The 57,671-nt window shown below is 72.8% G+C and carries 46 protein-coding genes, 4 tRNA genes and 1 pseudogene (2 of these 51 cut by a window edge); 30 read left to right on the forward strand and 21 right to left on the reverse strand.

Annotated elements, in window-relative coordinates; all coding sequences use genetic code 11:
• Positions 1–524, reverse strand: the 5' portion of a protein-coding gene (locus KIT14_14400) for a helix-turn-helix transcriptional regulator (GenBank protein ID MCW5891723.1). 43 nt of this gene lie to the left of the window's left edge; 524 of the gene's 567 nt are visible here — the first part of the coding sequence; the start codon lies at positions 522–524; its stop codon lies beyond the left edge, outside the window.
• Positions 525–777: 253 nt separating this feature from the next.
• Between KIT14_14400 and KIT14_14405 the strand changes: the two genes are divergently transcribed.
• The 15 genes and pseudogenes from KIT14_14405 (at position 778) to KIT14_14475 (ending at position 20,351) form a co-directional block, all read left to right on the forward strand.
• Positions 778–1,374: a PadR family transcriptional regulator gene (locus KIT14_14405; protein ID MCW5891724.1), complete on the forward strand. Its 597-nt coding sequence runs from the start codon at positions 778–780 to the stop codon at positions 1,372–1,374.
• A 57-nt stretch (positions 1,375–1,431) separates the two neighbouring features.
• Positions 1,432–2,037, forward strand: a complete 606-nt coding sequence (locus KIT14_14410) for a ferritin-like domain-containing protein (protein ID MCW5891725.1) — start codon at positions 1,432–1,434, stop codon at positions 2,035–2,037.
• Positions 2,037–4,613, forward strand: a complete 2,577-nt coding sequence (locus KIT14_14415) for an ABC transporter permease (protein ID MCW5891726.1) — start codon at positions 2,037–2,039, stop codon at positions 4,611–4,613. The genes KIT14_14410 and KIT14_14415 overlap by 1 nt, the downstream gene beginning before the upstream one ends.
• 29 nt (positions 4,614–4,642) lie before the next feature.
• Positions 4,643–5,716, forward strand: a complete 1,074-nt coding sequence (locus KIT14_14420; GenBank protein MCW5891727.1) for a hypothetical protein — start codon at positions 4,643–4,645, stop codon at positions 5,714–5,716.
• Entirely contained in the window at positions 5,713–6,447 is a 735-nt protein-coding gene (locus tag KIT14_14425) for an ABC transporter ATP-binding protein (protein ID MCW5891728.1), read from the forward strand. Before KIT14_14420 ends, KIT14_14425 begins: the two co-directional genes overlap by 4 nt.
• A gap of 148 nt (positions 6,448–6,595) precedes the next feature.
• Positions 6,596–8,002: a magnesium chelatase gene (locus tag KIT14_14430; protein ID MCW5891729.1), complete on the forward strand. Its 1,407-nt coding sequence runs from the start codon at positions 6,596–6,598 to the stop codon at positions 8,000–8,002.
• 3 nt (positions 8,003–8,005) lie between these two features.
• Positions 8,006–9,595: a hypothetical protein gene (locus KIT14_14435; GenBank protein MCW5891730.1), complete on the forward strand. Its 1,590-nt coding sequence runs from the start codon at positions 8,006–8,008 to the stop codon at positions 9,593–9,595.
• A gap of 31 nt (positions 9,596–9,626) precedes the next feature.
• Positions 9,627–12,149: a DNA mismatch repair protein MutS gene (gene mutS / locus KIT14_14440; protein MCW5891731.1), complete on the forward strand. Its 2,523-nt coding sequence runs from the start codon at positions 9,627–9,629 to the stop codon at positions 12,147–12,149.
• Between the two features lie 678 nt (positions 12,150–12,827).
• A complete protein-coding gene (locus KIT14_14445; protein MCW5891732.1) occupies positions 12,828–13,463 on the forward strand; it encodes an N-acetylmuramoyl-L-alanine amidase in 636 nt (211 codons plus the stop codon).
• A gap of 118 nt (positions 13,464–13,581) precedes the next feature.
• A complete protein-coding gene (gene glnD, locus KIT14_14450) occupies positions 13,582–16,329 on the forward strand; it encodes a [protein-PII] uridylyltransferase (GenBank protein MCW5891733.1) in 2,748 nt (915 codons plus the stop codon).
• Positions 16,326–17,279, forward strand: coding sequence for a tyrosine recombinase (locus KIT14_14455; protein MCW5891734.1), 954 nt, complete (start codon positions 16,326–16,328; stop codon positions 17,277–17,279). Before glnD ends, KIT14_14455 begins: the two co-directional genes overlap by 4 nt.
• Positions 17,280–17,397: 118 nt before the next feature.
• Positions 17,398–18,384 (forward strand): tryptophan--tRNA ligase, encoded by a 987-nt coding sequence (trpS, locus tag KIT14_14460; protein ID MCW5891735.1) that lies wholly within the window; start codon positions 17,398–17,400, stop codon positions 18,382–18,384.
• Positions 18,381–19,211: a segregation/condensation protein A gene (locus KIT14_14465; GenBank protein MCW5891736.1), complete on the forward strand. Its 831-nt coding sequence runs from the start codon at positions 18,381–18,383 to the stop codon at positions 19,209–19,211. The genes trpS and KIT14_14465 overlap by 4 nt, the downstream gene beginning before the upstream one ends.
• A gap of 181 nt (positions 19,212–19,392) precedes the next feature.
• Positions 19,393–20,220 (forward strand): SMC-Scp complex subunit ScpB, encoded by an 828-nt coding sequence (gene scpB / locus KIT14_14470; GenBank protein ID MCW5891737.1) that lies wholly within the window; start codon positions 19,393–19,395, stop codon positions 20,218–20,220.
• Positions 20,217–20,351 (forward strand): annotated as a pseudogene (locus KIT14_14475) (pseudouridine synthase). Before scpB ends, KIT14_14475 begins: the two are co-directional and overlap by 4 nt.
• A 583-nt stretch (positions 20,352–20,934) precedes the next feature.
• On the opposite strand, the gene murJ reads toward KIT14_14475, so the two are convergent.
• Genes murJ through KIT14_14495 form a run of 4 tightly spaced genes read right to left on the reverse strand, consistent with a single transcriptional unit; the run spans position 20,935 to position 26,267 of the window.
• Positions 20,935–22,581: a murein biosynthesis integral membrane protein MurJ gene (gene murJ / locus KIT14_14480; protein ID MCW5891738.1), complete on the reverse strand. Its 1,647-nt coding sequence runs from the start codon at positions 22,579–22,581 to the stop codon at positions 20,935–20,937.
• A 52-nt stretch (positions 22,582–22,633) separates the two neighbouring features.
• Positions 22,634–24,178: an apolipoprotein N-acyltransferase gene (gene lnt / locus KIT14_14485; GenBank protein MCW5891739.1), complete on the reverse strand. Its 1,545-nt coding sequence runs from the start codon at positions 24,176–24,178 to the stop codon at positions 22,634–22,636.
• 3 nt (positions 24,179–24,181) lie between these two features.
• Positions 24,182–25,090 carry a hypothetical protein gene (locus KIT14_14490; protein ID MCW5891740.1) on the reverse strand — a complete coding sequence of 303 codons (909 nt, stop codon included), beginning with the start codon at positions 25,088–25,090 and terminating at the stop codon, positions 24,182–24,184.
• Between the two features lie 52 nt (positions 25,091–25,142).
• Positions 25,143–26,267, reverse strand: coding sequence for a hybrid sensor histidine kinase/response regulator (locus KIT14_14495; GenBank protein MCW5891741.1), 1,125 nt, complete (start codon positions 26,265–26,267; stop codon positions 25,143–25,145).
• Between the two features lie 314 nt (positions 26,268–26,581).
• Between KIT14_14495 and KIT14_14500 the strand changes: the two genes are divergently transcribed.
• Positions 26,582–26,655, forward strand: a tRNA-Met gene (locus KIT14_14500).
• A gap of 99 nt (positions 26,656–26,754) precedes the next feature.
• On the opposite strand, the gene KIT14_14505 is transcribed toward KIT14_14500, so the two are convergent.
• Complete coding sequence (locus tag KIT14_14505; GenBank protein MCW5891742.1) at positions 26,755–28,074, reverse strand: NAD(P)/FAD-dependent oxidoreductase; 1,320 nt, start codon at positions 28,072–28,074, stop codon at positions 26,755–26,757.
• A 137-nt stretch (positions 28,075–28,211) separates the two neighbouring features.
• Between KIT14_14505 and KIT14_14510 the strand changes: the two genes are divergently transcribed.
• From KIT14_14510 to KIT14_14520, 3 genes are all read left to right on the forward strand, one after another.
• Positions 28,212–28,445: a hypothetical protein gene (locus tag KIT14_14510; GenBank protein ID MCW5891743.1), complete on the forward strand. Its 234-nt coding sequence runs from the start codon at positions 28,212–28,214 to the stop codon at positions 28,443–28,445.
• A gap of 4 nt (positions 28,446–28,449) precedes the next feature.
• Positions 28,450–28,614, forward strand: a complete 165-nt coding sequence (locus KIT14_14515; GenBank protein ID MCW5891744.1) for a hypothetical protein — start codon at positions 28,450–28,452, stop codon at positions 28,612–28,614.
• 47 nt (positions 28,615–28,661) lie between these two features.
• Positions 28,662–28,734 (forward strand) — tRNA-Cys (locus KIT14_14520).
• Between the two features lie 43 nt (positions 28,735–28,777).
• Here the strand turns inward: KIT14_14520 and KIT14_14525 are convergent.
• Genes KIT14_14525 through KIT14_14535 form a run of 3 tightly spaced genes read right to left on the reverse strand, consistent with a single transcriptional unit; the run spans position 28,778 to position 30,058 of the window.
• Positions 28,778–29,386 (reverse strand): MBL fold metallo-hydrolase, encoded by a 609-nt coding sequence (locus KIT14_14525; GenBank protein ID MCW5891745.1) that lies wholly within the window; start codon positions 29,384–29,386, stop codon positions 28,778–28,780.
• Positions 29,383–29,709 carry a 4a-hydroxytetrahydrobiopterin dehydratase gene (locus tag KIT14_14530; GenBank protein ID MCW5891746.1) on the reverse strand — a complete coding sequence of 109 codons (327 nt, stop codon included), beginning with the start codon at positions 29,707–29,709 and terminating at the stop codon, positions 29,383–29,385. Before KIT14_14530 ends, KIT14_14525 begins: the two co-directional genes overlap by 4 nt.
• A gap of 43 nt (positions 29,710–29,752) precedes the next feature.
• The gene (locus KIT14_14535) at positions 29,753–30,058 is read right to left on the reverse strand and encodes a hypothetical protein (GenBank protein MCW5891747.1); all 306 of its coding nucleotides are present in this window, start codon (positions 30,056–30,058) and stop codon (positions 29,753–29,755) included.
• Positions 30,059–30,240: 182 nt separating this feature from the next.
• On the opposite strand from KIT14_14535, the gene KIT14_14540 reads away from it, so the two are divergent.
• Positions 30,241–30,429: a hypothetical protein gene (locus tag KIT14_14540; protein ID MCW5891748.1), complete on the forward strand. Its 189-nt coding sequence runs from the start codon at positions 30,241–30,243 to the stop codon at positions 30,427–30,429.
• 189 nt (positions 30,430–30,618) lie between these two features.
• Here the strand turns inward: KIT14_14540 and KIT14_14545 are convergent.
• Positions 30,619–30,704, reverse strand: a tRNA-Leu gene (locus KIT14_14545).
• A gap of 538 nt (positions 30,705–31,242) precedes the next feature.
• Between KIT14_14545 and KIT14_14550 the strand changes: the two genes are divergently transcribed.
• From KIT14_14550 to KIT14_14560, 3 genes are read left to right on the forward strand one after another with little or no spacing between them, the layout of a single operon-like run.
• Complete coding sequence (locus tag KIT14_14550) at positions 31,243–33,852, forward strand: glycosyltransferase (GenBank protein MCW5891749.1); 2,610 nt, start codon at positions 31,243–31,245, stop codon at positions 33,850–33,852.
• Positions 33,853–33,855: 3 nt separating this feature from the next.
• Entirely contained in the window at positions 33,856–35,652 is a 1,797-nt protein-coding gene (locus KIT14_14555; protein ID MCW5891750.1) for an ABC transporter ATP-binding protein, read from the forward strand.
• The gene (locus tag KIT14_14560; protein ID MCW5891751.1) at positions 35,636–36,805 is read left to right on the forward strand and encodes a hypothetical protein; all 1,170 of its coding nucleotides are present in this window, start codon (positions 35,636–35,638) and stop codon (positions 36,803–36,805) included. The genes KIT14_14555 and KIT14_14560 overlap by 17 nt, the downstream gene beginning before the upstream one ends.
• 77 nt (positions 36,806–36,882) lie before the next feature.
• Here the strand turns inward: KIT14_14560 and KIT14_14565 are convergent, their stop codons facing one another.
• Positions 36,883–38,052, reverse strand: a complete 1,170-nt coding sequence (locus KIT14_14565; protein ID MCW5891752.1) for an acyl-CoA dehydrogenase family protein — start codon at positions 38,050–38,052, stop codon at positions 36,883–36,885.
• A gap of 82 nt (positions 38,053–38,134) precedes the next feature.
• Between KIT14_14565 and KIT14_14570 the strand changes: the two genes are divergently transcribed.
• The gene (locus tag KIT14_14570; protein ID MCW5891753.1) at positions 38,135–40,393 is read left to right on the forward strand and encodes a hypothetical protein; all 2,259 of its coding nucleotides are present in this window, start codon (positions 38,135–38,137) and stop codon (positions 40,391–40,393) included.
• A complete protein-coding gene (locus KIT14_14575; protein MCW5891754.1) occupies positions 40,390–41,325 on the forward strand; it encodes an alpha-L-glutamate ligase-like protein in 936 nt (311 codons plus the stop codon). Before KIT14_14570 ends, KIT14_14575 begins: the two co-directional genes overlap by 4 nt.
• Before the next feature lie 7 nt (positions 41,326–41,332).
• Here the strand turns inward: KIT14_14575 and KIT14_14580 are convergent, their stop codons facing one another.
• The 10 genes from KIT14_14580 to KIT14_14625 all read right to left on the reverse strand — a co-directional run bounded on the left by KIT14_14580 (position 41,333) and on the right by KIT14_14625 (position 53,243).
• A complete protein-coding gene (locus tag KIT14_14580; GenBank protein ID MCW5891755.1) occupies positions 41,333–43,396 on the reverse strand; it encodes an AAA family ATPase in 2,064 nt (687 codons plus the stop codon).
• Between the two features lie 82 nt (positions 43,397–43,478).
• Entirely contained in the window at positions 43,479–44,240 is a 762-nt protein-coding gene (gene cofE / locus KIT14_14585; protein MCW5891756.1) for a coenzyme F420-0:L-glutamate ligase, read from the reverse strand.
• Positions 44,237–45,181, reverse strand: a complete 945-nt coding sequence (locus tag KIT14_14590) for a 2-phospho-L-lactate transferase (GenBank protein MCW5891757.1) — start codon at positions 45,179–45,181, stop codon at positions 44,237–44,239. Before KIT14_14590 ends, cofE begins: the two co-directional genes overlap by 4 nt.
• A complete protein-coding gene (gene cofH / locus KIT14_14595; protein ID MCW5891758.1) occupies positions 45,102–46,358 on the reverse strand; it encodes a 5-amino-6-(D-ribitylamino)uracil--L-tyrosine 4-hydroxyphenyl transferase CofH in 1,257 nt (418 codons plus the stop codon). Before cofH ends, KIT14_14590 begins: the two co-directional genes overlap by 80 nt.
• Entirely contained in the window at positions 46,355–47,569 is a 1,215-nt protein-coding gene (gene cofG, locus KIT14_14600; protein MCW5891759.1) for a 7,8-didemethyl-8-hydroxy-5-deazariboflavin synthase CofG, read from the reverse strand. The genes cofH and cofG overlap by 4 nt, the downstream gene beginning before the upstream one ends.
• A gap of 76 nt (positions 47,570–47,645) precedes the next feature.
• Positions 47,646–48,740, reverse strand: a complete 1,095-nt coding sequence (locus KIT14_14605) for a hybrid sensor histidine kinase/response regulator (protein ID MCW5891760.1) — start codon at positions 48,738–48,740, stop codon at positions 47,646–47,648.
• Positions 48,741–48,915: 175 nt separating this feature from the next.
• Positions 48,916–50,301: a sigma-54-dependent Fis family transcriptional regulator gene (locus KIT14_14610; GenBank protein MCW5891761.1), complete on the reverse strand. Its 1,386-nt coding sequence runs from the start codon at positions 50,299–50,301 to the stop codon at positions 48,916–48,918.
• A gap of 20 nt (positions 50,302–50,321) precedes the next feature.
• Positions 50,322–51,698, reverse strand: a complete 1,377-nt coding sequence (locus KIT14_14615; GenBank protein ID MCW5891762.1) for a hypothetical protein — start codon at positions 51,696–51,698, stop codon at positions 50,322–50,324.
• Complete coding sequence (locus KIT14_14620) at positions 51,682–52,782, reverse strand: hypothetical protein (protein ID MCW5891763.1); 1,101 nt, start codon at positions 52,780–52,782, stop codon at positions 51,682–51,684. Before KIT14_14620 ends, KIT14_14615 begins: the two co-directional genes overlap by 17 nt.
• A gap of 89 nt (positions 52,783–52,871) precedes the next feature.
• Positions 52,872–53,243, reverse strand: coding sequence for a hypothetical protein (locus tag KIT14_14625; GenBank protein ID MCW5891764.1), 372 nt, complete (start codon positions 53,241–53,243; stop codon positions 52,872–52,874).
• Between the two features lie 173 nt (positions 53,244–53,416).
• On the opposite strand from KIT14_14625, the gene meaB reads away from it, so the two are divergent.
• The 5 genes from meaB to KIT14_14650 form a co-directional block, all read left to right on the forward strand.
• Positions 53,417–54,337, forward strand: a complete 921-nt coding sequence (gene meaB / locus KIT14_14630; protein ID MCW5891765.1) for a methylmalonyl Co-A mutase-associated GTPase MeaB — start codon at positions 53,417–53,419, stop codon at positions 54,335–54,337.
• Positions 54,334–55,050 (forward strand): serine/threonine protein phosphatase, encoded by a 717-nt coding sequence (locus KIT14_14635; protein ID MCW5891766.1) that lies wholly within the window; start codon positions 54,334–54,336, stop codon positions 55,048–55,050. The genes meaB and KIT14_14635 overlap by 4 nt, the downstream gene beginning before the upstream one ends.
• Before the next feature lie 55 nt (positions 55,051–55,105).
• Positions 55,106–55,179 (forward strand) — tRNA-Met (locus tag KIT14_14640).
• Positions 55,180–55,428: 249 nt separating this feature from the next.
• Positions 55,429–55,728 carry a hypothetical protein gene (locus KIT14_14645; GenBank protein ID MCW5891767.1) on the forward strand — a complete coding sequence of 100 codons (300 nt, stop codon included), beginning with the start codon at positions 55,429–55,431 and terminating at the stop codon, positions 55,726–55,728.
• Positions 55,729–56,843: 1,115 nt separating this feature from the next.
• On the forward strand, positions 56,844–57,671 hold the 5' portion of the coding sequence (locus KIT14_14650) for a hypothetical protein (GenBank protein MCW5891768.1). It continues 807 nt past the right edge of the window; the window shows 828 of its 1,635 coding nt (coding positions 1–828); it begins with the start codon at positions 56,844–56,846; its stop codon lies off the right edge, out of view.

Below are 57,671 nucleotides of genomic sequence, written 5' to 3' on the forward strand. Positions count from 1 at the left end.
ATCGCCTCCTCGGCGATGTCGAGCCACGCGAGCTCGCTGCGCAGCCGCATCTCCGTGCGGTCCAGCAGCAGGCGGGTGACGAATCCCGCGTCCGCGAGTCGCGCGCGGCGCTTGCCCAGGCGCGAGAGCCGCTGAAGATGCAGGGCGCGCTGCGCGCGGAGCACTCCCAGGAGTACCTGCGTCCGTTCGTCGGTGAGGAGGAGTAGCTTCACCGAGAGATCGTCGTTCAAGGGCGGCGGCCGATCCGTCGGCGGGCTCAGCATCCAACGCACGAGGGTGCGCTCGCCGCGCGCGGTGATCTTGAAGACCCTCCGGTTGGGGCGCCCGGTTTGAGCCTGATCGAAGCCCTCGATCATGCGACGCGTCCTCAGGCGCTCGAGGGCGCGGTAGACCTGCCCAGGAGTCAGCGCCCAAAGGTCACGGTAGCACCCACCGAGCTCGCTCGTGATCCGATAGCCATGGATGCCGTCGGCGTTCGCCGCGATCAGTCCGAGCACTGCATGGTCCACCGCGTCCCTCGCCATGCGTTCGCTCCTCTCACGTCCTGCGTTCGTGTTCGCCGGGTACGCCGGTCGGGCGCACCGGTCAATGGCGGCTCGCGCTGCACGGCTTGCACCGAGCGTGTATCTAGATGCTCGAGATACATGTCATCCGATGCCCGACGGAGCAGGTCCGTCGGCATGGTCAGGGCCGTGGTGCGCCGTCGGGCTTGACGCCTGCGGATCCGCCGCGGTAGCGAGACCCACGGTCCCCAGACGCTCGTGAGGAGGGTCTCGGATGCTCGCGCACCTGATTCTTGGGCTGTTGCGGAACGGCGAGCCGCGGCACGGCTACGAGCTCGTCACACACCATCGCGCGCTGACCGGAGCGACGCTCAGTACCGGGAACGTCTACCGCGAGCTGTCACGGCTGGCGGCCAGGGAGCTGGTGCGCGCGCGTGCGGACGACTCGCGTGGCGATGGGAGGCGGATTCCCTATCAGATCACCGAGCAGGGTACGGAGCTATTCGACCAGTGGCTGCTCGCCCCGGCGAAGTACGGGGACGAGCTCGCATCGTGGCTCATCTTCATGGACCGCGTCCCGCGCGACGTTCGCGACCGTACTCTCGAGCGGGCGCGCGACATGCTCTGGTCGCAGACCAAGGCGCTCGAGCGCGCACGAGAGGACGCGTTGTCGAGGCAGCACGCGACGCGCGGACCGTACCATCCGCTGGCGGTCCTACTCTCACGACGCCTCCGGCAGGTGACGGCGGACCTCGAGTTCCTGAACGAGCTACGGGCCGACCTTGCCACCGAGAGTACGACCGCCGAGCCATCGCTCCCCGCGGCACGATCGGAACGCGCGGGGCGCGCCACCAAGGGCGCAACGCGGTAGGCGGACTGGAATGCGACGGCTCAGCGGAAGACTCCGGTCGCCGGGCGGGAGGGGGACGTGACGATCGATCCGCCGCTGCTGACCCTGCTCAGCTACTATCGGGATGCGGAGCTACGGGGGGCGGGATTGCTGCTACGGCTCATCGCCCTCATGCCGGACGACCCTGAGGCGCAGGTCGAGCTGACGCGACACGTGGCCGAGGAAACCCGCCATGCCTGGCTCTGGACGAAGCGCATCGTCGATCTTGGGGCCGCACCGGCTCCGATCCCGGCTGGCTATCAGAGCCGGATCGGGTTGCGAACGATCCCGCGGAGCCTCGCCGATCTCCTGGCGCTCACGATCGTCGTCGAGGAGCGTGCGCTCGCCCGCTACCAGGAGCACGCAGCCCGCCACGACGTGGATGTCGCCACGCGCAAGGTGCTCGCGGCGGTCGCGAAGGACGAGCAGTGGCACGTCGCGTGGATTCGCCGGAAGCTCACCGAGCTGACCGCGCACGACGCCACGCTCGGCGAACGGGCGGACGGCATGATGGAGCGCTACCGGCAGATCGATCGAGAGGTGTACGCCGAGCTCAGACGGGAGGAAGATATCGCCTTTGGTCGAAGTGGCCCTCCAGACGGCTACGCTGGTGGCCGGACATCCCAGCCGCGCGGAGGTGCCTGATGGCCCACGCATCGCTTCACATTCCGCTGCGCTTCCTGCGTGGGCATTACGGACGGACGACGCTCACCGTGATCGCGGTGGCGCTCGGCGTCGGGCTGGTGTGTGCGCTCGATCTCGTGACTCGCTCGATGCAACGCGCGTTCGACGAGGTCATCGACAACCTGGCCGGTCGCACGGCGCTGGAGGTGTCGGCCGGCGAATCGGGCGTCGTGCCGGAGACACTCGCATCGCAACTCCAGCGGCTGCCCGGCGTGGACATCGCCGTACCCATCGTGCACGGGACCGCGTTCCTCGCGGACGGGAGCGGCGAGGCCCTCACCGTCCATGGGGTCGACGTCCTGAACGAGGATGCGCTGCGCGTATACGAAGCACGCGAGCCTGGGGGGCAGACGGTCGACGATCCCGTCCGCTTCATGGCGGACCCGCGCTCGGTCATTCTCACCCGAGCCTTCGCGGCGCGCCGGGGTCTCGACGAAAACGACACGCTCGAGCTCGATACGCCCCGAGGACGCCGGCGTTTTCGGATACTTCGGCTTCTCGAGCCGACAGGCGTCGGGCGGGTCCATGGCGGCAACCTGATCGTGATGGACGTCGCCGCAGCGCAGGAGCTGTTCACCGAGCCCGAGTTCGTGAGCCGCATCGACGTCGTCGTCGATCGGTCCACCGACGTAGCCTCCGTGCGGGCGGCGATCGAGCGAACCCTTCCCCCCGGCCTCGTCGTCAGCACACCCGCGCAGCGGAAGCTCGATCTCCATGCCGTGATGCGCTCGTTCGGGACACTGCTACGCGCCATTGGACTCCTCGGAGTGCTCATCGCGTATCTGATCGCATTCAACGCGTTGTCCTCGGGTTTCGAGCGCCGCAGGTGGCAACTCGGAGTCCTGGCAGCGATTGGCGCGCCACCGCGCGCCATCTGGCTGTCCCAGATGCAAGAAGCACTGCTGCTGGCGGGTGTAAGCGTGGGTCTCGGTCTCGGCGTGGGAATGCTTCTCGCGTGGATACTCCTACCCATCATCGCCGCGACGACCGCCTTGAACTTCAATCTGGTCGCGCCACAGACGAGCCTCGTGCCGAGCCCGATCTCGTTCGCCCTCGCGACCACGCTCGGAGTCGGCGTGACGCTCCTGGCTGCGTGGCTGCCTGCAGCACGGGCGGTCCGCGCGGGCGTCGCCATGACCATTCGGGGGCGGGGTCGCGAGGCCGATCGCACCGAACTGCGCCCCGGGTGGGCCATGGCCGCGGGCCTGTGGTCAGCCGCAGGCGCCGCCGTGGTCCTGCAATCGCTCGCGGGCGAGGTGGGATTCGGTTTGCTCGCGACGGCCCTGATCGCGGCCGCGATCGCGGCGTCCGCACCGCCGTTGATCCCATTCGCCGCACGCGTCGCGCTGCCAGCTCTGGTCGCCTCAGCTGGCAGCAGCGGACGGCTTGCGGCGATGGGGCTGCGCGACCACGGCCGACGGGTCGGAATCACCACCGCGATGCTCGCCGTCGGTCTGGGTGTCGTGGTCTGGCTAGGGGTGCTGGCCCGCAGCTTCGAAACCTCCGTGGTCGATACGCTCGGACGGGCCATCCGGGCGGACGTCGTCGTGACGTCCGCCAACATCGGATCGGGGTTCCTCGAGGCACCGCTCGACGGGGAGCTCGTGGCCGCCGTGCGCGGCATGCCGGGGATCGAGGACGCCGCGGGCTGGCGGGCGTTGGAGTGGCCGTACGGCGGCGAGGCGATCGGGTTGAGCGCCTACGATCCACAGTACTTCCGGAATCGACGCTTCGGTGAATGGCCGCTCGAAGAGGCAGCGGCGGGGAACGTGTGGGAGGAGGTGGCGCTCGGGCGAGGCGTCGTCGTCTCGACGAGCTTCGTCGCGTCGTTCGGACGCGGGGTCGGAACCCGAATGGTGCTCGACACGCCGACCGGACCGCTCAAGGTACCGATCGTCGGCGTGACGGTCGACTTCGTCTCCCCGAAGGGCACGGTCGAGCTCAGTCGAGAGCTGTTCATCGAGCGCTGGCGGGACCGCACCATCACGAGGATCTTCGCCCTGAAGCGCCCCGACACGGAGACGGCCGACCTGCGACGCCGTATCGCCAGCGAGATCGGCGCCACGTACCGCCTCCGCATCCTGTCGGCGCGCGAGCTGCTCGACTACTTCGTGATCCAGGTCCGGCGCGCGTTCTCGGTTATCCCCGTATTCGCCGCGGCCATCTATGTGGTGATCCTGATCGGACTCGCCAGCTCGTTGATCACGTCCGTCCTCGATCGCCAGCGCGAGCTGGCGATCGTGCAGGTCATCGGGTTGCGGCGGCGGCTGGCCCGGCGGGTGGTGGTCCTCGAAAGCCTCGTCGTCGGTGTCGTCGGGCTCGTGCTCGCCGCCGTGGGCGGGCTCGCGCTCTCGGCTCTCTGGGTCGGACGCACCTTTCAGCTCCTCCTTGGGTGGACGCTCCATCTCAGCGTGCCCGCGGCGCATCTCGCTCTGGTCGCGGGCGCGGGCGTTCTGGTGTGTGTCGTCGCCTCGGTGATCCCGGCGCGGCGCGTGGGGCACCTCGGGGTATCCGAGGCGCTCCGCCATGAATCGTGACGACATTCGCGATGCGAAGGGAGGCCAGGATGGTCCGTATCGGCTGCGTATCGTCGGTGGTGGCCGGGCACGAGGTGCGCATCGACGCCATGCGCGAGTTCCTCGCAGCGCAGACGGGATCGGCGACTGGTACGCGTGTGCGCCGCGCCCTCGCGGCGGCCGGAAGCCCCACGCGCTTCAGCGTCCTACCCCTGGACGAGCTTGCCCGGCTCGGCGACGCCGGTGAGCGGAGCGAGCTCTATCGAAGACATGCCATCGCGCTGGCCGAGCGCGCGGTGGCTGGCATCGTAGACCTGGATGCGCTACGCCCCGAGACCGTCTCGACGCTCGTCTTCGTGTCGAGCACGGGTTGGAGCGCGCCGTCTATCGACGCCCACCTGGTACGTCGCTTCGGCATCGCCCCCCATTGCCGGCGTATCCCGCTGGCTCAGCTCGGATGCGGCGGCGGGGTTGCGGCGCTCTCGCTTGCCGCAGAGATCGTCCGTCGTGATCCGACGGAACGGGTCCTGGTGGTGAGCGCGGAGGTGCCGTCCCTCCAGCTGCAGCTCGCGGAGCCGTCCTATCCGGAGCTGCTCGCTGCCGCCCAGTTCGGGGATGGAGCCGGTGCGGCGGTCGTTTCCCGCGACGAGGGCGGCTGCGAGGTGCTCGGCACGCGCAGCGTCCTTCTCGCCGAGCACGAGGAGGGGGGGCGCATCGTTCCTTCTGCGACCGGCCTCCGGCTGGTTCCGTCCGCCGGACTCCCGCGGGTCATCCGCTCCCGGGTACGGCGGCTCGTCGCCGACTGCGCTCGAGCCAGCGACGTCGACGAAGCCGCGCCGGCATTCGTCATCGCCCATCCCCGAGGGGCCGCGGTGCTGCAGGCGGTGGCATCCGGGCTGGATGTGGAGCGAAACGCCATGGGCGCCTCCTGGGCGGCCTGGGAGGCCTCCGGCAACATGGTATCCGCCAGCGTCTTTAGAGCGCTGGCCGAGGTCGACCGCACGGGAACGGCGAGGGAGGGCGACGTCGGGATGATGCTGGCATTCGGCACCGGAGTGGCCTGCGAGCTGGCGGCGATCCGTTGGCATTCCCCCCTGCGCGTAGCGGAGTCGCAGTGCGGATGACCGACCCGATCGTTCTCGTCGACGGCGTCACCAAACGCCACGGTGAGGGTCATCGCGCCATCGAGGCCCTGCGGGGCGTATCCTTCAGCGTCGAGCGGGGGCGGTTCGTGTCGGTTACGGGACCGAGCGGGTGCGGCAAGACCACGCTCTTGCACATCCTCGCTGGCATCGATCAGCCGACGACCGGGCGCGTCACGGTGGCGGGCCACGACCTCGGCACGCTCGGCGCCGATGCGCGGAGCGATCTTCGGCTGCGACAGATCGGCTTCGTCTTTCAGGCTTCGAACCTGTTGCCCAGCTTCACGGCTCTCGAGAACGTCGCCGTCCCGCTGGAGTTCCAGGGTGTACGCTGGCGGGAAGCACGGCAGCGCGCCGCGGCCGTGCTGGAAAGCGTCGGAATTCCGGTCCCCGCGCACGCGCGCCTTCCCTCCGACCTGTCCGGAGGCGAGCAGCAGCGAGTGGCGATCGCGCGCGCGATCATCGGCCGCCCCGCGCTCCTGCTCGCGGACGAGCCGACCGGCAATCTCGACTCGGTCACGGGGCGCCGGATCCTGGATCTGCTGAGCGAGCTGAACCGGTCGGAGGGCGTGACCATCATCATGGTGACCCACAGCGTGCTCGCCGGCAGCTATGGCGACCGGACCCTCGTGCTGGAGGACGGCCGGGTCGTCCGCGACGTCAGCGCGCCGTCGCCGACCCACCTGCGCAGCGTAGCGGCGGACGAGAGCTGACGATCGGCCGCCGCGGCGCCGGGGGCCGTAGCCCCGACGCGGCGGCGGCGACCCCCACCGCTCGACTGGGACAGGGCCCGCGATCCGCGGTCGGTTGTGCGGGCCGGAAGCCCATGTGTAGAGTCCCCCCGCGGAGGGGCCAGAGATCGTGCGAGACTCCAACCGGCCGGGCACGCTCGGCGAGCTTAGGGCCTCCGGCTACGTCGTCCGGCCGGTGCGCGAGGAGATGCGGCGCAACCTGCTCGCCAAGCTCCAGAGCGGCGAGCGCTTCCTGCCCGGGATCGTCGGCTACGACGACAGCGTCATCCCGGAGATCGAGAACGCCATCCTCGCCGGCCACCACATCGTGTTCCTGGGCGAGCGCGGGCAGGGGAAGAGCCGCATCATCCGCGGGCTCGTCGGGTTGCTCGACGAGGCGGTGCCCGCCATCGCCGGGTGCGCGATCCAGGACGACCCGACGGCGCCCATCTGCGCGGCGTGCAAGCGGCGTGCGGCCGACGAGGGCGACGCGCTGCCGATCGCGTGGACCCCGCGCCACCAGCGCTACGGCGAGAAGCTCGCAACGCCCGACGTCTCCATGGCCGACCTCATCGGCGAGATCGATCCGGTGAAGGTGGCCGAGGGGCGCTATCTCGCCGACGAGGAGACGATCCACTACGGCATCATCCCGCGCACGAATCGCGGGCTCTTCGCCATCAACGAGCTGCCCGACCTGACGGAGAAGGTCCAGGTCGGGCTGTTCAACCTGATGGAGGAGAAGGACGTCCAGATCAAAGGCTTCAAGATCCGCCTGCCGCTCGACGTCGTCATCGTCGCCAGCGCGAACCCCGAGGACTACACCAGCCGCGGGCGCATCATCACGCCGCTGAAGGACCGCTTCGACGTGCAGGTGCGCACGCACTACCCGCGCACGCTCGAGGACGAGATCGCGATCATGGAGCAGGAGGTCGCGGTCGGGGAGCGCGTCGGGCGCGAGGTCCGCGTGCCGCCGTTCATGCGCGAGATCGTGGCCCAGCTCACCTTCGAGGCGCGGCAGTCGAACGAGATCAACCAGGCGTCGGGCGTCAGCGTGCGCGTCAGCATCAACAACTACGAGACGCTGCTCGCGAACGCCGAGAAGCGCGCGGTGCGGACGGGCGAGCGCGAGATCGTGCCGCGGCCGACCGACCTGCCGGCGGTCGTCGCGTCGACGGCGGGCAAGATCGAGCTCGAGTACGGCGGCGAGGACAAGCGCGAGGAGGACCTCCTCGATCGGCTCGTGAACCGCGCCGTGCTCAAGGTGTGGGACGGCTACCTCGGCACCGAGGCGTGCGGGCGCGTCATCGAGCACTTCGAGTCGGGGTGGGGCGTCGAGGTGTCCGACCGCATGGCGTCGGAGGACTACCGCGAGGGCGTGCAGAAGATCCCGGGCCTGCGCGAGGCCGTCGAGCGGCTCGGGCCGTTCGAGAGCCCGGGGCTCACCGCCGCGGCGATCGAGTTCGTGCTCGAGGGCCTGCACCTCCACCAGAAGCTCAACAAGGACCGCCAGGGCGGCCGGTGGTCGTATCGCGCCTGAGCGATGCACGTCGTTCGCTACACCGCCTGGGACGGCACGCAGCAGGTCCGGCTGACGGCCGAGCAGGTCTTCGACAAGCTCGCCGAGTACCTCTCCTTCACCGACGACGTGCAGCAGGCCCTCGACTGGCTGCTGCATCAGGGCCTCGACTGGGAGGGCGTCCGCGTCCTCGGCCTCGACGACTTCCTGGAGCGGCTGCGCGAGGCCATGCGCAGCCGCTACCGCGAGGTCAACGTCCGCGACGCCCTCTCGGGTCTCGAAGAGAAGCTCGACGAGCTGCTCGACCTGGAGCGCGAGGCGCTCGACGGCCAGGGCGACGCCGACCGGGCCGCCGCGCAGAAGGCGCGTCTCGACCGGCTGCCGCCGCGGCTCTCCGAGGGGCTCGAGCGTCTCGCCGACTACGACTTCACCGACCCCGACGCCCGCGCCGCCTACGAGGAGCTGCGCGACGAGCTGGACCAGATCAGGAAGCTCGAGGACTTCCAGCGCCGCTACGGCGACCTCTTCCACGGCCCGCGCTCGCTCGACTTCGAGGAGGCGCTCGAGCTGATGGAGGAGATGGAGCGCTGGAAGGCGCTCGAGGAGCAGCTGCTGTCGGGCGAGCTCGGCGGCGTCGACATGGACGCGCTCGCGGCGCTCCTCGGCCAGGACGCGTTGCGCAGCTTCCAGCTCCTGCGCGACGTCATGGAGACGATCGCGAAGTCGGGCTACGTCGTGCAGCGCGAGGGCAAGGCGCAGCTCTCGCCGCGCGGCGTGCGCAAGCTGGGACAGCTCGCGCTGCGCGACATCTACCAGGGGCTCCTGCGCGACAAGCCCGGCGGGCATGCGACCGACCACCGCGGCGCCGTCCTGCCGCGGCCCGACGAGACGCGCCCGTACCGCACCGGCGAGCCGCTCGACCTGCACCTCATGGGCACGCTCAAGAACGCGCTCCGCCGCGCGCCGCGGACGCCGCTCGAGCTGGTGCCGTCGGACTTCGAGGTGCACGCCACCGACCAGACGGCGTCGAGCTCCACGGTGCTGCTCCTCGACATGAGCTGGTCGATGTCGTGGGAGGGCCGCTTCGCGGCGGCGAAGCGCGTGGCGCTGGCGCTGGAGAGCCTCATCCGCTCGAAGTACCCGCGCGACTACTTCGCCATCGTCGGGTTCTTCACGCGCGCCGTCGAGCTGAAGCTGCGCGACCTGCCCGAAGCCAGCTGGAACATGGGCGACCCGTTCACGAACCTGCAGGACGGGCTGCGCCTCGCCGCGGAGCTGCTGTCGCGGCATCCGAGCAACAACCAGCACGTGATCGTCATCACCGACGGGCAGCCCACGGCCTACTTCCTGAAGGGGCGGCTCTACTGCGAGTGGCCGCTGTCGTTCGGCGGCATCAGCATGCGCGCGGCGCAGGAGACGCTGAAGGAGGTCGAGCGCGTCACCCGGCGCGGCATCACCATCAACACCTTCATGCTCGACGACAGCCCGAGCCTGCGCGCCTTCGTCGAGCGCATGACGCGCATCAACAAGGGCCGCGCCCTCTACACGCGGCCGGACCGGCTGGGGCAGTACCTGCTCGTCGACTACCTCGCCAAAAAGAAGAAGCGGGTATGAGTGACGTGGTGGCGGCGGGGCGCGCCCGGTAGTGCGAGGCAACCTTCTCGCCCAGTACCTCCGGGTCAAGGCGCAGCACCAGGCCGCGATCCTGCTCTTCCGCCTCGGGGACTTCTACGAGATGTTCTTCGAGGACGCGAAGGTCGCGTCCGCCGTCTGCGACCTGACGCTCACGGCGCGGAACCGCGGCGAGCCCGACGAGGTCCCGCTCTGCGGCTTCCCTGCGCACGCGGCGCAGCCGTACGTCGCCCGCCTGCTGGCCGCGGGACACGCGGTCGCGATCAGCGAGCAGGTCGAGACCAAGGGGCGCGGCATCATGGAGCGCGAGGTCGTGCGCGTCATCACGCCGGGCACGATCCTCGAGGAGGAGAACCTCGACCCCGGTACGCCGAGCCTGCTCGTCGCGCTGGTGGGCGAGGGCGACGAGCGCTTCGCGCTCGCCGTCGTCGACTTCGCGACCGGCACGTTCCGCGTCGCCGAGATCGCCGGGTGGCCGGCGACGCGCGAGGAGCTCGGCCGGCTGGCGCCCCGCGAGCTGCTGCTCGGTCCCGACCTGCCGGCGGCGGTGGCGGCGTGGTGCGGTCCGCCGCGGCCGTGGGCCACCGCGGTGCTGCCCGAGCCGGTGCCGGTCGCGGCGCCGCTGCCGCCGCTCGCGACGCGCGCGGCGGGGGGCGTCCTTGCCTATCTCGATGCCGTCTACCGGCGCCGCCCGGCGCATCTGCGGCCGCCGGAGCTCTACGCCCTGGCCGGCTTCCTCGGCCTCGACGCCTCCACCTGCCGCAACCTCGAGCTGCTCCAGACGCTCGGCGGCGAGCGCCGCGGCTCGCTCTTGTGGGTGCTCGACGCCACGCGCACGCCGATGGGGGCGCGGCGACTGCGCGAGTGGGTGCTGTACCCGCTGCTCGACGCGGCCGCGATCGGCGAGCGGCTCGACGCGGTCGAAGTCCTCGTCGAGGGGCTCGAGATGCGCGCCGCGCTGCGCGAGGCGCTGGCCGGGGTCGGCGATCTCGAGCGCCTCGCCGGCCGCATCGGCGCGCGCAGCGCCGGCCCGCGCGACGTCGCCCAGCTCGCCGCGGCCCTCGACCGCGTCGGCACCGCCCGCGCGACGCTCGGTGGCGCCGGCGCAACGCTGCTCGCGAGCCTCGCCGCCGCCCTCGACGCGCTCCCGGACACGGCGCAGCTGATCCGCACCACGCTGGTCGACGCCCCGCCGCCGCACACCCGCCTGCCGGGCTACATCCGCACCGGCCACCACCCCGAGGTCGACGCGCTCCGCGAGGCGTCGAGCGACGGCAAGGGCTGGCTCGCCCGCTTCGAGACGGCGGAGCGCGAGCGCACCGGCATCCCGTCGCTCAAGGTCCGCTACAACAAGGTGTTCGGCTACTACGTCGAGATCACGAAGCCGAACCTGCCGCTCGTGCCGCCGGACTACGAGCGCAAGCAGACGCTGGTCTCGGCCGAGCGCTTCGTCACGCCGGCGCTGAAGGAGCACGAGGCGCGCGTCCTCGGCGCCGAGGAGCGGCTGCGCACGCTGGAGCAGCACTGCTTCCAGGAGCTGCTCGACGCGGTCGCGAACCATCACCCGACGCTCGTGCGCACGGCCGACGCGCTGGCCGCGCTCGACGTCACGGCCGGGCTGGCGGAGACGGCGCACCGCCGCGGCTGGGTGCGGGCCCGCATCACGCGCGAGCCGGTGATCCGCGTGCGCGCCGGGCGCCATCCCGTGGTCGAGGCGGTGGCGTCGGAGCCGTTCGTGCCGAACGACGTGCTGCTCGACGCCGAAGCCGAGCAGCTGCTCCTCCTCACCGGTCCCAACATGGGCGGCAAGTCGACCTACCTGCGGCAGGTGGCGCTGCTGACGCTGCTCGCCCAGATGGGCAGCTTCGTGCCGGCCACCGAGGCCGAGATCGGGCTCGCCGACCGCATCTTCACGCGCGTCGGCGCCAGCGACAACCTCGTCGGCGGCGAGTCGACGTTCATGGTCGAGATGCGCGAGACGGCGCAGATCCTCGCCGGCCTCACGGCGCGGAGCCTCGTCGTGCTCGACGAGATCGGGCGCGGCACGAGCACCTTCGACGGCATCTCGATCGCCTGGGCGGTCGCCGAGCACCTGCACGACGCCGCCGAGCGGCCACGCACGCTGTTCGCCACCCACTACCACGAACTCACGGCGCTCGCGGCCGAGCGGCCGCGCATCCGCAACCTGTCGGTGGCCGTCGCCGAATGGAACGGTCAGGTGGTGTTCCTGCGCCAGATCGTCCCAGGCCCCGCGCCGCGCAGCTACGGCGTCGAGGTCGCGGCCCTGGCAGGGGTGCCGCCGGCCCTGGTGACGCGCGCCCGCGAGATCCTCGCCCGCCTGGAGGCGGGGCAGGAGGCCGGCCGCGAGCCGCGGGCGCGGCGGCTCGGGACGACGCCGGGGCAGCTATCGTTGTTTGCGCCCCCGGACGCGCGGCTGCGCCAGGAGCTCGCGGCGCTCGAGCCGGAGCGTCTGAGCCCCCTCGACGCCCTCGTCACGCTCACGCGCATCGTCGAGCGGGCGCGCCAGCCGCCTTGATTCGCAGGGGGCCGGTCGCCTATCTTCCGCGCCTGGTGGGCTCGAGGATGCGGTGGGTAGGGGCGGTGGTGGGTCTCCTCGCCCTGCTCGGGATCGTGGCGCACGCGGCTGCCGGCGCGCCGCTCGATCTCCGCGGCCTCGCCGTGAAGCCGGTCGCCGGCGGGCAGGCGCTGGTGCTCGAGCTCTCTCAGCCGGGCAGCGTCACCGTATCGCCGGTGCGCGGCGCCGATCGGGGACTCGTGCGGCTGTACGTCGACCTGCCGGCGGGCGCGCGGCTCGCACCGGGCGTGCGGCGCGCGCTGCACGCCGCGGCGCCGGTGCGTAGCGCCCGCATCGGGCAGACCGACGCCGGCCAGGTGCGCGTCGTCGTCGACGTCGACGGCGGCGACGCGTATCGCGTACAGCGCGAGCGCGGCGGTCGCGTGATCGCGGTGACGGTCACCGGCAGCGGCAAGCGCAAGGCCGCGGGCGTGGTCGCACCGCGGGAGACGCGGACCGCCCGCGGCACGCCGGCGCCCGCGGCCATGCCGCGCGCCGTACCGCCGCCACCGCGCATCGCCGCCGCCCGCGGTCGCCGCGGCTCGCCCGCCGGCAACGCCCGCGCGGCCGGCAGCGGCACGGCAGCCGCTGCGCAAGATCGTCATCGACCCCGGCCACGGCGGCGACGACCCCGGCGCGATGGGCTTCGCGATCGAGAAGCAGGTGACGCTGGCGATCGCGACCCGCGTCGCGGCGCTGCTGCGCGAGCGGCTCGGCAGCGAGGTCGTGCTGACGCGCGACGACGACCGCACGCTGACGCTGCCCGCGCGCACGGCGCGCGCCAACACCGAGGACGCCGACCTCTTCGTCTCCATCCACGCCAACGCCAACCCGACCGGCAAGCTGCGCGGCATCGAGACCTACTACCTCGACAACACCGACGACCACGCGACCCTGCGCCTCGCCTCGCTCGAGAACGGTCTCGACATGGTGCGGCCGGGGGACAGCACCGACCTGCGCTACATCCTGAGCGACCTCCTCCAGGTGGGGAAGCTCGAGGAGTCGGTGCAGCTGGCGCGCGCGATCCAGGGCGCGCTCGTGACCCGGCTCCAGTCGAGCTACGACGGCATCGTCGACCTCGGCGTGAAGCGCGGCCCGTTCTACGTCCTCGTCGGAGCCCACATGCCCTGCGTCCTGGTCGAGACCTCGTTCGTCTCGCATCCGGTGGAGGGGCCGCGCCTGGCCACGGACGCCTACCAGGAGACCGTGGCCGAAGGCATCTACGACGGCATCGCCCGCTTCCTGGCCGACGACGGCCGGCCGAGGACGCTGTGATCCCCGCCGCACCGGGGAGCCGCGCCGGGTCGGGCGCGAGGCTTTTTCCCGCCGGGTGCCCCGGGTATCCTCGGCCTCGGCGCGCGGGCCTTCGGGTCGCCGGGCGTCGCGCACACCGATGATCCTCGCCACGTCGCCGCCGGTCGAGCCGCTCGCGAGCCTGGCCACGCTGCCCGAGCCCTCGGGCGACCTCGAAGCCGCCCAGGCGCTCGCGCGCGACTTCCTCGGCCGCGTGCGCGCGGAGCTGGCCGCGCGGCACGACGCGGGCGCCGGCGGGCTGGCGCTCGTCGCCGCCTACACCGACGCGATGGACCGCTTCCTCGCCTTGCTCTTCGCCAACGCGCAGCTGCGCTACCAGGCACGCAATCCGTTCATCAATCAGCGCTGCGCGATCGTCGCGATCGGCGGCTACGGCCGGGGCGAGCTGAACCCGGCGTCGGACATCGATCTCCTCGTGCTCTACCCGTGGAAGGTCAACCCGTACGTCGAGACCGTCACCGAGGCGATCCTCTATCCGCTCTGGGACGCGGGCATCCACGTCGGCCACGCCATGCGCAACCCGCGCGAATGCGCCCGCCTCGCGGCCTCGGACCTGAAGGTGAAGACCGCGGTGCTCGATGCGCGCTTCGTCTGCGGCGACGCGGGGCTCTACGCCGAGTTCGACGCCCGCATGCTGGACGAGGTGTGGGCGACCAACCCGACCAAGTTCTGGAAGGAGAAGCTGGCCGAGAACACCGAGCGCCACGCGCGCGCCGGACACAGCGTCTACCTGCTCCAGCCCGACCTGAAGGAGGGGCAGGGCGGGCTGCGCGACCTCCACACCGCGATGTGGATGGCGAAGATCAAGTACAAGGTGCGCCGCATGCGCGACCTGGTCGCGCTCGGCGTGCTCTCCGAGCAGGACGTCGCCGACCTCGACGGCGCGCTCGACTTCCTCTGGCGCGTGCGCAACGCGATGCACCTCCTCACCGGCTCGCACACGGACCGCCTCACGTTCGAGCTCCAGGAGCAGCTGGCGCCGAGCCTCGGCTTCGGCGAGGGCCGCGCCGGCACCGAGCGCTTCATGCGCACCTACTACGGCAACGCCGCCACGCTGCACCGCCTGGGCGAGCTCGTGATCCAGCGCTCGACGCAGGTCGCGGAGCCGTACCGGCGGACTCCCGTCCCGGTCCGCGTCATCCGCGAGGGCATGCGCATCCAGGGCACCGTCCTGTCGGTGACCGGACGCGAGGTGTTCGAGCGCGATCCCGCGGCGGTGCTCGGCGTGTTCGTCGAGGCGCAGCGCCACGGCGCCACGCTCGCGCCGGCGACGCGCGATCTGGTGCGCGGCGCGCTGCCGCTACTCGCCGCCGTGCGCGACGATCCCGCCGTCGGCCAGCGCTTCGTCGGCATCCTGCGGGCGCGCTCGCAGGTGGCCGACACGCTCTTCGAGATGCACCGCCTCGGCGTCCTCGCGACGCTGCTGCCCGAGTTCGGCCATCTCGAGTGCCTGATCGCCCACGACCCGTTCCACGTCTACACGGTCGATCACCACTCGCTGATGGGGGTGCGCGAGATCGAGCGGCTGCGCGGCGGCGAGTTCGCGGAGACGCTGCCGCACCTGACCCAGGTCGTGCGCGAGCTGCACCAGCCGGAGCTGCTGATGCTCGGCATGCTCTTCCACGACATCGGCAAGGGGCACGGCAAGGACCATTCGGGCCGCGGCGCCGACATGACGCGGACCATCGCGCAGCGGCTCGGCCTCAACGAGGACGAGACCGCGGCCGTCGTCTTCCTCGTGCAGCACCACCTCCTGATGTCGCACCTCGCGCAGCGGCGCGACGTCAACGACGACCGCCTCGTCATCGACTTCAGCGGCACCGTCGGCAGCCTGCAGAACCTGCATCGGCTCTTCGTCCTCACCTACGCCGACATGCGCGCCGTCGGCCCGGGGGTGTGGAACAACTGGCGGGGGACCCTCGTCACCGAGCTCTACTGCCGCGCGCGCGACTTCTTCGAGCGCGACGTCCTCGCCATGGGGGACCGCGCCGCGCGCGCCGCGCGCGTGCGCCGCCGCGTCGGCGACGCGGTCGCGCCGGGGCGACGCGCCCAGGTCGACGCGTTCATGGCCTCCATGGCCGAGGGCTACGTGCTCTCGACCCCGGAGGACGCCATCCCGGCGCACGCCGACCTGCGCCGGCGCTTCGAGGAGCGCGAGGCGGCCGGCGAGCGGCCGGCCGTGACGACGGCGCTGACGGCCTACCCCGACCGCGGCATCACCGCCTTCGCGGTGTGCACACGCGACCGCCCGGGCCTCTTCGCCATGCTGTCCGGCGTGCTGGCGGCGCACGGGCTCAACATCCTCGCCGCCCGCATCGACACCAGCAGCGACGGCGTCGCGCTCGACGTGTTCGACGTCTCGCACGACGGCTCGGACCTGCGCATCGACCACGAGCGCTGGGAGCGGGTGGAGCGCACGCTGCGCGGCGTCCTCGGCGGCGAGATCGACGTCCAGGAGCTGGTGCGGCGCAGCCATCGCTCGCCGCTGCTCGCCAAGCGCCGCCGCCCGGTGCCGACGCGGGTCGAGATCGACAACCGGGTGTCGGCCGAGCGCACCGTGCTCGACATCTACACCGGCGACCGCGTCGGCCTGCTCTTCGGCATCACCAACTGCCTCTACCACCTCTGGCTCGAGATCCATCTCGCCAAGATCACCACGATGGCGAACCAGGTGCTCGACGTCTTCTACGTGACCGATCACGAGGGCCGGAAGATCGAGGAGCCGGAGCGCCTCGAGATCATCCGCGGCGAGCTGGTGCGGGCCCTGACGAGCGAAGGCGCCGAGGCCGGCGCGCCGGCCCCGCCGAGCGGAGCCCGCGTGGCGTGAGCGCACGCGGCGGCGGGGCGGGGCGGGCGCGCGGGCGCGCGGGCGGCGTCGGCGACGGCGGCTGCGCCGGCAGGTGGAGGCGTGGCTCGACCACTGCGCCGTCGAGGCGCGGCCTCGCGCGTCGCTCCGTCGAGGCCTACGCGCGCGACCTCGCCGCCTTCGCCCGCACCTGCGCCGGACGCCGCGTGCAGCGGGCGCGGGACCTCGGGCCGGGCGAGGTGCGGGCGCATCTCGCCGCCCTCGACGCGGCCGGGCTCGGCCCGCGCAGCCGCGCCCGTGCCCTCGCCGCCGTCCGCGGCTTCACGCGCTGGCTGGTCGCCGAGGGGACGCTGCGCGACGATCCCGCCGCCGACACGGCGGTGCGCCGCCCGCCGGGACGTCTGCCGCGCGTGCTCGGCGTCGACCAGGCCGCGCAGCTCGTCACGGTGAGCGTACCGGGCGGCCGGCGCCCGGCTCGCGACCGGGCGTTCCTCGAGCTGCTCTACGCCTGCGGGCTGCGGGTGTCGGAGGCGGCCGGGCTGCGCACCGCGCAGATCGATCTCGAGGCCGGCTGGCTGCGCGTGGTGGGGAAGGGCGGCAAGGAGCGCGTCGTGCCGATCGGACAGGCCGCGCGAGACGCCATCGTCGCCTACCTCGGCGGCGAGCGCGCCGCGATGCTGAAGGGGCGCACGAGCCCGTTCCTGTTCGTGGGGCCGGGGGGACGGCCGCTGTCGCGCCAGGCGCTGTGGAAGCTCACCAAGAAGCGCGCCCGGGCGGCGGGCGTCGACCCCGCCGTGTCGCCCCACACGCTGCGGCACTCGTTCGCGACCCATCTGCTCGGCGGCGGCGCCGATCTGCGCGTCGTGCAGACGCTGCTCGGCCACGCCGACGTGGGCACGACGCAGATCTACACCCACGTCGCCCCGGAGCGTCTGCGCACCGTGCACCGGCGCCATCATCCGCGCGCCTGAAGTCCGCGGACTTCCTTGCGCCGCCGGGACCCGGTGGATAGACTCGCCCGCCGATGGAGGCCAGCACGAGCGCCGCGACCCACGGGGCGCCGGTGCCGGCGACGTGAGCGGAGCGGACGTGGCGGCGGAGCGGGTGATCGTCAGCGGCGCGCGGCCCACCGGGCGCCTGCACCTCGGCAACTACCACGGCGCGATCGAGAACTGGGTCCGCCTCCAGGACGAGGCGCGCTGCTACTTCTTCGTCGCCGACTGGCACGCGCTGACCACCGCCTGGGACGAGCCCGGCGGCATCCCCGAGGCGACCATCGAGATGGTGCTCGACTGGCTGGCGGTCGGGCTCGATCCCGCGCGCTGCACCATGTTCCAGCAGTCGGCGGTGAAGGAGCATGCCGAGCTCTACGTGATCCTCGGCATGCTGACACCGGTGCCGTGGCTGGAGCGCAATCCCACCTACAAGGAGCAGCGCGAGCAGCTGACCGACCGCGACCTCTCGACCTTTGGCTTCCTCGGCTACCCGGTGCTCCAGGCCGCCGACGTGCTCATGTACAAGGCCACCGCGGTGCCGGTCGGCGTCGATCAGGTGCCGCACATCGAGCTGGCGCGAGAGATCGCGCGCCGTTTCAACGCCACCTTCCGCGAGGTCTTCCCCGAGCCGCAGAGCCTGCTGACGGCCACCCCGAAGATCCTCGGCACCGATGGCCGCAAGATGAGCAAGAGCTACGGCAACGCGATCTACCTGACGGAGCCCGCGGCCGACGTCGACAAGAAGCTCTCGCGCATGGTGACCGACCCGCGCCGCGCGCGGCGCACCGATCCGGGCGATCCGGCCGATTGCCCGGCGTTCCAGTCGTTCCACCGTACCTACTGCACCGACGACGAGCTGCGCTGGGCGACCGCGGGCTGCACCACCGCCGGCATCGGCTGTCTCGAGTGCAAGAAGGTGGCGATCAAGCACGTGCTCGCCGAGCTGGAGCCGTTCCGCGAGCGCCGGGCGCAGCTGCGCCGTGACGACGCTCTGGCGGCGCTCGCCGCCGGCAACGCGGTGGCGCGCGCGCAGGCGGAGCGCACGATGGCCGAGGTCCGCGACGCACTGGGGGTACGATGACGACCGCCGTGGCACCGTGCACCGTCAAGCTCGCCGTCTTCGAGGGTCCGCTCGACCTCCTGCTGCACCTCATCAAGAAGAACGACATCGCGATCACCGACATCCCGATCGCGACCATCACCGATCAGTACCTGGCGCTGCTCGAGGAGATTCCCGAGCTCAACCTGGACGGCGCCGGCGAGTACCTCGTCATGGCGGCGACGCTGACCTACCTGAAGAGCCGCATGCTCCTGCCGGAGGCCGAGGGCGCCGAGGAGGAGGGCGAGGAGGATCCGCGCGCGCAGCTCGTGCAGCAGCTGCTCGAGTATCAGCGCTACCGCGAGGCCTCCGCGCGCCTCGCCGAGCGCGCGCTGCTCGAGCGCGACGTCTTCGCGCCGCCGGGCGAGCCGCTGCCGAAGGACGTGCCGCTCGAAGGCCCCACCGTCCGCGCCGCCAGCCTCGGCGATCTGCTCGATGCGCTGCGCGGCGTGCTGGCGCGCGTGAAGAAGCCGGCGCCGCATCGCATCTTCCGTCCCGGGATCACCGTCGGCGAGTGCGTGCAGCGCATCCTGGCGCGCTTCACGCTCGGCCGCCGCATCGAGTTCGGGACGCTCTTCACCGACCACACGGATCGCACCGAGGTGATCGTCACCTTCCTTGCGCTCCTCGAGCTGATTCGGCTTAAGGTGGTCCGGGCCGCGCAGGACGAGCGCTTCGGCCCGATCGAGCTCGATCTCAGGGTGGCCGACCTCTCCGAGGCGGCGGACCTCGTCCGGGACGTGGGTGTGCAGGACACCTGGCGGGGATGGGAGGACACGGATGGACGGGGACCTGGCGATCAGTACTGACGGCTACGGCGACGCGATCCTGAACGAGGAGCCGCCCGTCGCCGCCGAGCGCATCGCCCCCGAAGCGTGCGCGGACGTCCCCGCGCCGGAGGCGGTGGCCGATGCCGCGCACGAAGTCGCCGCGGTCGACCCCGATCGGTCGGAGGTCGTCGCCCAGGCCGACGGCGCCGGCGACGTCACGATGCCGGACGGCGACGCACCCGCCGCCGACGGCGTCCCCGCCATCGTCTTCGCCCCCGTCGCCAGCGCCGCGGACCTCGCACGGCCGGAAGGCGCCGGCGAGCTCGCGCTCGCCGCGGCGCCCGCGATCGACGTCGACTCCGAGCCGGCCGTCGACCTCGTCCGTCTGGAGAGCCTGCTCGAGAGCCTGCTGCTCGCCGCCGGCGCCCCGGTGCCGCTGCCGCGCCTCGTCGAGGTGCTCGACGGGCCGGCGCGCCGCGACGTGGTCGCGGCGCTGAAAGGCCTCGGCGAACGCTACGAGCGGGAAGGGCGCGGGCTGCGCCTCGTGCACGTGGCCGGCGGCTGGCAGCTGCGCAGCGCCCCGGAGCACGGTCCGCTCGTGCGCAAGCTCCTCGGCGGGCGTCCGCCGCGCCTGTCGCGCGCCATGCTGGAGACGCTCGCGATCGTCGCCTATCGCCAGCCGTGCACCAAGCCCGAGATCGAGGCCATCCGCGGCGTCGACGCCGACGCCACGCTGAACACGCTGCTCGAGCGCCGCATGGTGAAGATCACCGGGCGCAAGGACGCGCCGGGGCGGCCGCTGCTCTACGCCACCACGCGCGAGTTCCTCGAGGTCTTCGGCCTGCCCGACCTGAACGCGCTGCCGCCGCTCGCCGAGCTGGGGACCGGCGCGGAGCTGCTCGCGGCGCCGGACCTCACCATCGGTCCGGGCGGCGTGCAGGCGACGCCGACGCCCGCCGCGGCGCTCGGCTTCACGAACGGCGTGCAGCCGGTCGAGCCGAGCGCTGAGAGCGAGGCGGCGGCGCCCGGCGACGAGGCGGCAGGCTGAGCGAGCGGCTCCAGAAGCTGCTGAGCGCCGCCGGGCTCGCGTCCCGCCGGCACGCCGAGGAGCTGATCCGCGAGGGGCGCGTCACCGTCAACGGTGTCGTCGTCACCGAGCTGGGGGTGCGCGCCGATCCAGCGACGGACGTGGTCGCGCTCGACGGCGAGCGCATCGCCACCGGCGGCCCGCGGCACACGGTGATGCTGCACAAGCCGCGCCTCGTGGTCAGCACCATGTCGGATCCGGAGAACCGGCCGACGGTGCGCGAGTACCTGCCCCCCGGGCTGGGACGCCTCTATCCGGTCGGGCGGCTCGACTTCCAGTCGACCGGCCTCCTCCTCCTCACCAACGACGGGGCGCTCGCCGAGCGGCTGCTGCACCCGCGCGGCGGCATCGAGCGCCTGTACCAGGTGAAGGTCGACGGCAGCGTCGACGGGCGTCTCCTCGGACGCTTGCGCCGCGGCGCGCGCCTCGAGGACGGGCGCGTGACGCCCACTCGCGTCGACCGGGTCTCGGCGCTGCCGACGAAGACCTGGCTCGAGGTCGCCGTCACCGAGGGCCGCCAGCACCTCGTGCGCCGCCTGTGCGCCGCCCACGGCCTGAAGGTCGACAAGCTCGTGCGCGTGGGGCTCGGGCCGCTGACGCTCGGCGAGCTGCCGCGGGGCGCGTGGCGGGAGATCACCGGCCGCGAGCTGGCGCAGCTCTATGCGGCGGTGAAGCTCACGCCGCCGCGCGGCGGCGGCGCAGCCGGGGCACCGGCACCCCGAGCACCCGGCACGCGACCCAGAACGCCCCCACGGACACCGGAATCGCCACCGCCACGCGGGCGGCGTGGCGCGCCGTCCCGGCCGCGGGCCAGTACGGGGCGCACACCGCGTCGAGCAGGACCGAAACCGCGGTCATGACCGCGGCGGCGAGCGCGATGCGTCCGACCGCCGTGCCGAGCCCCGCTCCCAGGGAGCCGATGCGCCGCCGCAGCACCCAGAGCAGGACGGCGCAGTTGCCGATCGCCACCGCGGAAGTCGACAGCGCGAGCCCGACCGTCCCCCAGCCGAGGACGCGCACGAACAGCCAGTTGAGGCCGAGGTTCGTCGCGATCGACAGCAGGCTCACGCGCGCCGGCGTGCGCGCATCGTCGAGCGCGTAGAAAGCCGGCGCGACGACCTTGATGCCGGCGTAGCCGGCGAGCCCGATCGCATACCCGGCGAGCGCCTGTGCCGCGTGGGTGGTGTCGTGGGCATCGAAGCGGCCGTGCTCGTAGATGAGACCGATGATGGGCTCGCCGAACACCGCCAGCCCGACGGCCGCAGGCAGGCACAGGAGCACCGTCATCTCGAGCGCCTGGCGCAGCGAGGTGCGCATCGCCGCGTGGTCGCCGCGCGCCGCGTGGCGTGAGACGAGCGGCAACGTCACCGTCCCGATGGCGACGCCGAAGAGCCCGATCGGCAGCTGCATGAAGCGAAAGGCGACGTTGAGCCAGGAGACCGCGCCGTCCCCGAGGTAGGAGGCGAAGTTGTTGTTGACGAAGACGTTCACCTGCACGGCCGCGGCGCCGATCGTCGCCGGCGCCATCAGCGCCAACACCTGGCGCAGCGCCGGGTCGCGCCACGCCAGCACGGGACGCCAGCGGAAGCCGACGGCGAACAGCGACGGCAGCTGCACGGCCAGCTGGAGCACCCCGCCGATCATGGTCCCGATCGCCATGCCGGTGATCGCCCGTGCCGCCAGATCGGGATCGAACGCGGCGACGGCGCCGCCGCGCAGCTCCGCCCACACCGCCCCGAGGTAGCCGGGCGCCATCCAGTGCACGCAGGCGAGCCCACCCACGACCGAGCCGAGGTTGAAGAACGTCGACGCCGACGCCGGGACGCCGAAGTGGTTGCGCGTGTTGAGGATGCCCATGACCACCGCCGCCAGCGCCACGAGCAGCAGGAACGGGAACATGATGCGCGTCAGCGAGACGGTGAGCTCGAGCTTGCCCGGCACCGCCGCGAACCCCGGTGCCATGGCGTGCGACAGCGCCGGCGCCGCCCAGATGCCGAGCAGGCAGAGCGCCCCGACCACGATCGCGAGCACGTTGAGGACGAGGCTCGCGAGCCGCCACGCGGCGCGCTCGCCGTCACGCTCGAGCGTCTGGCTGAACGTGGTCACGAAGGCGGCGGAGAGGGCGCCCTCCGCGAAGAGGTCGCGCAGGAGGTTCGGGATGCGGAAGGCGGTGACGAACGCGTCGAGGGAGCGGCCCGCGCCGAAGGCGACCGCGAACACCTGCTCGCGCACCAGGCCGAGGACGCGGCTCGAGAGCACCGCCGCGCTCACGACGCCGGCCCGCCTCGCCAGCTGTGCGCGGCTTCCCGCCTCCCCGCTCATCGTCCGCGGCCGGTGGTATGCGAGCCGCGGGAGGGGCGCAAGGCGCGGCGGCCTACACCGGCACCGGCTCCGGCTGCCGCACCCGGTCGGCCGCGGCGGGTGCGCCGAGCGCTCGTGCCAACGCCACCAGCGCCCAGGCGAGGCAGGCGAAGGCGAACCAGTCCCCGAACCGTACGTACGGCGTCAGCGCCGTCTCCGGGACGACCTGCGCGCTGGCGATCGTGGCGAGGCCCGTCGGCGCCGCCGTCACCGTGCGCCCGAACGGATCGACGACCGCCGAGACGCCGGTCGTGGCCGCGCGGACGAGGAAGCGCTGAGCCTCGACCGCGCGCACCTTCGCCATCGCGAAGTGCTGCCGGCTGCCGATCCCGTGGCCGGCGTCGAGCCAGCCGTCGTTGGCGACGTTGACGAGCACCGTGGCACCGGCGGCGACGGCGTCGTGGACGACGTCCGGGTAGAGCAGCTCGTGGCAGATCGACACCCCGAGGCGCGTGAAGCCGGCGAGCAGCCCGGGATCGGTGCCGGGCGAGAACGCCCGCGGCGATTCCAGGGGTCCGGCCTCGGACGGCACGGCGAGCGGCGGGCTCTCGGCAAAGGGAACGAGCCGCCGCTTGTCGTAGTGGCCGCCGGCGGTGCCGTCGGGCCGGACGAGCCGGACGCTGTTGTAGGTGCGCCCGGCGGCCCAGCGCGGACCGCCGATGAGGAGATCCGCGTCGAGGCGGGCGGCGAGCCGCGCGAGCGTCCGCGCGACGAACGGCTCGTGCTCGAGGTAGAGCGTGACGGCGTTCTCCGGCCACACGACCAGCGCGGGACGCGTCGCCTGCGCGATCGTCTCGGTGAGGCGGACGTTGGCGAGGAACTGCGCCTCGGCGAAGGCGCGCGTCCAGTGGAACGCCGGGGGCACGTTGCTCTGCACGACGACGACCGCGCGCGCGCCCGCAGCCGGGGCGAGCCCGCGCGCGACGCGGATCTCGCCCGCGAGCGCGACGCCGATCACGACCGCGGCCGGTCCGGCGAGCCGGCGCAGGGCGGCGCGCCGGCCCGGGCCGCGCAGGGCCGCGAGCGCGTCGGCGATCCCGACGCTGCCGAGCGCGACCACGAACGACAGCCCGTAGATGCCGGTCGCCGCCGTCAGCTGGAGGAGCGGCGTGACGTCGTGCTGGGTGTAGCCGAGCAGCGCCCACGGCTGGCCGAAGACGCGACCGCGCACCAGCTCGCACGCGACCCACAGTGCGGCGATCGCGATCTGGGTGGGAAAGCCGCCGCCGTGGCGCATGAGCACCGCGGCGCCCGCGGCGAAGGCGCCGAAGGTGGCGCCGATGGCCACGAGGTAGGCCGCCGACATCGCGACGGCCCCGGCGACGATGCCGGCCGCGAAGTAGCTCGCGACCGCCCCCGTCAGCCACCAGGTGACGGCCCACCCGCACGCGAAGCCGTACAGCGCCCCGAAGCCCCCCGCCGCGAGCGGCCGCCGCCGGCGCACGACGAGGAGCAGCGGGACGAGCGTCAGCCAGCCCGCGATCGGGTGATCGAAGGGCGGCAGTGCCGCCGCATAGCAGCCGGCCCCGGCGAGGACCGCGAGGACTCGGCGCACCATGCGTCAGCTGCCGGGCGTTCCCTCGGGCTCGGCGGTGACGACCAGCTGGAAGGGCGGGGTCGCGCCCGGGGGCAAGGTGAGGCCGTTGGCCAGCTGCCCGCGCACGGCGACGACGATCACGTCGTGGTCGACGTGCCGGGTCCCGGTGACGTGCCACTCGCCGTCGGCGTCGTCGACGAGGAAGTGCTCGCTGCGGAAGTGCTCGGTCTTCCAGGTGACGAATTCGTGACGCCAGTAGGCCAGCGTGGTGCTCGTCGACTGGTCGCCCGCATAGAGCTCGAAGAGGCCCGGGACCGACGGGTCGAGCAGCTGCATCAGATAGCCCTGGGGATTGTACATGGCCACGTTCGACGCCTGGAACTGTATCGGCAGATCCAGCGCGGTTCCCCAGAAGCGGGTGGCACGCGAGATGCGGCTGACGTCGACCGGGATGTAGATGGTGCCGTCGAAGCCGACGGCGGCCCGATAGGCAGGGCGCACCACCGACCCGGCGGTGTCGAGCGTGAGGGGCCTAGGGGCGACCGTGAACAGCTGGTGGCTCACGGCGAACACCAGGCTGTTGTTGCGGTAGACGTTGATCCGCGTCGGCCCGAGCGCGACCTCGGGCACGCGCACGCGCAGGTGCACGCGGTTCTGGCCGTCGGCGATGTCCCGCTTGCGGCGAGCCTTGCCCTGGCTCCAGGCGCCGACACCGGTGCCGGCGCCGCCGGTCTCGAAGAAGACGTCGTATCGCTTGCCGTCGTCGAGGGTGTTGTCGAACACGGTGACGGTCTGGTCACCCGAGGCGACGAAGGGCCGTACGCTTGCCCGTGGTGGGGGGGGTTTGTCGCAGCCGCAGCCGGCGTGGGCGGGGGCAGCCGTGAGGGCCATGCCGATGGCCAGCAATCCGATCGCGACGGTCGTGGTGCGCATCCGTGTGCTCCTCTTCATGGACGGGACGTGGACGGGACGGGATCGGGCCGCGTCAGGCGGCCCGGCTCGCCGCGGCGCGCGCCGCGGGCAGGGTGACGCGGAACCGGGCGCCGGTGCCGGGCCGGCTCTCCACGTCGAGGTCGCCGCGCATCAGGCGCGCGAAGCGACGGGCGAGGGCGAGGCCGAGGCCGATCCCCTTGCGCTCGCCATCGTGGGGCTGCAGCTGATGGAAGGCATCGAAGATGCGCTCCTGCGCCTCGGGCGGGATACCCGGGCCGGTGTCGGCGACGGTCATCCACACGGTGCCACCCGCCAGCCCGGCGCTCAGCCGGATCTCCCCCGCGTCGGTGAACTTGGCGGCGTTGGCGAGCAGATTCTGCACCACGACCTTGAGCTTCGCGCCGTCGACCTCGACGAGCGGGAGCGTCGGCGGCAGGTCGGCCACGAAGGCGACCGGCTTCGCGCGCACGAGCAGGGCGAACGCTTCGCCCAGCTCGCGCAGGAGCGGCAGGAGATCGATCGCCTCGTTGCGCAGACGCAGCGCGCCGGCCTCGAGCTGCGAGAGGTCGAGGAACTCTTCGACGAGGTCGAGCAGATGCCCCGCGTTGCCGCGCACCTTCTCGAGGACGCCGCTGGCCTCCGGTGCACAGGAGCCGAACGTCCCCTCGCGCAGCAGATCGAGATAGCCGACGATGATGTTGAGCGGCGTGCGGAACTCGTGCGAGACGTTGGCGAGCAGCTCGGTCTTGACGCGCTCGGCCCCGTGCAGGGACGAGAGCTGGTCCCATGCCTTGAGCGCGACGTCGACCCAGAGCAGGAGGCGTTCGGGATCCTCGCTCTTGTCGTGGTAGCCCTGGATCGCGAGGCTGCGCAGCAGCTCGCGCGGCGGCGTCGCGCCGGCGTAGCCGGTCTGGAGAACGATCTGGAGCAGGGTGTCGCGCGCGCGGGCCTGCGCGATCACCTGCTCGCCGCTCATCTCCGGCATCACCCAGTCGACGAGCAGCAGCTGCACCGTCTCGCGCGCGAGGAGCTCCAGAGCCTCCTCGCCACGCGACGCCGTCAGCACGCGATGTCCCTCGCGCTCGAGCAGCATGCGCACCGACGAGAGCGTGTCGTGCTGGTCGTCGACGACCAGGATGGTGCGCCCGCTCGCCGGCACCACGCGGCGCAGGCTCATCGCGCGGGCTCCGGGCGCGGCGCGCGTCGGCGTGCGCCGCACGCTGTGCGGGGGGCTCTGCTTTCTGTCATGTCGGTCCTCGATGCAGCGAGGGTCGCGGACGGGGATGCGTGCACACGACTGCACGAACCGGACCGCGGCGCGGCGCACGCAATCGTCGAGCGTTCTCGGGCGCCGCTCATCGGCGTGTGCCAATCCGGCACGCGGCGCGGCACACGCGTGGCACGCGGGTGTGTCGCGCGTGGCACGCGCAAACGGCCCGCGTTGGGCCGCCTCGCCTTGACAACCCCTACTGCCCCGGATAACCCCACCGTCGCGGGGTGGAGCAGTCAGGCAGCTCGCGAGGCTCATAACCTCGAGGTCGGTGGTTCAAATCCACCCCCCGCAACTCCGCAGCAACGCCCACGGGCTCGGCGTGCCTCCAGCGCGCCGGGCCCGTGCTGCATTCGGGGCCGCGCGTGGCGCGAGCGGGCCGCGACGCCGGCTCTCAGGCCGCGCGGCCGGTGCTGCGATCGTCGCGGCGCGCCTCCGCGCGCGTCGACGCGCCGAGGATCGCGCGCAGGCCGCGGTCGTACGTGAGGTAGTTCCAGGCCCAGTTGACCAGCACCACGGCGCGATTGCGGAACCCGATCAGCATGACGACGTGGAGGACGAGCCACGCCCACCACGCGAGCGGGCCGGTGAGCTTCACGCGACCGATCTCGGCGACGGCACGGCTGCGGCCGATCGTCGCCATGGCGCCCTTGTCGTCGTAGACGAAGGCCTCGAGCGGCTGGCCGGCGATCGCCCGCAGGACGTTGCGCGCGGCGTGCGTGCCGCCCTGCATGGCGACCTGCGCGACCTGCGGCAGGCGCTCCGCGCCGTCGACGAGCGCGACGTCGCCCGCGACGAAGACGGCCGCGCTCCCGAGGGACTGCAGGGCGGGCGTGGTGCGCAGCCGGCCGCTGCGGCCGGTGGGGAGCCCGAGCCCTGCGGTGATGCCGCCGGCGCGGATGCCGGCCGCCCAGACGACGGTACGTGCCGCGATCGTCTCGCCGCCGGCGAGGTGGACGCCCTCCGGGCTCACGGCATCGACGCGGGTGTCGAGCCGCACTTCGACGCCGAAGCCGGCGAGGTCGCGGCGGGCACGCGCGCGCAGGCGCTCGTCGAAGGCGAGCAGGACGTCGCCCGCGGCCTCCAGCAGCACGATGCGCAGCGCCGCCGGCGGGATCGACGGATAGTCCGACGGCACCACGTGACGGCGCAGCTCCGCGAGCGCGCCGGCGGTCTCGACGCCGGTCGGCCCGGCGCCGACGATGACGAACGTCAGCCGCCCGCTGCGGTCCGGGCCGTCGGGCTCGACGGCCGCGTACTCGAGCTGCGTCAGCACGCGGTTGCGCAGCAGGCGCGCGTCGTCGACATCGTAGAGCGCGCAGGCATGCTCGCGCACGCCCGGGATGCCGAAGTCCTCCGCAGCCCCGCCGGTGGCGACGATCAGCCAGTCGTAGCCGATCTCTTCGCCCGCGTCGGTGCGGAGCACGCGGCGCTCGGGGTCGCCGCCTGCGATGCGCGCCATGCGGAATTGGACGCCGGGCAGACGGCGCAGAAAGCTGCGCGTCGGATAGACGATGGCCTGCGGCTCGAGCCCCGCGGTCGCGACCTGATAGAGGAGCGGCAGGAACGTGTGATAGTTGCGCGCGTCGAGCCAGACGACGTCGGCCGGGCCGCCTGCGAGCTGGCGGACCGCGCGCAGGCCGGCGAAGCCCGCCCCGAGGACCACGACCCGCGGCCGCCCGCTCGCCGACGACATCACGTCGGACCCTAGCACGCGTTGACGCCCACGGAAGCCGTCCTCTACTGTGCGCCCGTGCACCGGATCGTCGCGCGCTCGCAGCCCGCCATGATCGTCGCCGACGTGCGTGGCCGCGGCGGCGGCGAGCTCGCGGCGCCGAGAGCGAGCGCGGCATGAGCGTGCGCGCCGCCTTCGTCCTCGGCGTGTTCCTCGTGCTGGCTGCGCTCGCGCACGGCGGCTTCTACGCGGCGGGGCACGACTTCGTGGTCAACCGCTTCACCGGCCAGTTCGAGTTCGTGCCGGGCGACGACGAGGACGGCGATGCCGCGACGCCGACGCACCGCTGTCGTGCCTTGACCTCCCCGGGGGGCGCCGCTAGGGTCGGCTTCCTTCCGCGCCGGAGGTGACGCCATGGCTGGAGGACGGGCCTTCAAGAGCAACGTCCGAGAGCGCCGCGAGGCCGAGCGCCGCATGAAGGCGCTGGAGAAACGGCAGAAGAAGGAAGAGAAGAAGAAGCTCGAGCAGCCCGGCGACGCGACCGCCGGCGGCGTGCCCGGAACCGGCACGCAGAGCTGATCGACTGCTGGACACCCGGAGACCAGGCGCGTAATCGTTCGAGGCAGGGCGGCGTACCCAAGTGGCTAAGGGAGAGGTCTGCAAAACCTCCATTCACCGGTTCGAATCCGGTCGCCGCCTCTCCACTTCCTCTCCTCTGCCGAGTCGCCCGGCCTGATCGGCGTCAGGCCGGGAAGCCGGCGACCAGCTCCCGCAGCCGCGCGTTCGCGTTCGACAGGATCGGCGCCCCGTCGCCGAGGAGCAGCACGTCGAGGTCCAGCTCGAGCAGGGCGCGTACGCTGGCGCGCAGGCGGGCGGGATCGTCGAGCACCTTCTCGCGCAGGAGCGCGAGCTGCCCCGGCGGCTTGCCGACGACGGCGTCGCCGACGATCAGTAGCCGCCGCGCCGGCCAATGGAACGCCACCTCGCCCGGCGATTTTCCCGGCACCGGCGTGACGACGAGCGGCCCGAGCTGCTCGCCGGGCAGCAGCGTCGCGTCGACCGGCGTCCCCTGGTCGCGCGCGTATGCGGCGTCGCCGTCGTGGATCGCGATCGACGCGCCGGTGCGCTCCTTCACGCGCGCCGCCGCACGGCTGTGGTTACGGTTCGTGAGCAGGATGCGGGCGACGCCCAGCTCGGCGAGCTGCTCCAGCCCCTCGGCGCCAGGATCGACGGGATCGATGCAGAGGCTGCCGCCCGCGTCCTGCACGAGCCAGCCGTTCCAGTCGTAGCCGTGCGGCTCCGAGAAGACGCTCCAGCCGAGAATGCCCGGCACCACCTCGCGCAGCATCACGCCGTCTCCAGGGCGTCGATCCTAGCGGCGAGGATGAAATCGTTCTCGGAGAGACCGCCGATCGTGTGCGTCCAGATGGTGACCTGGACCTCGCGGTAGTGGACGGTGAAATCCGGGTGATGGCCTTCGGCTTCGGCGAGGTCGGCCATGCGGTTCACGAAGCGCATCGCGGTGGCGAAGTCGCGAAAGGCGAAGGTGCGGTGCAGCTTCGCGTCGCGGACGACCCAGTCGGGGATCTCGCCGGCGAGGCGGGCGACGTCGTCCGCGTCGAGCTTCGGGACGCCGCCCTCGCAGGACACGCAGTGCTTCGCGCGCAGGCTCATGCGCGCGAGCAGAGCACTTCGCGCGCGGGTTGGCCAGTCCCGTTCAGCGGGGGAACGGGCGTGCCGCGAGGAGGGCGCGCAGGAGCTCCTTGGCGATCTTGTAGCCGACCAGGCAGAGGAGCGCGTCGCGCACCGATACGACGCGGAGAGCGTCGCTCACGTCGAGGAGCCGCACGGCGGCCAGCTGCTCGAGCACGTTCCAGGCGACGGACACGCAGTAGCCCAGCAGGACGAGCAGGCCGACGGTGGTGGCGACACGTGCCGCCGCCCGCCACGGACGGCGTTCGAGGCGTTCGCGATGGAGCGAGAACTCCGCGGCGGGCGGCGACACGTCGGCGAAGGCCCACATGCCGTTGCGGCGATGCAACGCCGGTGCCACCGGATGGCAACGCGTCGGCGCGGGGCAGGTCGTCCGTCACCGTCACGCGCGTGACGGTGCGACGGCCGGGCGCGCGGTGTCCCCGGCCTCGTCCGCGACGCCGTCACCGAAGGTTCATCTACTCGGGTTCCGCGGCACGCTAGGGTGCCCGCATGGAGCACGACAATCAGGCGCGCCGCGCCCAGACCTGCGCCCAGCTCCGCCGAGCCGCCGAGCACCTCGAGACGATGCCCATCGAGCACGCCAAGGAAGCCATGGAGGAGCTCGCCGCCGCCCTCGACGAGCTGGGTCGCTGGTCCGAGCGGGCGGGCTTGATGGCGGCCACCGGCGAGGAGCCGTAAGCCGCCGATCGCCGGGGTCGGGCTCCCAGCCTCGGCGCGCGGCCCCGAGGCGACGCGGCGGACATGGTGCCGTCCGGCGGAGCGTCGCTGGGAGGGGGGCGCGGTGCAGGAGCAGCACGGCGCGTCGGCTCAGCGGGAAGCTGCTCATCGGGGAATCTAGTGTGCTTGCTCCCGGCGCGTGGGACACGATGCCGGGAGGGGGACTCGAACCCCCACATGCATCGCTGCATCGCGGGTTTTAAGCCCGCCGCGTCTGCCAGTTTCGCCATCCCGGCGGCTCTCCGCTCATACCCGACGCCGATGCAGACTGCGATGCTCGGGGCACGTCTCGTTGCCCCGCGCCTTGGTCGGCGGCGTCGGGGGGGGTCCGACGGAGCGCGGACTCGGCGCTGCGGGCCGCCGTGCGTTGCGCCTCGTCATGCGCGCGGTCGGCGACGCGTGTCCGTGAGTGCGCGACGACACGGCGCTTGCGCAAAGTTACGACGCCTTGTTGCCGGCGCGTCGCAAATACGACGATGTCGCCGTGTCGACGCGTTGAATTTCCGCGGGCGCGCGAGGGCACGGGCGTTGCTCCGGTAGCGCACCATGCTCCAGCTCTCGCTCGCACTCCTGGTCGGTACCTGGGCTCTCGCGCTCTACCGCCTCGCGCGCACCTGGCGCGATCAGCCGGCGGTGCCGCTCGAGGAGCCGGTGACGCCGATCACGCGTCTCGCGGCCTGACGCGACACCGGCCCTGGATGAGGTCGCGCCACACCGCGTCGCGGTTGTGGCGTCCGGCGCACGTCGCTAATCTCCGCGCGTCGCGCCCCCACCATGATCCAGGCCACCCTGCGCCCGCTTCCCGAGCGGGCCCCGACCCCGTTCCTCGACGGGGTGCCACCCACCGTCGCCGGCAAGTTCTTCTTCGTCGGCGACCGCAAGCTCTACCTCCGCGGCGTCTCCTACGGCCCCTTCGGGCCGGCCAGCCACGGCTTCCCGTTCCCGGAGGAGGACGTCCTCGAGCGGGACTTCGCGCTCGCGGCGGAGATGGGCGCGAATTGCCTGCGCACCTTCACGGTGCCGCCGCGCTGGCTGCTCGACCGCGCCGCCCGCCATGGCCTGCGGGTCATGGTGACGATCCCCTGGGCCGAGCACATCACCTTCCTCGACCGCCACGAGGTCGAGAACGAGATCGTCGGCACCGTGCGCGCCGCCGCCGAGAACCTCGGCGGCCATCCGGCGCTGTTCGCGCTCCTCGTCGGCAACGAGATCCCGCCCGACATGGTGCGCTGGTATGGGCCCGAGCGAGTGCAGGCGTTCCTGCGCCGCCTCGCCGAGGAGATCCGCGAGCGGGCGCCGGGGACGCTCGTAAGCTACGCCAACTTCCCCTCGACCGAGTACCTCGACGTCACCGAGTTCGTCGACTTCGTCTCCTTCAACGTCTACCTGCATCGCGAGCCGGATTTCCGCCGCTATCTGTCGCGGCTCCAGAACCTCGCCGAGGACAAGCCGCTCGTCCTCACCGAGTTCGGCGTCGACTCGATCCGCGAGGGCAACGACCACCAGGCCGAGCTGCTGTCCTGGATGATCCGCGCCGGCTACGAGTCGGGCGCGGCCGGCTGCTTCGTCTTCTCCTGGACCGACGACTGGTTCACGGGTGGGGCGCAGATCGCCGACTGGGCCTTCGGCGTCGTCGACGCCCGGCGCGCGAAGAAGCCCGCCTTCCACGCCGTCCAGCAGCGCTACCAGGCGCCGCTGCCGCCGGCCCTCGAGCGCGCACCGCGCGTGTCGGTCGTCGTGTGCGCCTACAACGCCGAGCGGACGATGGAGGCGTGCCTCGAGTCGCTGCGCCACCTCAACTACCCCGACTACGAGGTCGTGGTCGTGAACGACGGCTCGACCGACCGCACCCTCGCGATCAGCGAGGACTTCGCGCGCCGGTATGCTGCCGACGCCAGCGGACCGCGCTTCGTCCTCATCAGCCAGGCGAACGAGGGCCTGTCGATCGCCCGCAACGTGGGCGCCGAGGCGGCGACGGGCGAGATCGTCGCCTACACCGACTCGGACTGCGTGCCCGACCCGGACTGGCTCTACTTCCTCGTCTACAAGTTCGTGCGCCACGGCTTCGTCGCCGTCGGCGGGCCGAACTTCCCGCCGCCCGAGCCGAGTCTGGTGCCCGCGGCCGTCGCGGTCTCTCCGGGCGGCCCCACGCACGTGCTGCTCGACGACGAGGTCGCCGAGCACATCCCCGGCTGCAACATGGCCTTCACCAAGCAGGCCATCGCCGAGGTGCACGGCTTCGAAGCGATCTTCGCCGCCGCGGGCGACGACGTCGACTTCTGCTGGCGCCTGCAGAACCGCGGCCACGCGGTGGGCTTCAGCCCGGCGGCGACGGTGTGGCACTACCGCCGCAACACCGTGAAGGCCTATCTCAAGCAGCAGATGGGCTACGGCAAGGCGGAGGCGCTGCTCTACTTCAAGCATCCATACCGCTTCAACATGCTCGGGCAGTCGCGCTGGCTCGGCCGCATCTACGGCGAGCTCACGACGGCGGTGCTGTCGCGCCGCCCGGTGATCTACTTCGGCGCCTTCGGCCGCGGCCTCTTCCAGTCGATGTACGAGGCGCCGTCCTCGCTCCTCAGCTACCTGCCGTTCACGCTCGAGTGGAATCTGATCGGCATCATCCTGTTCCTCGCCGGGCTGGTCTCGCCGCGCATCATGCCGGTCGCGATCCTGCCCCTGGCGGTGTCCATCGCCTGGGCCGTCGGCACGGCCGTCAACGCCCGCGTCGACCCGCGCTTCGGCGGCTTCCGGGCCCGCGCGCTGATCGCCGTGCTCACCTACCTCGGCCCGCTCGCGCGCGGCGTGCAGCGCTACCTCTGGCGCATGCGCGGCATGGCCGAGATCGAGCCCGTGACCATGCCCGGGCGCCACACGCCCGCCCGCGTCGACCTCCCGACGCGGTCCTACACCCTGCGCTACTGGAGCGAGCAGTCGCACGAGAAGGAGAACCTCCTCGGCGCGCTCATGGAGTTCCTGATCCCGCGCAAGTACCTGATCGCCGTCGATCCCGGCTGGAATCGCTGGGACGTGGAGATCTACCGCGGCATCTGGGCGAAGGCGCGCATCGCCGTCGCGACCGAGAACCACGGCGGCACCAAGCGGCTGCTCAACCTGCGCTGCGAGATCCGCCCGACGCGGGTCTCGCAGCTCTCCCTCGTCGGCTTCGCCCTGGCGGTGATCGCGGGGGTCGTCTTCGGTGTGCCCGAGATCACGGCGGTCGGCGGCGCGCTCGGGCTCGTCAACCTCGCCGTCATCGTCGGCGAGAACGTCCGCCTCGGCCGCATCCTGCACGACAGCTGCGACATCGTGGCGAGCGCCCTCGGCCTGGCGCCCGTCGACGGCAACGGCGAGCGCCCGGCGCCGGCGCGCGCGGCAGCCTAGGCCATGGGCGGCACGCTTCGCGTCGTGGCGAAGGTGCTGCGCCGGCTGCGGCCGTACCGCGTGCTCTTCGGGCTCGCGGTGCTCCAGGTCGTCCTGATGGCGGCCTTCGAGCTGGCCAAGCCGTGGCCGCTGAAGGTCGTGGTCGACGCCGTCGTCGGCGGCAAGCCCGCCGGCATCGCCGCGCTCGACGGGCTCGAGCGCCGCGCGCTGCTCGCGGCGGCCTGCGCGGGGCTGGTCCTCGTCTACCTGGTCCTCGGGCTGCTCAGCGTCACCAGCAACTACACGACCATCCGCGTCGGCCAGCAGATGGTGAACGACTTCCGCAGCGAGCTGTACGCGCATCTGGCCCGTCTGTCGCTCGCCTTCCACAGCCGCCGCCAGGTCGGCGATCTCCTCTACCGCCTCACCGCCGACACCTTCGCCATCCAGACGCTCACCATGAACGGGTTCTTCCCCATCCTGACCTCCGTCGTGCTGCTGCTCGGCATGGTGGTCGTGATGGTACGGATGGACTGGCAGCTGACGCTGCTCGCGCTGGCCGTCGTGCCGGCGCTGCTGGTCGCCATCGTGCGCATGTCGACGCAGATCACCACGCTCTCGACCGACGCGCGGGTGAAGGAGAGCGCGCTCTACGGGGTCGCGCAGCGGACCATGGGCGCGATGCGCGTCATCCAGGCGTTCACCACCGAAGAGGAGGAGCACCGCCGCTTCGTGGGCTCGAGCACCGCGAGCCTCGCGGCCAACCTGCGGCTGTACACGTTCCAGACCGGCTACTCGGCGTTCGTGAACGTGCTGATCGCCGTCGGCACCGCGGCGGTGCTCTGGCTCGGCGCGACGCACGTCCTCGACGGCACGCTCGAGGTCGGCGAGCTGCTCGTGTTCACCGCCTATCTCGCGTCGCTCTACGCGCCGATCAACACGTTGACGCAGACGTGGGGCCTCATCCAGGGCGCCAAGGTGGGGGCGGAGCGCGTGTTCGAGATCCTCGACACGCAGCCGGACCTCGCCGACGGGCCGCGGGCGCTCGCCCACGGCGCCGCCCGCGGCGACGTCGTCTTCGACGACGTCCACTTCGCCTACGAGGGCGGCCGCGAGGTGCTGCGCGGCGTGACCTTGCACGCCGCGCCGGGTGCGCTGGTGGCGATCGTGGGTGCGACGGGCGCGGGCAAGACGACCCTGGTCTCCCTGGTACCACGCTTCTACGACCCGCAGCGGGGCCGCGTGCTGCTCGACGGCGTCGACGTCCGCGAGTACCGCCTGCGGCCGCTGCGCCAGCAGGTGGCGATGGTGCTGCAGCCCGCGATCGTGTTCCCCACGACCGTGCGCGACAACATCGCCTACGGCAGCCCCGACGCCACCCCCGAGCGCATCGCCGCCGCTGCGCACGCGGCACAGCTCGACGACTTCCTCGCTCGTCTCCCGCAGGGCCTCGACACGCCGGTCGGGGAGGGCGGCGCGACCCTCTCGGCAGGCGAGCAGCTGCGTGTCACCATCGCCCGCGCCGTGCTACGCGACGCCCCGATCCTGATCCTCGACGAGCCGACGTCGGCCCTCGACGTCGGCACCGAGGCGCGGGTCATGGCCGCGCTGGAGCGGCTCATGGCCGGCCGCACCACGTTCGTCATCGCACACCGCCTCTCGACGGTGCGCCGCGCCGACACGATCCTCGTCCTCGAGGACGGGCACATCGTGGAGCAGGGACCGTACCGGGAGCTGGTCGCACGCGGCGGGGTGTTCGCACGGCTCCATCACACGCAGTTCGCGGACGAGGAGGAGGATGGGCGTGCCGCATCCCGATAGGACGCTTCTGGTGCTGCACATCGTGGGGCAGTACCCGATGGCCGGCGTCGCCTGGCAGGCGCTCCACTATCTGCTCGGCTTCAAGGCGCTCGGCTGGGACGTCTGGTACGTCGAGGACTCGGGCGCGGCGCCGTACGACCCGATCGCCGGCGGCGTGACGGGCGAGACGAGCTACGCCGTGCGCTACGTCGCCGACGTCATGAGCCGCTTCGGGCTCGGCGACCGCTGGGCGTACCTCGACATGATGCAGAACCAGGTGCACGGCATCTCGCGCACGCAGCTCGACGCCCTGTACGAGCGCGCCGCCGGCATCGTGAACCTGTGCGGCGCGACCGCGCCGCGCGAGGAGCACCGCCGCGGCGGCCGCCTCATCTACGTCGAGACGGATCCCGTCTACGAGCAGCTCCGCACCGCCAGCGGCGACACGTCGTCCCTGGCGTTCCTGCGCGCCCACGACGTGCTCTTCACCTACGGCGAGAACCTCGGCGAGCCGGACTGCCCGGTGCCGATGGGCGGCTTCGCGTGGAAGAAGACGCGGCCCCCGGTGGTGATGTACTGCTGGAGCGGGCGGCCCGATGCGGCGGCGCGCTACTTCACGACCGTCGCGTCGTTCGCGAACAAGGGCAAGGACGTCACCTGGCAGGGCGAGACGTACCGCTGGTCGAAGGACGAGAACTTCCTGCGCTTCCTCGACCTGCCGCAGCGTACGCCGCAGCCGTTCCGCGCCGCGATGCGTCCCGCGGATGCGGCCATCGAGGCACGCGTGCGCGCCGCCGGCTGGGAGCTCGTCGACCCGGGCGACACCTCGCGCGACGTCGACGGCTACCGCGACTTCATCCGCGGCTCGCGCGGCGAGTTCACGGTCGCCAAGGACATCTACGTCCGCCCGCGCAGCGGCTGGTTCAGCGACCGCAGCGTCTGCTACCTGGCGGCCGGGCGTCCGGTGATCACGCAGGACACCGGCTTCGGCAAGTACGTGCCGACGGGCGAGGGGCTGTTCGCCTTCTCCACGATGGACGAGGCCGTCGACGCCATCGCGCGCGTCAACGCCGACTACCCGCGCCACGCGGCGGCGGCACGCCGCGTGGCCGCCGAGGCGTTCGGCGCCGGGCCGGTGCTGCGCCGCTTCCTCGTCGATGCCGGCCTCGGCTGAGGGGCCATGCGCGTCGTCGTCACGGGGCTGGTCGCGACCTACCCCTGGGCAGGGTCGCGTGGCGATGCTCGAGGCGGTCAGACGCGGTGCCGGGCGAGCAGCCCCTTGGCGATCACCAGGCGCTGGATCTCGTTCGTGCCTTCGCCGATGATCATGAGGGGCGCGTCCCGGTAGAAGCGCTCGACCGGGAACTCCTTGGTGTAGCCGTAGCCGCCGAGGATGCGCATCGCCTCGAGCGACACCTCCTGGCAGGTCTCGGACGCGAAGTACTTGGCCATGCCGGCCTCGAGGTCGCAGCGCTCGCCGCGATCCTTCATGGCAGCGGCGTTGCGCACGAGCAGCGTGGCGGCCTCGATCTTGGTCGCCATCTCGGCGAGCTTCAGCTGGATCGCCTGGTGCTCGCAGATGGGCTTGCCGAAGGTGGTGCGCTGCTGGCTGTACTTGATCGCCGCCTCGAAGGCGGCGCGCGCGACGCCGACCGCGCGCGCCGCGATGTTGATGCGACCGACCTCGAGGCCCGACAGCACCGTCTGGAGGCCGCGCCCCTCCTCGCCGCCGATGAGGTTCGCGACCGGGACGCGGTGGTCCTCGAAGATCACCTCGCAGGTCTCGATCCCTTTGTACCCGAGCTTGTCGATGTCGCGGCTGACGGTCAGGCCCGGGCCGCGCTCGGCGCACAGCAGGCTGATGCCCTTGTGCGGCGGGCTGGCGGTGGGGTCGGTCTTGCAGACGGTCGAGTAGAGCGTCGCCGTGCGCGCGTTGGTGATGAACATCTTCGAGCCGTTCACCACGTAGTGGTCGCCGTCGCGGCGGGCGACGGTGCGGATCTGCTGCGTGTCGCTGCCCGCGTGCGCCTCGGTGAGGCAGAGCGCGGCGCGGTGCTCGCCGCGCGCCATCGCCGGGAGCCAGCGCTGCTGCTGCTCGGCGGTACCGAAGTGCTGCAGCACGTAGGCGAACATGAGGTGCGTGTTGAGCACGCCCGAGAGGCTCATCCAGCCGCGGCAGATCTCCTCGACGACGCGCGCGTAGGTCGAGTAGTCGAGCCCCATACCGCCCCACTCGGGCGCGATCGTGGCGCCGAACAGTCCGAGCTCCTTCATGCGCTCGACGAGCGGGGTCGGGTACTCGTTCTCGTGCTCGTATCGGCTCGCGACCGGGAGCACCTCGCGCTCGACGAAGCGGCGGACCGTTGCCAGAACCTGCGCGGCGACCTCGGGATCGGTGGCGGGGGCGGGGCGGGCGGACATGGGTGGAGGATCACCACGTTCGTCCCCTGAGTTCAACCAAACTCCCTTGCAACCGCGGACGCCCCTCAGTAGCGTGCGCCCCGTGCGCGCTGCGGTGCGGGCCGCCTGTATCCTGCTGGTGTTCGGGCTGGGCGTCGGGGTGGAACACAGTGCAGGGGCACCGGCGCCGGCACGATCCGACACCGAGGTGTTCAGCGGGGCGGAGGAGACGACGCCTGCGCGCGCCCAGCGTCCGCCGGCCGTCGGCTACTGGCGCGTGCGCACCGAGATCACGGTCGGTGCCGCGACGGAGCCGAGCCGCGTGGCGATGCTCGTGCCGCTCTCGGACGGCCGGCAGGACGTCCTCGTGCGGCGCATGGCGGCGCCCGGCTTCCGCGTCGCCGAGCGGCAGGAGCCGCCCAACCTCCAGGTGGAGTGGACCGCGGAGCGCCTGAAGGCGCCGACGACGATCGTCTACGACGTCGCGGTACGGGTCTCGGAGGTGCGCGACCGCGTCCCCGAGACGCCCATCCATGAGGTCGCCATCGGACCCGAGGCGCAGCCGTGGCTGGCGCCGTCCCCGGACGCGCCCGCCGACGCCCCATTGGTACGCGAGCGGGCGCGGGCGATCGTCGGCAAGGCGACGCGGCTCGACGAGGTGGTGTGGTCGCTCTTCCAGTACGTCGCCGCGTTCCCGCCGCCGGGTGAGGCCGGGGCGCCGCAGGAGGCGCTGCCGGCGCTCGAGCGTCGGCTCGGCACCGGCCTCGGCCGCGCCCGCGCCCTCGTCGCGCTCCTGCGGGCGCGAGGGGTGCCGGCGCGCGTCGTCGGCGGCATCCGCCTGGAGAACGCCGCCCAGAAGCGCGGGACGGCGTCGTGGGTGGAGGCCTGGACGGGAGCGCGGTGGGTGCCGCTCGATCCGGTCGGCGGACACTACGCGGCGCTGCCGAACACCTACCTCGCCGTCTACCGCGGCGACCGCCCGCTGCTGGTCCACACGCGCGGCCTCGGCTTCTCCTACGGCTTCACCGTGCGGCAGACGACGCGGCGCGCGGTCGAGGAGAGCGCCGCGGCCGACGCCACCGAGACCGCCGACGCGCCGACGGCGCGGGCGGCCGGCAGCGACGGCGTGCAGACGCACACCGCCTACGTGCCCGCGCCGGTGGCGGCGGTCGTGCTCATCGCCGATCAGAGCGTGCCCGCGGCGGCGACGGACCGCATCCTCGCCGAGGCGCGTGAGGCGTCGATCGACTGCGTGCTCCTCACCGCCCGCTTCGCGTCGCGCTACTTCCGCGAGCGCTACCTCGAGCGCCTGGTGTCGACCAACCTGCCGCTCATCCGCCAGGCGAACCTCGTCCTGGTCGCGACCGCCGACAGCGCCGGCGTCTATGCGTTGCTCGCGCTCGCCGAGCGCGGCGTGCGGCTCCCCGACAGCCGCATCATCGTCTCCGGCGCGATGAGCGAACCGTCGGCGCTCATGCTGGGCTCGCTGCTCTACAATCTCGTGCGGCCGGGCGAGGTGGCGCTGGTCCGGCGCCCGGCCGACATCCTGCCGCTCTGGGAGATGGCGCGGGCGAACCTGATCGACGGTGCGCCGCTGCGGGAGGAGGCGCAGCGCTGGAACATCGACGCGCTCGTTCTCGGCGAGGCCGGGACGCGCCTGCCCAGCTGGCGGCGGCCGTTGCTGCACGCGTGGGCCCAGATCGTGCGCGCCGGGGTGCCGCTGCCGGCGCTGACGCTGATCCTCGTCCTCCCGATCATCGCCTCGGTGGTGGTGTTCGCGCGGCTCGTCGTCGGCGTGCCGACCTTCGGCACCTTCGGGCCGGTGATCGTGTCGCTCGCCTTCATCACCACCGGCCTGTGGTGGGGAACGCTGACCTTCGCGGTCATCGTCGGGCTCGGCATCCTCCTGCGGGCGGCGCTGCAACGGCTCCGCCTCCAGGCGGTCGCCCGTGTGGCGATCCTGATCACGCTCGTCTCCGTCGTGATGGGCGGGCTCACGCTGCTCGGGGCCCGCCTCGGGATCGGGCCGCTCCTCCATCTGAGCGTGTTCCCGATGCTCATCATGGCCAACGTCGTGGAGAGCTTCGCGTCGGCGCAGATCGAGCTGGGCACGCGTACCGCCGTCCGCCAGACCATCTGGACGCTCCTCGTCTCGATGGCCTGCTACCTGCTCGTCGATCGGGCAGGCCTCCAGGGGCTGGTCGTCGCCTTCCCGGAGATCCTGATCCTGCCGGTGGTCGTGAACGTCGCGCTCGGCAAATGGCGTGGCATGCGGCTCCTCGAGTACGTGCGTTTCCGCAGCCTCGCGACGGCGCCGAGCGGCGCGCCGCCCGCGCGCACCGACCGCGAGCGGGCCGCATGATCGCTGCCCTGGCGCGGCTGCCGGACCTCGTGCTCGGCATCAACCGGCGCAACCACGACTACCTCTTCCGCTTCAACCGCCGCGACCGCTTCGCCCTGGTCGACGACAAGATCGCCACCAAGGAGCGTCTCGCCGCGCACGACGTGCCCCATCCGCCGGCGCTCGAGGTGTGCGACGCGCCCTGGCGGCTGCGTGAGCTCGCGCCTCGCCTGCGTGCGCACGGCGCCTTCGCGATGAAGCCGGCGTGCGGGGCGGGCGGCGGCGGCATCGTCGTCGTCGTGGGACTGCGCGACGGGCGCTTCGAGACGGCGGGCGGGCGGACGCTCGACTGGCGCGAGCTGGCCGCGCACGCGGCCGACGTGCTCGCGGGCGTCTACTCGATGGCCGGCCGCGAGGACCGCGTGCTCGTCGAGGGGCTCGTGGTCGGCGACCCGGAGCTCGCCCGGCTGTCGTACCGCGGCGTGCCCGACCTGCGCGTCGTCGTCCTGCGCGGCGTGCCCCTGTTGGCGATGCTGCGGCTGCCGACGCGGCGCTCGGACGGGCGCGCGAACCTCCATCTCGGCGGCCTCGGCGTCGGCATCGATCTCGCGAGCGGCCGCACCACGACGGCCATCAGCGGCCGGCGGGAGGTCACGATGCATCCGGATCTCGGCGTGCCGCTCGCCGGCACCGTGATCCCGGGATGGGACCAGGCGCTGCGCACGGCGGTGCGGGCGGCGGACGCGATCGGGCTCGGCTTCGTCGGCGTCGACCTCGTGCTCGACGCCGCCCACGGCCCCCTCGTGCTCGAGCTGAACGCGCGGCCCGGGCTGGCGATCCAGCTGGCGAACCGGCGTGGGATGCGCCCGCTGCTCGAGCGCGTCGCCCAGGCTGCGGTGCCACCGTCGCCGGAGGCGCGCATCGCGCTCGGCCGCGCGCTCGTGGCGGAGTGAGCGGCCCTCAGCGCGGGCGGGCCGGCGTCGGCGCCATCTCGTACTGGAAGGCCGCGATGCGCGGGCGGCCGTCGCGCCGCTCGATCGTCCACGTGGCCGTGCCGCGCATCTCGCCCTGCGTGCCGTCGCGATTGCGGTAGGTCACCACGAAGGGGCCGCGCGCGGTCACCCGCACGTCGCGCGTCGTGAGCCGCAGGTCCGGCAGCGTGTACTGGACGTCGTCGATGTCGAGGAACGCCTTGCGATAGGCCTCCGCGATCTGCGTGAGCCCGGCGCGGCCGTTCTCGGTGGCGTCGCGCGCGAAGAGCGCCATCAGGCGGTCGACGTCGCGATCCTCGTAGGCGAGCCGGAAGTCCTGCACCAGCGTGCGGGCCTCGGCGAGGGTAGGCGGCCCGACGGTGAGCTCGGTGTCCGGCGGCGCCTGCTGCGGCGCCTCCTGCGGCGCCGCCGCCGCGGCGTCCGCCGGCGCCGCGGCGACGGCGTCGGCGTTCGCGGCGGTCTCCGAGGCGGGGACCGGATCGCGGGCGTCGGCCGGCTCCGCCGCGGCCTCGGCCGGCGGGCTCTCCGCCGCGGGGCCGGACGCCGGCTCCCGGGCGGAACGGCGTCCGGAGCTGCGACCGGTGGGGCCGGAGCCGGGGACTCGGGCACGGCCGCCGGCGCGGGCGCGACCGACGGTGATCGTCCTCCGAGCCGCTCGAGGAGCGGCGCGACGAGCGGCGCCACGAGGTCGGGACGCATCATCCCGATCGCAACCGCACCGCCGAGCGCCACGAGCACGGCGAGGGCGAGGAGCAGCCGCCCGATCCCGTCGGAGGCCGCCGCCGGCGGCGGAGCGGGGCGGCGCCGCAGCCAGGCGGGGACCGCGCGGCGCGGGATCGGCCTGCGTCGCGAGCGCGGCCTGGGCCGCGGCGGCGGTCTGGGCCGACGCCCCCATCGCCGCGCGCGGTGCCGCGAAGCGCGGCCCCTGCTCGGCGGCGACCGGCGCCGGCGTGGGCACGACGGCGAGCGGGCCGGCATGCACGGCGGTCGGTGCACTCCGCGGCGGGGGCGTCGCCATCGGCGCGGGCGCCAGCGTCAGGGGGCGGCGACCGGCATCGGCGCAGACGGCCTCGACTCCACCGGCGGCGCGAGGGGCCGCGGGCTCGGGCGGGGTCGTGGCGGGTGCCGGGGCCGCCGCGACGGGAGTCGGCGACGCCGCGACCGGCGCGGTGGCTGCCGTGGCGGGTGCCGGGGCCGCCGCCTGTGCCGCCGGATCCTCGGGGGGGAGCAGGCGCGCGTAGTCGGCCCACGCCTCGTCGACGACGTCGGCGGTGATCTTTCGCTGCCCCGCGGCGAATCCGCTGACCAGGCTGGCGTCGCAGAGCACGTTGACGATGCGCGGGATGCCGCCGGTGACCGCGTGGATGCGCGCGACCGCCTCGGGCGTGAAGAGCTCGAGGTCCGGCGCACCGACCTGCTCCAGGCGCCGGCGCATGTAGGCGGCCAGCTCGTCCGGGCCGAGCGCCCGCAGGCGCACGTGCATGGCGATGCGCTGGCGGAGCTGACGCAGGCTCCCCTGGGCGAGCTTCTGCTCCAGCTCCGGCTGCCCGGCGAGGAGGATCTGGAGGATCTTCTCGCTGCCGGTCTCCAGGTTCGAGAGCAGCCGCAGCTCCTCCAGCACGCGCGCGTCGAGGTCCTGGGCCTCGTCGATGAGGAGCACGACGTTGCCGCCGGCGCGCGTGTGCTCGAGCAGGAACTCGTTCAGGCGCTGGAGCAGGACGAGCTTGCGACCGCCGTCGACGGGAATGCCGAGCTCGGTGAGGATGTACTCGAGGATCTCGTCGAACGAGACCGTGGGGTGCAGCAGGAGCACCGTGCGCGTGCTCGGGTTGATGGAGTCGAGCAGGTAGCGCAGCAGCGTCGTCTTGCCGGTGCCGGCCTCGCCGACCAGGGAGAGGAAGCCCTTGCGTTGATCGATGCCGTAGACGAGGGCGGCGCAGGCCTCGTCGTAGCACGGGTTCCGATAGAGGAAGCGCGGGTCGGGCGTGACCCGGAACGGAGCCTCACGGAAGCCGTAGAACGCCTCGTACATCCCGGACTCCGGATGCTACGCGAGGTGCCGGTGAGGTGAAAGCCGCGGGCCGTATGGCACGCGGCATGGGGAGCGCGACGGCTCAGCGGAAGAGGTCGAGCTCGGGCCTGCGGACGAGGCTGCGGGCCCCCGTCGTCCCCGGCGTCCAACGCACGCCGCGCACGATCGCCGCGGCGACGCCGCTGTCCTTCTCCATGACGAGCCCCGCCGCGGCGGCCACCTCGTCGGCGAGCGCCACCACCGTGTGGTGCAGCTCGTGGCCGTGGAGGTCGCCGCGCCCGCGCAGGTCGAGCTGCGGATCCATGCCCGCGCACCCGAGCGCCACCTCGACGAGCCCCTCGCGCCAGGGCCGCCCGAAGGTGTCCGTGACCACCACCGCGACCTCGACCGCGAAGCGCGCCGCCAGCGCCGCGCGCAGCCGCTCCGCCGAGGCGTCGGGGTCGCGCGGCAGCAGCGTCAGGACGCCCGGCCCGACCCCGTTCGACTCGTCCACGCCCGCGTTGGCGCACACCCAGCCGTGCCGGGTCTCGACGATCAGATGGCCGCGGTCCATGCGCACGATGCGCCGCGCCTCACGCAGCACGACCTCGACCGCGCGCGGGTCCTTGGTGCCGCTGCCCTGCGCGGCGATCTCGCGCGCGAAGGCCGACGGCTCGACGTCGGCGAGCGCGACCACCGCGCCCTCGGCCTTCGACACCACCTTCTGGCAGACGACCACCACGTCGCCGGTGACGAGCCCGACCGCGGCCACCGCGTCGCACAGCAGCGCCGCGAGGTCCGCTCCCGGCTCGATCATCGGAAGCCCGGGAACGGGAAGGACGACGACCGGCGCGGCCCTACTCATGGGCGCGCACCTAGCGCCCGCAGCACCGCCGTCGCAAGCCGGGCCGCGTGCGCCGGCGTCTGCATGACCGTGTCGGTGACGAGAACCTTGAAGCCCAGCGCCGCGATGCGCCCGGTCCAGGCCGCGTCCGCACCGTCGAGCACGAACCAGTCGACGAGGCCGCGGTAGAGCGCCGCCACCCCGCGCGGCGACACCTCGTGCCCGAGCCCGCGCAGCATGCGGTGCAACGGCCCCTTCAGCGGCCGGCCGCCGACGAGGGGACAGATCGCCGCCGCCGGAGCGCGCCGGCGCTCGAGCGCCCGGCGCAGCGCGGGAACCGCGAGCATGGGGCCGATCGACACCAGCGGGTTCGACGGCGCGACCACGATCGCCGCCGCCGTGCGCAGCGCGGCGACGACGCCCGGCGCCGGCCGTGCCCCGGCGGCGCCGGCGATCTCGATCCGGCGCACGCGGCCGCGCGCCCGCCCGCGTACAAGGTAGTCCTGGAAGGCGAGGCGGCCGCGCTCGGTGTGGACGAACGTGCGCACCCGGTCGTTCGTCATCGGCAGCAGCGTGGCGCGGAGCCCGTATGCCGCCGCCAGCGACGCCGTGACCCGCGACAGCCTCCACCCCGCGCGCAGCCGCGCCGTGCGCACGATGTGCGTCGCGAGGTCGCGATCGCCGAGCCGGAACCATGCGGGCTCGCCCAGCGTCTCCAGCGCGCCCAGACACGCGAACGTCTCACCACGCAGCCCCCAGCCGCGGACGGGATCGCCGCGGCCCGTCAGCGTGTAGAGGACCGTGTCGAGGTCGGGCGCGACATGGAGTCCGTGGAACTCCTCGTCGTCGCCGGTATTGCCGATGACCGTGAGGCCGGTCGGGTCAGTGCGTCGCTGGAGTCCCGCAAGGAACCGCGCGCCGCCCACGCCACCCGCCAGCACCGTGATCCGCGTCGCCGGCACCGTCCGCTCCGATCCGACCGTAGAGCGTGGTGCGCTGGACGGGCGTGCGGCCCATGGCGCGCACCAGCGCCTCGATCTCTTCCACCGACGTGTACTCGCCCGCGTCGGCGCCCGCTTCGCGCGAGATGCTCTCTTCCATGAGGGTGCCGCCGAAGTCGTTGCAGCCGGCGCGCAGCGTGTACTGCGACAGCCGGTGGCCGAGCTTCACCCACGAGGTCTGGAGGTTGTCGACGAGGCCGCGCAGCATGAGGCGGCTCATCGCGTAGATGCGCAGGTCGCGCAGGCCCTTCGGCACGGGCGTGACCTGGCCGTCGTGGTACATCGCCGTGTTCTCCCAGATGAAGCCGAGCGGGACGAACTCGGTGAAGCCGCCCGTCTCCTTCTGGATGGTGCGCAGGAGATCGACGTGGCGCGCGACGTGGCCCGCGGTCTCGACGTGGCCGTACATGACCGTGGACGTGGTCGGGACGCCGAGGCGGTGCGCGGTGGTGATGATCTCGATCCAGGTGCGCACGTCGACCTTCTTGTGCGACAGGATCTCGCGCACCTCGTCGTCGAGGATCTCGGCGGCGGTGCCGGGAATCGAGCCGAGCCCGGTGTCGCGCAGCATGGCGATGTAGTCGGCCGTGCTCATGCCCGTGCGCCGCGTGCCGTACATGATCTCCATGGGCGAGAACGCGTGCACGTGGAGAGTCGGGTGGCGCTCCTTGATCGCCTTCAGCACGTCCCGGTACGTGAACGGGTCCATGTCGGGGTTGATGCCCCCCTGCATGCAGACCTCGGTGGCCCCGCGCGCGACCGCCTCGTCGGTCTTGCCGAGGACGACGTCGATGCCGTGGGTATAGGCGTCCTCCTCCCAGCGCTGGCGCTTGAAGGCGCAGAAGCGGCAGTTCACGAAGCAGACGTTGGTGAAGTTGATGTTGCGGTTGACGACGTAGGTGACCTCGTCGCCGACGTCGGCGGCGCGGATGGTGTCCGCGGTACGCACCAGCGCCGTGAGGTCGTCGCCCTCCACCCCGAGCAGCGCCTCGCCGTCGGCGACGGAGAGCTCGCGGCGGGCGAGGGCGGCGTCGCAGATACGGCCGACGGCCGGGCTGGCGCGGGCGATGGCACGCTCGGCCGGCTCGTCGTTCAGGGCGACCGCTTCGATCGCGTCCCAGGGATCGAGCCAGCTCATGCGGAGACACCCTCCATGGCGCGCGACGCCGGCTTTCCGCCGCGCGCGACGTAGGGGCGCAGGGCGGGGTCGAGCCAGTCGTCGCCGCGCAGATACGCGGGGTAGATCGGCAGGCGCGGGACGAGGGCGAAGCCCTCGGCGGCGCAGGTCTCGGCGAGGCGGGCGACGTGCGGCCACGGCGCCTCGGGGTTCACGTAGTCGGGCGTCAGCGGGGAGATGCCGCCCCAGTCGTTGAGGCCTGCGCGCAGCAGCAGGCGATGGTCGTCCGGCGAGAGGTTCGGCGGTGCCTGCACGCTGACCTCGGCATCGAGCACCAGCCGCGCGACGGCGATCGTGCGCGCCAGGTCGAGCGCCGTCGGCTCGGGCGCGTCGGCGCGCGGGATGGTCGGCTTGGCGCGGAAGTTCTGCACGATGACTTCCTGGACGTGCCCGTGCGCTCGGTGCAGGTCGCGGATGGCGACCAGCGTGTCGACGCGCTCGGCCGGCGTCTCGCCGATGCCGATGAGGAGGCCGGTCGTGAACGGGATGCGCAGCTCGCCGGCTTCGCGCAGCATGCGCAGGCGGACCGACGGCTCCTTGTCGGGCGCCCACTGATGCACCTCCCCGCGCCCGCGCAGCCGCGGGGAGACGCTCTCGAGCATGAGGCCGAGGCTCACGTTCACCGGGCGCAGCATCGCCATCTCGTCGCGGGTCAGCACGCCGGCGTTCGTGTGCGGCAGCAGCCCCTCGCGGAGCGCGATCGCGCACGCCTCGCGGACGTAGGACGCGGTGCTCGCGTGGCCGAGCCCGTGCAGCGTCTCGCGGTAGCCGCGAAAGGCGACCTCCGGGCGGTCGCCGAGGCACATGAGCGCCTCGCTGCAGCCGAGGCGTGCGCCGCGCGCCGACCAGGCGGCGACGTCGTCGGGACGCATGGTCCAGGCGTCCGGATCGTCGGGGTCCTTGCGGAACGTGCAGTAGGTGCAGCGGTCGCGGCAGAGGTTCGTGACCGGCAGGAACACCTTCGGCGAGTAGGTGACCGTCGTACCCCAGGTCGCGGCGCGGCGCGTGCGGGCGGCGGCGAAGAGCGCAGCGTCGAGCGCGGCGCCGTTGGCGTCGGCGAGCAACGCCGCCGCGTGCTCGGGCGTGAGGGCATCGCCAGCGAGCACGCCGAGGAGCGCGTCACGCAGCGAGGTCGGGGCGGCCGGATCGCCGCCGTGCACGAAGGGCGGCATGGGCGGACGAACGGCAGCTATCGGAGGGGTCCCAACGTGTCAAGGCGCGCGGGGCTCCGGCGACCGCGGGCGACGCTCAGCCGTTCGAGACCAGGCGCGCGGGCGCCTCGGCGCGTGCGACGACGGGCAGCGTGACCGCGCAGGTCGTGCCGTCGCCCGCGCTCGTGATCGCGAGCCGGGCGCCGAGGGCGCGCACCAGACGGCCGACGAGCCGCAGGCCGAAGCCGAGAAGCCGCGGCGGATCCGCCCCCGGACGGCCCGCGACCACGTCGTGCGTCTCCTCGACCAGCGCGGCGTCGATGCCGGGACCGGCGTCGCGCACCTCGAGGACGACCTGATCGGCGAGCGTGCGCGCGGCGAGCAGCACGCGGCCCTGCGCCGAGTGGCGCACGGCGTTGTCCGCGAGCGCGCGCAGCAGACGCGCGAGCTTGTCCTCGTCGCTCTGCACGACGAGGTCGGACGGCACGTCGACGGTGAGCGTGATGCCCTTCGCGCCGGCGGCGGCGGCGATCTCGCCCTGGATGCGCACCAGCACGTTGGCGACGTGGACCGGGCCGGGCGTGATCGGCACCAGCCCGCGGTCGAGCTCGACCATGTAGAAGAGCGTCTCGACGTAGGAGAGGAGGGCGGTCGAGTTGGCCTGGATGCGGTCGAGCGCCAGCCGCTGCTCCTGCGAGAGCGTCCCGTCCTGCTCGTCGCCGAGCATGGTCGAGTAGCCCATGATGACGTTCAGCGGGGTGCGGAACTCGTGCGAGAGCGTCGCCAGGATCTGCTCGGGGGCGGCGCGCAGCCGGCGCAGCGCCGTGCGCTTCGCCAGGGCGGCCTGCACGACGAGCCGCACGTGGTCGCAGTCGAACGGCTTGGCCAGGTAGTCGAAGGCATGGTGGCGGAGGCCGGCGACGGCCGTGTCGAGCGAGCCGTAGCCGGTGATGATGAGGACCTCGATCTCGGGATCGATGGCCTTGATGCGCTCGAGGACGGCGATCCCACCCAGGCCGGGCATGCGCAGGTCGAGCGTGACCAGGTCGATCGGCTCGCGCTGGCAGAGCGCGAGGGCGTCCTCGCCGGTGCAGGCGGTGACGACCTCGTACTCCCGATCCAGGATGGCCCGCAGGGATTCGCGGACTCCCAGCTCGTCGTCGACGATCAGGACGCGCGGTCGCGTGCTCATGGCGGTATCCCACGGAGCGAAAAACATGCCACCGCCGGGGCAGATCCGACCCTCGTACTCTCGGGCCGAGCGCCGGGGCGTTTCGGCCCGGGACCGTCCAGGAATGTGCGACCGTGGGCCGCAATGGCACAGCACGGGGCACACCCCGAGACGGGACGGCCGACCCGCCAGCCATCTATTTGTCCGGCGCGTCGATCCCGAGCTTGTCCATACGGTACTTGAGGATCCGTCGGGTGGTCCCCAACATGTCGGCTGCACGGGTCTGATTGAAATCCGTCTGGTGCAGGGCCTCGACGATGATGTCGCGCTCGAACTCGTCGACTGCGCTGCCGATGGACTTCCGACCCGCAAGCACCTGCTCCTTGATGCTGGTGGGCGTGGCTTCGCTGCGCCGCACCTGCTCCGGCAGGTCGTCGACGCCGATCAGCGGGCCCTCGGACAGCACCAGGACCCGCTCGATGAGGTTCTCCAGCTCGCGCACGTTGCCCGGCCAGTGGTAGCGGAGCAGCGCGTCGACCGCCTCGGGCTTGAACGTCTTCTCGGCGACGCCCATGGCGCGCGCCTTGGCCTCGGCGAAGTGGCGGATCAGCAGCACGAGGTCGTCGCGCCGGTCGCGCAGCGGCGGCAGGCTGACGGTCACGACGTTCAGACGGTAGTAGAGGTCGGGCCGGAAGAGGCCCTCCTTCATCGCCGCGGCGAGGTCGCGGTTGGTCGCCGCGATGATGCGGACGTCGACCTGGATCGGCGTGGTGCCGCCGACGCGCATGAAGATGCCGTGCTCGAGCACGCGCAGGAGCTTCGCCTGGAGCGCCATCGGCATCTCGCCGATCTCGTCGAGGAACAACGTCCCCTGGTCGGCCAGCTCGAACTGGCCTTCCTTCTTCTGGTGCGCGTCGGTGAACGCGCCCCGCTCGTGGCCGAAGAGCTCGCTCTCGAGGAGGTTCTCGGGAATGGCGGCGCAGTTCAGCACCACGTGCGGCTTGCGCGCGCGCGGGCTACCGTGGTGGATCGCCTTCGCGATGAGCTCCTTGCCCGTCCCACTCTCGCCGGTGATGAGCACCGTGCTCTTGAGCGGCGCCACCGTGAGGACGGTGCGGAACACGTCCTGCATGCGCGGCGAGCGGCCGATGATGTTGTCGACCTGGTAGCGGCGGCCGACCTCGGTGCGCAGCTCCTCGACCTCGCGGATCAGCGAGGCGTTCTGGGTCGCGCGGTCGATGATGACCCGCAGCTCCTCGACGTCGAACGGCTTCGTCAGATAGTCGAACGCGCCGAGCTTCATGGCGCCGACCGCCGTCTTCACCGTCTTCGTCGCCGTCAGCATGATGACCGGCAGGTTCGGCCAGCGGCTGCGGACGTCCTCGAGCAGCTCGAGCCCGTCGACGCGCGGCATGACGATGTCGAGCAGCATGACGTCGACGGGGCCGGACGACAGGATCTCCATCGCCTGCTCGGCGCCGTCGGCCGTCAGCGGCTCGTAGGTGTCCTTCAGAACCATGCGCAGCGACTCCCGCACCCCGGGCTCGTCGTCCACGATCAGCACGCGCTTCCGTGTTTCCATCTCCCCCTCGTCCTCCTCCGTCAGGAATCCGGCGCCGCCGGCGGCAGGCGCAGCTCGAGCAACGTGCCGCCCTCGGGCTGCGCGCGTACGCCGAGGCTGCCGCCGTTGCGCTCCACCACCGCCCGCGCGAGCGTGAACGCGAGGGGCAGCATGGTGGGATCGTCGAGCTTCGGACCATGCCCGTTCGCCGCCGTCAGCTCGCGCAGCCGCGTCGCCGCGCCGCTGCCGCGCCCGAAGGCGATCTGGAGCGTGGCCGGCGACGCCAGGTCGAGCCGCAGCGTGTCGCGCGGCGGCACCTCGCGCAGCACGCCGGCGAGCAGGTTGCGCAGGGCGTAGGCGACGTGGGTCGCGTCGGCGCGGCAGGCCACCGGGCCGCCGCGGCGCTCGAGCACGACGCCGCGCGCGTCGAGCGCCGGCTGCACCTCGGCGAGCTGGGCGTCGAGCAGCGGCACCAGCGCGACGGGCTCCGGCGTCGGGACGCCGAGCCGTGCGAAGTCGAGCACGTTCTCGAGCAGACCGTCCATGCGCGCGATGGCCTCGTCGGAGAGCGCCGCGAAGCGCTCGCGCAGCTCGGCGTCGTCGAGCAGGGCCGGCAGGTGGTCGGCGAACGTCTTGATGGTGACGAGCGGATTCTTGATCTCGTGCGCCATCTCGGCGAGCAGGAACTCGAGCCGCGCGACGGTGGCGGTCTCCGCCGGCAGCGCCTCGGCGGCCTCGGCCGGCGGCGGCGGTGCGGGCGCGACGCCGAGATGCGCGGCGGTGATCGCTCCGTCGCCGGCGGCGAGAAGTGCGCGCGCGAGCACGGCGTCGAGCTCGGCGACGTCGCCGGGCCAGGCGTGGGCGGCGAGGCAGGCGAGGGCGTCCTCGGCGAGCGCCGGTGCGGTGCCGCCGCGGCGCACCGCCTTCGCGGCGAGCAGCGCCTGGGCCAGCGCGGGCAGCTCGGCCGCGCGCGCCGCGAGCGGCGGCACGCGCAGCGCGACGACGTCGAGCCAGGGCGCCGGCGCCCGCGCCGCGGCGTCGGCGGTCGCGGCCAGCACCCAGGTGCGGCCGTCGTCGCAGATCGCCTCGAGCACGACGCGATCCGCGGGGGTGAGCGCGTCGAGGTCGACGAGCAGCGTGGCGTCGCGGACGCGCGGCGCGCGCAGGCGGCCGTGGGCGACGAGGAGCGGGCCGCGCCGTCCGCTGGCGGCGTGCAGCGCCCGCGCGAGGCGGAGGCGGCCGCTCGCCGAGGCGACGGCGAGGAGGAGCGGCATCGCGAGGGCGGCGGCGTCACGGGCGCGCCCGGCGGTGGCGGCCGCCGCGGCCGGCAGATGGGGTGTCGCCAGGCAGGCGGCGGCCGCGTCGGCATCGAGCGCCGGGACGCGTGCGAAGCCGCCACGCTCAGCCCGCGTCGGCATGCTCCTCCGCGCCACCCGGGAAGACGAGCGCGAACACGGTGCCGCCGCCGTCGCGCGGCCGCGGCTCGATGCTGCCGCCGTGGTCGCGCACGATGCGCTCGGCGATGAAGAGACCGAGCCCGCTCCCGGATGCCTTGGTCGTGAAGAAGGGGTCGAATATCTGGCGCACCTTCTCGGGGGGGATGCCCGGCCCGCGGTCGGCGACCTCGAGGACGGCGCCCGCCGCGTGCGGCCGCGCCGTGACCTCGACCGCCGTGTGTGCCGGCGCCGCCTGCACGGCGTTGAGCACGACGTTCATCAGCACCTGCTTCACGCGTGCCTCGTCGGCATGCACCGGCGGCAGTGCGCCGGCGACGTCGCACGTCAGATGGACGCCATGCTTGCGCGCCTCGGCGTCGAGCAGGCGCACGGTCTGCGCGGCGAGCGCGGCGAGGTCCGTCGGCTCGAGCTGCGCCGGGCTCGGCCGCGAGAAGGCGAGCAGGTCGTTGATGAGCGCGCAGATGCGCTCGATCTCGGTGAGCGCGAGGTCACGGAAGCCGGTGCGGAACTCCTCGTCGTCCAGCCGCTCGGGGAGCAGCTGGATGAAGGTGCGCACCGAGACGAGCGGATTGCGGATCTCGTGCGCGACGCCGGCGGCGAGCGTGCCGAGCGCCGACAGCGTCTCGGCGCGCGCGAGCAGCTCGCGCGTGTGGTCGAGGTCGCTCTGCGCGCGGCGCTGCGCGACGAACTCCGCCGCCGCGGCGGCGAGCCGCGCGAGCAGCCGGCGGTCGCCGGGCGGCAGCGATCGGCCGCCCCGGCGTGCGGCGAGGAGCCGGCCGACGACGTGCCCGTCGCGCGCGAGCGGCAGTGCCACGCTCCAGGTGCCGCTGCCGAGCCGTTCCTCGGCGAGCATCTTCGCGGACACCCGTCCCAAGGTGGCGATCGGGTCGAGGCGTCCTGCCGGCGTGACCAGCAGCAGCGCCGCACGTTCGAGGTCGAGGGCGCGCGCGAGGACGTTCAACAACGCCGCCGCCCCGTCCACTCCGTTCTGCCGCTCGCGGCCGCCGCGCCGTCGCGCGGACGCCTCGTTCCCCCTCGCAGCCAACCGCCCCGCCTTCCCGCCGGGCCCATCGCCCGTCGGTGTTCAAATTTGCACGTTAAGTAGACGCGCGGGGTGTGGAAGTCAAACCAGGGTCACGCGGACGGATGCGGCGCCGGACCCGCCCGCATCGTGCGAAGGCGGATCTGGAACGCGCCGACCGCGATCGAGAGCAGGCCGAGCGCGGCGAGCGCCTGCCCGACGAGGAAGAGCAGCTGGTAGTAGCCGAGCTTCGTCTGCGCGATCGCGATCTGCTGCTCCGCCTCGCTGGCGCGCGGGAAGAGGGCCGTCGGGTTGCGGTGGGCCGGGGTCGGGCGCGGCGTCGTGCGCAGGACGACGCGATACTCGTCGACCTTGATGCGCCCCGTGACCATGTCGGCGAGACCGACGCCGAACAGGAGCACGCCGATGAGAACGAAGCGGTTGCGCAGCAGCCCGGCGAAGCCGGCGTCGGTGCCTTCGGCCACGGCGGCATCTTCCGGCCGCCCTCCCGGACGGTCAAGGCGGACCCGCGCGCCGCGTCCGGTTGGACGGGCGGAGGGAAGGTGCGAGTATCCGAGCACCCGTGTCGTCACCCGATGCCGCCGTCGCGCTCGTCGACCGCCTGCTCGCTGGAGACCGCGTGGCCCTGGCCCGGCTCATGACCCGGGTGGAGAACCGCGCTCCCGAGCTGGCGCAGGTGATGAGCCGGCTCTACCCGCACACCGGACGGGCCCAGGTGATCGGCATCACCGGCCCGCCCGGCGCAGGCAAGTCGACGCTGGCGGATCGGCTGGTGGCCGGGTTCCGCGCGCAGGGGCGGCGGGTGGGCGTGGTCGCGGTCGATCCGTCGAGCCCGTTCACCGGCGGCGCGGTGCTCGGCGACCGCATCCGCATGCAGGCCCACTTCCTCGATCCGGGCGTCTTCATCCGCAGCCTGTCGACGCGCGGCAGCCACGGCGGCCTGCCGCGAGCGGCGCGCGACGTGACCCGGCTGCTCGACGCGTTCGGCGTCGACGTCGTGCTGGTCGAGACGGTCGGCGTCGGCCAGACGGAGCTGGACGTGATGCGTCTGGCGGATACCATCGTCGTCGTGCTGGTCCCGGAGGCGGGCGACGCCGTGCAGGTGATGAAGGCAGGGCTCCTCGAGATCGCCGACGTCTTCGTCGTCAACAAGGCCGACCGCGACGGCGCGCTGCGCATGCAGTCGGAGCTCGAGCAGATGCTGCACCTGCGGCCGGCGTCGGCGTGGGACGTCCCCGTGCTGACCACGCAGGCCGAGCGCAACCTCGGCGTCGACACCGTGCTGGCGGCGCTCGCCCGCCATCGTTCCGCCCGCGGCGCCGATCCGGCGGCAGCGGAGCGCGCCGCCGTGCGCCGCGCCGGCGACCTCGTCGACGTGCTCGAGGAGGAGCTGCGCCGGCGTCTCGAAGCCGGCCTCGGCGCAGCGACCAACGGACTCGGGCCGCTGGTCGCCGCAGTACGCGACGGCTCGCTCGACCCGTACAGCGCCGCCCTGCGCATCCTCGGCGACACGGACGCGCTCGGCACCCTCGTCGGCACGGGAGGTGACCGGCGGTGAGCGGTCGCCTGTTCGCGATCGGCGACATCCACGGCTGCCTGCGCGAGCTCGAGGCGTTGCTGTCGGGCCTGCCGCTGGTCGCCGGCGACACGGTCTGCTGCGTCGGCGACTACATCGATCGCGGCCGCGACTCGAAGGGCGTCATCGACCTGCTGCTCGCCGCCCGCGAGCGCTCCGACGTCCGCTGGGTGTTCCTGAAGGGCAACCACGAGGACATGTGCCTCGCGTTCCTCGGCCGCCCCGGCCGCTGGGGCGAGTCGTGGATGCAGAACGGCGGCGGCGCCGCGATCCGCAGCTACGGCCTCCCCGACCGCGCCGCGCCCGCCGCGGTGGAAGCCGCGATGCCCGAGTCGCACCTGGCCTTCCTCGCATCGCTCGAGCGCGCGCTCGCCTGGCCCGGCCATCGCCTCGTACACGCCGGCATCCGCCCCGGACTGCCGTGGGAGCAGCAGACCGATCAGGACCTGTTCTGGATCCGCGAGGAGTTCATCGCCCACCCGCACGCGCTCCCGGACACCATCGTGTTCGGGCACACGCCGTCGCGCGACGTCCTCGTCGACCTTCCGTACAAGATCGGCATCGACACCGGCTGCGTGTACGGCGGCGCCCTCACGGCGCTCGAGCTCCCCGACGGTGTGCTGCACCAGGTGCGCGCCGGCGAACGCGCGCTGCGCCGCCGCCCGCTGCCCGAGGGCCGCCACCGCCGCTGGTGATGCCGCGACGCTTGCTTTCACGTCGGGCCGCGGCCATGGTGCGGGGCTCTTTTGGGGCGACGTAGCTCAGTTGGCTAGAGCGAGGGTCTCATAATCCCTAGGTCGGCTGTTCGATCCAGCCCGTCGCCATTCCCACTTCCGCCGCCCATTCGCGCGCCGGTGTCGTCTCCGGCGCTACCCGCTGCGGAGGCCTCCACCGGGTTGGTGCCGGTAGTGGTGCCGGTTGCCCCGTTCGCTTCTTCTCCTCGCCCCCCGCGTCGTCGGCGCGCCCCGAGGGTGTCGACGAGTGCGGTGACGCCGAGGGCGATCGCGAGGAAGTAGATCGGTCGGAACCCGAGCGCGAGGCGACCGACGGAGTCGGTCCCCATCGCGAGCAGGGTGACCGACACGAACACGCCCGCGGCGAACGGCGCGGCCACCCACGCGAAGAACTGCGCGACGTCGGCCGAGCCGAACCCCGTGGCGACCGCGACGGACACCAGCACGGCGAACACGAGCAGCATCGGCGGCGGCCAGAAGAGCACGCCCCAGAAGACCGCGTGCCACGCGACGACGGCGCGGAACCATGCGCTCTCGCGCGCCGGCTTCCAGAGAACCGCCTGCCGAAAGGCCCGCGGAACGGCGCGCGCGATGGAGACGGCGAACGCGAGTGGCGCCGCCCGCAGCACCTCACGCTGAACGTCGAGCCACGCTCGCGGGCCGAACTCGAGCGTCAGCCGATCGAGCGCGCCATAGGGATCCGCGTGCTGCGCCTTCAACGCCGCTATGCGGCGCCGCTGCGGCGAGTCCGGAATCCGCGTCCACAGATCGAACTCGTAGATGCGCCCGAAGCTGTGGCGGGGGAGAAAGACTGCCACCGGCTCCATCGATCCGGCGGAGCACGCCCACGAGACGAGCGACGCGGCCGCGAGGAGGAGGACCGTCGGAGCTGCGCTTGCGGCGCAGGCGCGCCAGCTCCGCCGCCGCATCCCCTCCAGGGCCGCGAAGAGCGGCACGGCGAACAGGTAGAAGGGCCGCGTGAGCACGAGACAGGCGAGCGCCCATCCTGCGCGCCGCCACCCGTCGTCGATCAGCCGGAGCCACAGCGCCAGGAGCACGAGGAACATCGCGAGCGACTCGGACATGATCCAGACGGACATGTTCTGGATGTCGGCGTCGGCGACGAAGAGGACCGCCGCGACGGTTGCCGCGAGCCGTGACGCCGTGAGGCGATAGGCGATGTCGTAGAGCAGCGCCGTACTCGCGCCGGCGAGCAGAACGACCTGGGCCGCGACCGTGACGCCGTACGATCCGAGGTGGCAGTGCCGTCCGACGTACTCGCACACCGCGATGAGCAGCGGATATCCGAGCGTTCGCTCGGAGGTGGGGACCGTACCCCACGTGAGCGCGCGTGCGTAGGCGAGATAGGACTCGCTGTCGCCGGACATCGACGGCCCCGCCGCGACCGCGTAGAGCCCCCAGCAGGCGAGACCGCCGAGCGCGACCGTCAGGACGCGGGGGAGTGCCGCACGACGGCTTTCTCGCAGCATCACCGACCAAGCGACGTACGGGCTGGCTTCCATGCCGACCAGCGATCCACATAGCCGAGTCGTCGTCACCGGCCAAGGCGGCAGTCGGAGGTCGCTCGACGGTGAGACGCATCGAACAGCCGCGCCGCGCGCGCAGAGCCTCGATCCGGCACGGCCCCGTGCGGAGTCCCGAGCCGCCGCGCGAGGTGGGCCGCCCCCGTCCCACGCCGTTGGCGCGGCGGCGGCAGTCCGGTACTCGGGGGCGCACATGGGACGGAGCGAGACGTGTCCCCGTGCGGGACGCGCGCCACGCGGTTCGAGGCCGGCGCGCTGGGTGAACTGCTCGCCGTGACCGGGAACGACACGGCGCCCGTTCGCGGGCTCGAGCCGCTGCTGCTCGCCGTCTTCCTCGGCGCCCTCGGGTTCCATCTCTGGGCGGTGCTCGGCCGCCTCGGGGCGCCGCTGCTCGAAGCCCACGCGTTCCGTCAGACGCAGACGGCGATCACGGTCTACTGGCTGCTCCGGGGCGGCCCGTGGCTCGACTACGAGACGCCCGTCCTCGGTCCGCCGTGGGCGATCCCGTTCGAGCTGCCGCTCTACCAATGGACGGTGGCGATGGTCGTGCGGGCGACCGGCCTGGCGCTCGACCCCGCGGGACGGATCGTCTCGGAGGCGTTCTTCCTCGCGACGCTCCTCCCATGCTGGCTGACGTTGCACGAGCTCGGGGTGACGCGGGCGCTGCGCTGGCCGTTCCTGGCGCTCCTCGTGGTGAGCCCGCTCTACGTCTTCTGGTCGCGCACCTTCATGATCGAGTCGACCGCGCTCTGCCTCGGGTGGGCATTCGCCGCAGCGGCGCTCGCGCACGCGAAGCGCCCGTCCGCCGGCCGCGCCGGCCTTGCGATCGCGTTCGGCGCGCTGGCCGCCGGAGCGAAGATCACGACGTTCCTCGGCTTCGAAGCGCTCGTCGCCGGCGTCCTGCTCCACCGCGCGTGGCGCCACCGCTGGAGGGGCGGACGGCTGGTGGCGGGGGCCGCCGTGCTCGGCCTGCCGCTGCTCGTCGGCGCAGCCTGGGTGTGGCACACGGACCAGGTGAGGGCGGAGAACCCGCTCGCG

It is taken from the genome of bacterium (assembly GCA_026129405.1).
GTDB lineage: Bacteria > Desulfobacterota > Binatia > DP-6 > DP-6 > JAHCID01.

Excerpts from the sequence above, each read along its gene's own strand:
- KIT14_14405 (MCW5891724.1), top strand. The coding sequence starts at position 778 with ATGCTCGCGCACCTGATTCTTGGGCTGTTGCGGAACGGCGAGCCGCGG.
- KIT14_14415 (MCW5891726.1), top strand. The coding sequence starts at position 2,037 with ATGGCCCACGCATCGCTTCACATTCCGCTGCGCTTCCTGCGTGGGCAT.
- KIT14_14420 (MCW5891727.1), top strand. The coding sequence starts at position 4,643 with ATGGTCCGTATCGGCTGCGTATCGTCGGTGGTGGCCGGGCACGAGGTG.
- KIT14_14425 (MCW5891728.1), top strand. The coding sequence starts at position 5,713 with ATGACCGACCCGATCGTTCTCGTCGACGGCGTCACCAAACGCCACGGT.
- KIT14_14435 (MCW5891730.1), top strand. The coding sequence starts at position 8,006 with ATGCACGTCGTTCGCTACACCGCCTGGGACGGCACGCAGCAGGTCCGG.
- KIT14_14445 (MCW5891732.1), top strand. The coding sequence starts at position 12,828 with ATGGGCTTCGCGATCGAGAAGCAGGTGACGCTGGCGATCGCGACCCGC.
- glnD (MCW5891733.1), top strand. The coding sequence starts at position 13,582 with ATGATCCTCGCCACGTCGCCGCCGGTCGAGCCGCTCGCGAGCCTGGCC.
- KIT14_14465 (MCW5891736.1), top strand. The coding sequence starts at position 18,381 with ATGACGACCGCCGTGGCACCGTGCACCGTCAAGCTCGCCGTCTTCGAG.
- scpB (MCW5891737.1), top strand. The coding sequence starts at position 19,393 with ATGCCGGACGGCGACGCACCCGCCGCCGACGGCGTCCCCGCCATCGTC.
- murJ (MCW5891738.1), bottom strand. The coding sequence starts at position 22,581 with ATGAGCGGGGAGGCGGGAAGCCGCGCACAGCTGGCGAGGCGGGCCGGC.
- lnt (MCW5891739.1), bottom strand. The coding sequence starts at position 24,178 with ATGGTGCGCCGAGTCCTCGCGGTCCTCGCCGGGGCCGGCTGCTATGCG.
- KIT14_14490 (MCW5891740.1), bottom strand. The coding sequence starts at position 25,090 with ATGCGCACCACGACCGTCGCGATCGGATTGCTGGCCATCGGCATGGCC.
- KIT14_14495 (MCW5891741.1), bottom strand. The coding sequence starts at position 26,267 with ATGAGCCTGCGCCGCGTGGTGCCGGCGAGCGGGCGCACCATCCTGGTC.
- KIT14_14510 (MCW5891743.1), top strand. The coding sequence starts at position 28,212 with ATGAGCGTGCGCGCCGCCTTCGTCCTCGGCGTGTTCCTCGTGCTGGCT.
- KIT14_14515 (MCW5891744.1), top strand. The coding sequence starts at position 28,450 with ATGGCTGGAGGACGGGCCTTCAAGAGCAACGTCCGAGAGCGCCGCGAG.
- KIT14_14530 (MCW5891746.1), bottom strand. The coding sequence starts at position 29,709 with ATGAGCCTGCGCGCGAAGCACTGCGTGTCCTGCGAGGGCGGCGTCCCG.
- KIT14_14535 (MCW5891747.1), bottom strand. The coding sequence starts at position 30,058 with ATGTGGGCCTTCGCCGACGTGTCGCCGCCCGCCGCGGAGTTCTCGCTC.
- KIT14_14540 (MCW5891748.1), top strand. The coding sequence starts at position 30,241 with ATGGAGCACGACAATCAGGCGCGCCGCGCCCAGACCTGCGCCCAGCTC.
- KIT14_14550 (MCW5891749.1), top strand. The coding sequence starts at position 31,243 with ATGATCCAGGCCACCCTGCGCCCGCTTCCCGAGCGGGCCCCGACCCCG.
- KIT14_14555 (MCW5891750.1), top strand. The coding sequence starts at position 33,856 with ATGGGCGGCACGCTTCGCGTCGTGGCGAAGGTGCTGCGCCGGCTGCGG.
- KIT14_14565 (MCW5891752.1), bottom strand. The coding sequence starts at position 38,052 with ATGTCCGCCCGCCCCGCCCCCGCCACCGATCCCGAGGTCGCCGCGCAG.
- KIT14_14575 (MCW5891754.1), top strand. The coding sequence starts at position 40,390 with ATGATCGCTGCCCTGGCGCGGCTGCCGGACCTCGTGCTCGGCATCAAC.
- KIT14_14580 (MCW5891755.1), bottom strand. The coding sequence starts at position 43,396 with ATGTACGAGGCGTTCTACGGCTTCCGTGAGGCTCCGTTCCGGGTCACG.
- cofE (MCW5891756.1), bottom strand. The coding sequence starts at position 44,240 with ATGAGTAGGGCCGCGCCGGTCGTCGTCCTTCCCGTTCCCGGGCTTCCG.
- cofH (MCW5891758.1), bottom strand. The coding sequence starts at position 46,358 with ATGAGCTGGCTCGATCCCTGGGACGCGATCGAAGCGGTCGCCCTGAAC.
- cofG (MCW5891759.1), bottom strand. The coding sequence starts at position 47,569 with ATGCCGCCCTTCGTGCACGGCGGCGATCCGGCCGCCCCGACCTCGCTG.
- KIT14_14605 (MCW5891760.1), bottom strand. The coding sequence starts at position 48,740 with ATGAGCACGCGACCGCGCGTCCTGATCGTCGACGACGAGCTGGGAGTC.
- KIT14_14610 (MCW5891761.1), bottom strand. The coding sequence starts at position 50,301 with ATGGAAACACGGAAGCGCGTGCTGATCGTGGACGACGAGCCCGGGGTG.
- KIT14_14615 (MCW5891762.1), bottom strand. The coding sequence starts at position 51,698 with ATGCCGACGCGGGCTGAGCGTGGCGGCTTCGCACGCGTCCCGGCGCTC.
- meaB (MCW5891765.1), top strand. The coding sequence starts at position 53,417 with ATGACCCGGGTGGAGAACCGCGCTCCCGAGCTGGCGCAGGTGATGAGC.